Source organism: Campylobacter ureolyticus (assembly GCF_027277485.1).
Taxonomy (GTDB): Bacteria; Campylobacterota; Campylobacteria; order Campylobacterales; family Campylobacteraceae; genus Campylobacter_B; species Campylobacter_B ureolyticus_B.
In genome coordinates, this window is record NZ_JAPXGQ010000013.1 from 1 (window position 1) to 48,488 (window position 48,488).

A 48,488-nucleotide genomic window follows, 5' to 3' on the forward strand; every position below is an offset into this window, starting at 1 on the left:
TTCTAACAAAGCATTCTAACAAAGCATTCTAACAAAGCATTCTAACAAAGCATTCTAACAAAGCATTCTAACAAAGCATTCTAACAAAGCATTCTAACAAAGCATTCTAACAAAGCATTCTAACAAAAAACAAATATTTATTCTCACTTTAGTATTTTAAAATTTAATAAGATCCTATTAGTTTTTCAAATTCATCTTTTGCATCGAAATTACTTTTGATGTTATAAGTTTTTCCATTAAAGTTAAATTCTAAGCTTTGTGAATGAAGTAAAAGTCTTTTGGCTCCAGTAGTTTTCAATCTGCTTTCAGCGCTTACTTTTTCATCTAAAAAATCACTAGCAAACTTATCACTAACTCCGTAAAGCGTATCTCCAACTATTGGATGTTTCACGTGAAACAATTGTACTCGTATCTGGTGTTGGCGACCTGTTTTTGGGACACATTTTAAAAGTGTAAAGCCTATTTTTTCATAAATTTTAACTATTTCAAACTCGGTCTTTGCAAATTTTCCACTAGTTTGGATATGCATTTTATTTTTTAAACTCGTGGCTGTTTTATCAGTATTCAAAAAATTTTCTACTGTAAATTTTTTTTCAATAATGCCTTTAACCATAGCAAAATATGTTTTTTTTATTTCTAAATTTTGAAATTTTAGTTTCAATTCTTTTTCAACAATTTTATTTTTAGCCACTAGTAAAACTCCACTTGTTTCTTTATCGAGCCTATGTGCCACACTTGCATCTCGCCCAAATTTTGACCAAATTTCATCATTCATAGAGTAGTTTGAATTTCTTCCATTTGGATGAGTTAAAACTCCACTTGGTTTATCAAATGCTGCCAAAATTTCATCTTCAAAAATGGGCTCTAAACCCTGTGGTTCGCAATGATAATCAATTAAAAAAACATCTCCATTTAAAATTTGATTTTTAGATGTAACAATTTCATCAAAGTTAAAAAGTCGTTTTTTATCTATAATTTTTTGAGCTTGACTCATCTTATAACCTAAATTTAGTAAAATTTGATAAGCTTTTTCACCATTTACAAAAGCTATTTTTTTCATAATATAAGGCAATTTTTACCCTCTTTTTGCTAAAATGATAGATTATAACTTTATAAAAAATTTGTTTAAAAGAAGGTAAAAGATGGTAGAAAGATATGCTAGAAAACAGATGAGCGACAAATGGACGATAAAAGCAAAATACGATGCTTGGTTAAAAGTTGAGTTAGCAGCTGTAAAGGCCTGGAATAAACTCGGGTTTATAGATGATGAGTCATGCAAAAAAATTTGTGAAAATGCAAAATTCGACATAGATAGAATAAATGAAATAGAAAAAGTAACAAAGCATGATGTAATAGCATTTTTAACAAGCGTTAGCGAAAATTTAGGAAAAGAAAGTAGATTTTTGCACTACGGCATGACTTCAAGTGACTGCATAGATACAGCTGTTGCACTTCAGATAAAAGAAAGTTTAGAACTAATCATAGAAGATGTTAAAAGCTTAAAAGAAGCTATAAAAACCCGTGCATTTGAGCATAAAAATACACTAATGGTTGGCAGAAGTCATGGAATTCATGGCGAGCCAATAACTTTTGGACTTGTTTTGGCGATTTGGTATGATGAGATAAATAGAAGCTTAGAGCTTTTAAATCATGCTAAAAAAGTAATTAGTGTTGGAAAAATAAGTGGAGCTATGGGAAATTTTGCTCACGCTCCACTTGAGCTTGAGGAGTTGGTTTGTGAGCATTTAGGCTTAAGTCCAGCGCCAGCTAGCAACCAAGTAATACAAAGAGATCGCTACGCACAAGTTATTTCAGCTATTGCTATTCTGGCTTCAAGTTGTGAAAAAATAGCCGTTGCTGTTCGCCACTACCAAAGAACAGAGGTTTATGAGTGCGAGGAATATTTTAGTCCTGGGCAAAAAGGAAGTTCTGCAATGCCTCATAAAAGAAACCCTGTTTTGAGTGAAAATGTAACAGGGCTTTGCAGAGTTTTACGAAGCTATACAATTCCTGCAATGGAAAATGTCGCTTTGTGGCACGAAAGAGATATAAGCCATAGTTCAGTTGAGAGATTTATACTTCCAGATGCCTTTATAACAGCTGATTTTATGCTAAACCGCCTTACAAATTTAATTAAAAATTTAGTTGTTTATCCTGAAAATATGATGAAAAACCTAAATTTAACAGGCGGACTTGTCTTTTCACAAAGAATTTTACTTGAACTTCCAAAAAAAGGAATTTCAAGAGAAGATGCTTATAAGATAGTTCAAAGAAATGCAATGAAAGTTTGGGCTGACTTGCAAAATGGCAAAAAAGCAATCGATGAAAACAATCATAGTCTATTTTTACAAAACTTATTAAAAGATGATGACTTAAAAGCAAATTTAAGCGATGAAGAGATAAAACAGTGTTTTGACTACTCATATTACACAAAAAATGTAGATAGAATTTTTAAAAGAGTCTTTGGTGAGTAAATAATATTTTTAAAATATATTTAAAATTAAATTGTTAAATTACAGTAAAAATATGAAAGGTAAAATAGAGTAAATGAAAGTAATAAAAAGAAGTGGAAGAACTGAAGAACTTGATATAAGCAAAATCAAAAAATACACAAAAGAGTCTGTTGAAGGGCTTGAAAATGTAAATTTAAGCGAGCTTGAAGTTGATGCAAAAATTCAATTTAGAGATATGATAACAACGGAAGAAATTCAACAAACCCTTATAAAAACAGCTGTTGATAAGATAGATATCGACCGCCCAAACTGGACTTTTGTAGCAGCGAGACTATTTTTATACGATCTTTATCACAAAGTTACAGGATATACTGGATATCCACATTTACGTGAATATTTTGAAAGAGGCGAAGAGGTTGGACGAATTTTACTTGGCTTAAAAGAAAAATATGATTTGGATGATTTAAATGACTATATTGATTCGAAACGTGATTTACAATTTACTTATCTTGGTATAAAAACACTTTATGATAGATACTTATTAAAAGATAAAAACGCAAATCCAATTGAGCTTCCACAACATATGTTCATGGCAATAGCTATGTTTTTAGCTCAAAATGAATTTGACTGCCAAAGTTGGGCTAAAAAATTTTATGATTTAATATCCAAATTTGAGGTTATGCCAGCAACCCCTACCCTATCTAATGCAAGAACAACACGCCACCAACTTTCATCTTGCTATATTGGCTCTACACCTGATAATATTGAGGGAATTTTTGATAGCTATAAAGAGATGGCCCTACTTTCTAAATTTGGTGGCGGGATTGGCTGGGACTGGAGCAAAGTAAGAGCTATGGGTGGCAGTATAGATGGACACAAAAACGCAGCTGGCGGAATAATACCATTTTTAAAAATAACGAATGATATTGCTGTTGCGGTTGATCAGCTAGGGACTAGAAAAGGAGCGATTGCTGTTTATATTGAGCCTTGGCATATGGATGTAAGTGACTTTTTAGATCTTCGCAAAAACTCAGGCGAAGAAAGACGTAGAGCTCATGAAATTTTCCCAGCACTATGGATAAATGATCTGTTTATGAAAAGAGTTGAAAATAATGAAAAATGGACACTTTTTGATCCGGCCGACACACAAAATTTAACAAATTTATATGGTGAAGAATTTGAAAAAGAGTATGAAAAATATGAAAATGATCCAAACATTCCAAAAACAATTATGCTTGCAAAAGAACTTTGGAAAAAAATTTTAACTTCATATTTTGAGTCTGGAATGCCATTTTTAGCCTTTAAAGATAATGCGAACAAAAGAAACCCAAATTCTCACTCAGGCATAATAAGAAGCTCGAATTTGTGTACTGAAATTTTTCAAAATACAGAGCCTGATTACTATAAAATAAAAGTTATTTTTGAAGATGAAAGCGTTATGTTTTTTGATGAAGATGATATTGTAACAGTTGATAGTGGTGTAACAAAACGAGCAAAAAAAATAACTTCGCTTGATTCTATAAATAATAAAAATATCTTTATTGTTGAAAAGGAAAATATTCAAGGAAAAACTGCAGTTTGCAACCTTGCAAGTATAAACTTAAGTAAAATAAACACCAAAGAAGATATTCAAAGAGTTGTTCCAATAGCCATTAGAATGCTTGATAATGTGATTGATTTAAATTTCTATCCACATGAAAAAGTAAAGCATACAAATATTCACTCAAGAGCAATTGGACTTGGTGTTATGGGTGAAGCACAGATGCTTGCAACAAAAAAAATACCTTGGGGAAGCTACGAGCATTTTGAAAAAATAGATGAAATTATGGAAAACATAAGCTACAATGCCATATTAAGTTCATCAAATTTAGCCGTTGAAAAAGGTAGATATGCTGATTTTGAAGGCTCAAATTGGAGCAAAGGTATAATGCCAATTGATAATGCAAATGGGGAAGCTAAAAAACTTGTAAAAAGAGGTGGACTTTTTGATGAAAATTCTTGCGATTGGGAAAGTTTAAGACAAAAAGTTCAACAAGATGGTATGAGAAATGGGTATTTAATGGCGATAGCACCAACTTCGAGCATAAGTATTTTAGTTGGAACAACACAAACAATTGAACCAGTTTATAAGAAAAAATGGTTTGAGCATAACCTTAGTGGAATGATTCCAGTTGTAGTTCCAAATCTAACGCTTGATACATGGAATTTTTATACCTCAGCGTATGATCTAGACCAAACTCTACTTGTAAAAGCAGCAGCCGTTAGACAAAAATGGATAGATCAAGGGCAAAGTTTAAATATATTTATAAGTCTTGATAAGGCTTCGGGCGGGTTACTAAACAGCATTTACACACTTGCTTGGAAACTTGGTGTAAAATCAACTTATTATCTAAGAAGCCAAAGCCCTGATACTGTAGCTGCTGAAAAAGCCGCAATGGATAGAAGCATAGAGTGCGAGGGTTGTCAGTAAAATATCTTTAAAAAACTAGGAAGTTTTAATGAAATTAAAGCTTCCTATAAAAATATTAAAAAATCCAATTCAAAATACATAAATTAATGAATAAAAAATCAATTACTACATTATTCTAAATTTTCTTTAAAATTTTTGCTTTTGCGCTCATAGAAATTATTTCAAATTTATAGATATTTGTTCTTTCTAAGCTTGCACTTATAGCCAAGTCAAATGCTTTCATATATTTTGGGGTATATTTTTCACATAGTAATCTTAATGCTCTAATCTTTTCATCGCTGTCTAAAACCTCATAAGCTAATGTTTTTAAAACTGCACTTTTATACTCTGTTGTAAAAACATTACTTCCTAAGCTTTTTGGATTTTGCATAAATTTATTAAGTTCTTCATCGCCTAAATTTGGCACTTTTACATAACTTACACAAACTATTGTAACCTCTTTGCCGTCCCCAAAAAGCCTTTTTTTACTTCCATCAAGTGCTCCGTGAATATAGATAAAATTTCCACTTCTAACAACAGATAAAGGGATACTAAAAACTTCATTTTCATCTATTGTAGAAAATATCGCATACTCACAGTTATCTACTATTTTATAAGCACTTTCATCGCTTAGTTTTCTATCAATTCTACGCATATTTCTTCCTAAAAAATTGTTTAACTTATTATATAAAGATTAGCTGAAAATAGCCTTTAAATGGAACTTAGAGTTATTTTTAAACAACAAATTTATAAACTTAATTTATGATATTTGATATCAAAAATAACAGCAAAATTTATGCTATTTTTAAGAGTGCTTAGTTATAATATTTTATCAAATTTCAAAAAATTCAGGATAAAAATTGGCACAAAAAGAGATTCTAAAAAGAGATGGAAGTAAAGAGGAATTTTTTCCATATAAAATTGAAGATGCTATAAAAAAAGCATTTAAAAGTGAAAATAAGCCTTATGATAAAAGTATTTTTGATGCAGTTATGGATGAAATAACTTTTAAAAAAGTAGTTGCTGTTGAAGATATTCAAGATATTATTGAAAAAGCGCTTTTTAAGGCAGGTTATTTTGATGAACTAAAAAGTTTTATGCTTTATCGCCACACCCACAAAATGCAAAGAGAGCAAATTCTAGGGTTAAATGATGATACGACATACATTAACTCAACACAAACAATAAATGAGTATATCAATGGAACTGATTGGCGAATAAGTGCAAACTCAAATACAAGCTATTCAAACGCTGGTCTTATAAACAACACAGCAGGAAAAGTTATCGCAAACTATTGGCTAGATGCTGTTTATAGCAAAGAAGAGGGTTTAGCACATAGAAATGGTGATTACCACATTCACGATTTAGATTGTTTAACTGGATATTGTGCTGGATGGAGCTTAAGAGCACTTTTAAATGAAGGATTTAACGGAGTTAGAGGCAGAGTTGAAAGCCGCCCTCCAAAGCACTTTCGTGAAGCTCTTTATCAAATGGCAAATTTCTTAGGTATACTTCAAAGCGAATGGGCTGGAGCACAGGCTTTTTCAAGTTTTGATACATATTTAGCACCTTATGTTTTTAGAGATAAACTAAGCTATTCTGAGATGAAAAAAGCCATTACAAATTTTATATTTAATCTAAATGTGCCTGCTCGTTGGGGTCAAAGCCCTTTTACAAATATAACCATCGATTTAACTCCTCCAAGTGACTTAAAAGACCAAATTCCAACTCATGATGACAAACATCTTTTTAGAGACTTGGAAGATGATAAAGAGCTTTTAGAACTGGCAAACAAACGAGGCAAAAAGCATTTAATCGACATGACTTATGGCGATTTTCAGCCTGAAATGGATGCCATAAATAAAGCATTTTATGAGGTAATGACAAAAGGTGATCGCCTAGGACAGCCTTTTACTTTTCCAATTCCTACTGTGAATATAACTGAAGATTTTAACTGGGATAGTGAAGTAGCTGATGCATTGTTTGAAAATACAGCAAAAATAGGCTCAAGCTATTTTCAAAATTTCATAGGAAGCCAATATATAAAAGATGAAAATGGAAATCTAGTTGAAAATCCAAAGGCCTACAAACCAGGCCATGTAAGAAGCATGTGTTGTAGATTACAACTTGATTTAAGAGAACTTTTAAAAAGAGGTGGTGGACTTTTTGGAAGTGCTGAAATGACTGGAAGTATCGGTGTTGTGACTATAAATTTGGCTCGTCTTGGATATTTATATAAAAATGACAAAAAAGCACTTTTTCAAAGGCTTGACTATCTTTGCGAACTAGCAAAAAACACACTTGAAAAAAAGAGAAAATTTATCCAAGAAATGTATAATCGCGGACTTTATCCATACACCGCAAGATATCTACCTGGGTTTAAAAATCACTTCTCAACTATCGGCATAAACGGTGCAAATGAGATGATAAGAAATTTCACAAACAATAAAGAAAACATTACAACTAAATTTGGAAGGGAATTTGGACTAGAAATAATAGAGCATTTAAGAGAAAAAATTAAAACCTTTCAACAAACTACTGGGAATTTATATAATCTTGAAGCAACACCAGCTGAGGGCACGACATACCGTTTCGCAAAAGAAGATATAAAAAGATACCCGGATATAATCCAAGCAGGAACTAAAGAAAATAACTACTACACAAACTCAACACAACTTCCTGCAAATTTTGGAGATGATCCATTTGAAGCACTGGATTTACAAGATGAACTGCAAAGCAACTATACAGGCGGAACAGTGTTTCACCTGTATATGAAAGAACGAATTAGCTCAAAAGAGGCGTGCAAAAACCTAGTTAAAAATATAGTTACAAATTACAAACTTCCATATATTACAATCACGCCTGTTTTTAGTGTATGTAAAATTCACGGATATATAGCAGGTGAGCATGAGTTTTGTCCATATTGTGATGAAGAAATTTTAAAACAAACAAATTAAAAGGAGAATAAAATGAGTAGAGATGAAATTTTAAATGCAAACAAAGACAAAAGAACAAAATGTGTTGTTTATACAAGGGTTATGGGTTATCACAGACCGGTGGAAAGTTTTAATATTGGCAAAATTGGCGAACACAATGAAAGAGTTAAATTTTGCGAAAACCCCAAAAAAGTAAAATCTGCCTAAAATGGGACTAATTTATTCTATAACGCCATTTACAATGCTTGATTATCCAGGCAAACTAGCATGTATTGTTTGGTTTTCAGGGTGTAATATGCGTTGTATTTACTGCTATAACACTGAAATTGTAAAAAGCAGTGGCGCTATAGAAAATAGTGAGTTTTTACGCTTTTTAGATGAACGTATAAATAAGCTCGAAGCTGTTGTTTTTAGCGGTGGGGAATGCACATTAAATAAAGATTTTTTATATCTGGCAAAAGAGGTTAAAAAAAGAAATTTCAGCCTTAAAATAGACACAAATGGTTCGAATTTAGAAAATTTAAAAAAAGCTATAAAGCTAAATTTAATTGATTATATTGCACTTGATTTTAAGGCATTAAAGGAAAACTATTTTCTAGTAACAAATTCTAATTTATATGAAAAATTTATAAAAACTTTAAAATATCTAATAAGTTTAAACTTTCCTTTTGAAGTAAGAACTACAATTCACGCCGATATTTTTACAGAAAATGATATTTCAAAAATGGCAGAAATGCTAGAAAAATTTGGCTATAAGGGAATTTATTATTTACAAAATTTTCTAGAAACTGGTGAGAATTTCGGAGTTTTACAAAACCCAACAAATAGTTTTGATCCAAAAAAAATTAAATCAAATTTAAAAATAGAGTTAAGAAATTTTTAATTGCTTACTATTTTCATTTTCTTTAAAGCCTTATTTAGATAAAATCATTTAAATATTACAAATTCAAGGGACAAAATAAAATGATAATTGATAAGAAAAAAATATATAATCCAGAGTCAAATGAAACACTTGGTGGTAGAAAAGTTTTTGGTGGAAATCCACACGGAATTTTAAATTTCACAAAAGCTAAATATCAATGGGCTTTAAAACTTTGGGATTTAATGGAAGCAAATACTTGGTTTCCTAAAGAAGTTGATACAACCGATGATGTAAGAGACTACAATTTTAACCTAACTGGGGCCGAAAAAAGAATGTATGATTTAGTTTGGAGCCAACTTATCTCGATGGATAGCTTTCAAACAAACAACTTAGCTGATAATATCAATCCTTATATCACTGCTCCTGAAATAAATGCAATTTTAGTTCGTCAAGCCTATGAAGAAGCGAATCATTCTAAAAGCTATGCTGTAATGGTTGAGGCAATCTGTGAAAATACAGATTTAATATATGAAATGGAAAAACATGACGCAGTTTTGAAAAAAAAGAATGATTATATTTCAAGCGTTTATGAAGACCTTGCTGGTGATGTAACAGAAGAAAAGTTAGTTTTAGCAATGGTTGCAAATCAAATTTTAGAAGGAATTTATTTCTATAGCGGATTTACTGCAATTTACGCATTAGCAAGAGCTGGAAAAATGTTAGGCTCTGCTCAGATGATAAGATTCATCCAAAGAGATGAAATAACTCACCTTTTACTTTTTCAAAACATGATAAATACAGTAAAGAAAGAAAGACCTGATCTGTTTAATGAAAAAATTATAAATAAAATCTATGAAATGTTTGAAAAAGCTGGAGAGCTTGAAATAGAATGGGGAAAATACATAACTCAAAACCAAATTATGGGATTTACAGATGATATTATAACTGATTATATTCATTATTTAGTCGACCAGCGATTAACTGCTATTGGCTTAAAGAAAAAATATGATGTAAAACACCCAATAAAATGGGTTGATGACTTTGCTAAATTTAACGATCAAAAATCAAATTTCTTTGAAAGTAAGGTTACAAATTACAGCAAAGGCAGTCTAAGTTTTGATGATTTTTAAAGTAAGATTATGGAAAATTTTGAAATTTTAAAATGCCAAAAACTAGCTGATGAGATAGCAAATTCACTAAATCTAACACCGGCTTTATATGAGGCGTTTTGCAAGGTGCCAAGAAGTATTTTTGTGCCAATAAGTGCTTACGCTTATGAGCTAAACCCACAACCTATTTTAGGCGGTCAGTGGATAAGCTCGCCTTTGACAGTTGCTAAGATGAGTTTAGCCTTAGAGCTTGATGGGGTTGACAAAGTCTTAGAAATTGGTTGTGGAAGCGGATATCAAGCAGCGATTTTAAGTAAAATTATAAGGCGAGTTTTTACAATTGAAAGAATTGAAAAACTTGTAAATGAAGCTAAAAAAAACTTTGAAAGCCTAAATATTACAAATGTTCATTTAAGATATGATGATGGCAATGCTGGTTGGAAAAAATATGCTCCTTATGAGAGAATTTTACTCTCAGCCGCAGCAAAAGAGATAGATAAAAGACTTTTAGATCAGCTTGAAGTTGGAGGAATTTTAGTTGCACCACTTTATAAAGATGGCTGCCAAAAAATAGTAAAAATAAGAAAAATTAGTCAATTAGATTTTAACCAAGAAGTAATTGATGAGTGTGAGTTTGTCCCACTTTTAAAAGGAGTTGAGCAATGCAAATAGAAGTCGCAATGGATCTTTTTTTAGAAAAAAGTAGTCCTATAAATTTAAAAAAAGAGGTTGTAAAAGTAGTTGATTTACTTCAAAATCTTAAAACCAATGTTATAGGTTTTAGTCAAAATGAAAATGACTTTTTACAAAATTCATACATTGAGTTTTGTGGGAGTGATGAAATTGGAATATTAAATTTAAGTTCTAGGTACCCAAAAGCAGGATATTTTTTCATAAATAGATTTTTTGAAAATAATATGGAAAATTTTTATAGAAATTTTGCATTGAAAGATAAAATTTCATCTTGCAAAGAGATCTTTGAAAATAATCAAAACTCAGCAGTTGAAGATGTCATCAAAGGAGAAAGTGCAAATTGGGTTTCTTTATATATTTTTATTGAAAATATCGCTAGAAAATATGAAAAATATACCGAAGATAGAGAACTTAAAATAGAATTTAAGAGAAAAATTATAAATTTCTATGATCAACTCTATAGAATTTTTGAAATTTTAAGTCCAAATTTAGCCCAAAAATATTTTGATATAGTTTTTCACAACCATCCAATGATGTTAATAGAACTTATTAAAAACTCTCTTTCATCGAACTCTATTCAAAGTGTTGTAACTACTTTTAGCGAAGAAAATAAAATAAATGCTGGTTTTAAAGACAAAAACGAGTTTCACGTACTTGATCAAAACAGTTTAACTGAGTTTATATCTATTATTTTTATAGAAAATAAAAATTTACACTCTTTTATCTACAATCAAAATAATCTTAAAATTCTATCAAGCACATTTGCTAAAAAAATTGAAAATTTAGATGACTTTACAAAACTTTGCAATGAATTTGCTTCTAAATTTAAGCCATACCCTGTAGATGTGGTAGAATTTAACAAACAATGTATTTATTATGAGTTGTTTTTTAAATTTATTCTTAGCTATGGAAATAGCTCGGTATCGAAAAATACACTATTTATTGGCTCTTTTGGTGTTGAAAAAAATAAAACTGCAAGAGAAATTTTAAACATAAAAAATATACCTATAAATAGATATTGTGTTATCTCAATGCACGAAAACTACACATATGAAGATTTCATGGACGGTTTTGTAAATGGCGAATTTGTAAATGGTGAGTTTAAAGAAATTTGTAAAAAAGCAATCAATGATAAAGAAAACGACTACTATATGATTATAAATGATATAAATAGTTGTGATATAGCCTCTATATTCGGTGAAAGTGCAGAACTTCTTGAAAATAGATATTCAGACAAAAATCCTGCATTTATAAGAACTAAAAACTCTAGAATAATCGATAAATTTGATAATATTAGTGATTTTAGCGTAGTTGAAGAAGAAGGAAAATCATATTTTGCAATACCTGAAAATTTATTTATCATAGCTACACTTGATACAAATTTAGGCTATAAAAACACTCCTCCAAGTTTCTTAAAAAGATTTAAGAAAAATTATATAAAATGTAACTATCAGGCTATAGTTTCAGCCCTTGAAGGCATAGAAAATGTAAATAACTACATAAAAACTTGTGAAAGAATAAATGAAATTTTAGCAGATAAAACGCTTGATGATGAGATAGAAATCGGACATTTTGTGTTTATCGATATAAAAAATTATATAAAAGATGGTGAAATTTCTCAAAACTCATTAAAAGATTTTTATGAGAATGAATTAAAATCTATCCTAAAAAGTATATTTGCAAAAACACTTTCTCCAAGAGAAACGGGTGATGCACTAAGCACTATAAAAAATGCTTTAAAACAAGGTTATTAATTAAGTTTAGCCAAAATTAATTTTTGGCTAAACAAAGTTCTTTTATAACAAACTCAGGTGTTATAGTATTTTTGAAAGAATTTTTTATAACCGAGGCTATCAAATCCACTCTATCTCCCTCTTTTGGCATAAAATCATAATTAAAATAAAGTGCTTCTTTGTAGATATTATTTTTTTCAATTGTGATTTTTATATGATTTTTCTCTTTTCCAATTGTTCTAACATTACTTACTATCGCATTTTTTATTTCAAAAATTGGTTTTGGGTTTTTTTGCCCATAAGGCTCAAAAAATTCCAAAATGTCTAAAAGCTCTAAATCAAGTTCTTTTATATCAATTTCACCTAAAATTTCATCAGCATAAGGCGAAATTCCATCTAAATCTTGCAAAAAACAACTTGAGTTGATTGCTTCTTTAAATTTAGGTAAATTTTTACTTTCTATGACAATTCCAGCTGCGCCTTTATGCCCTCCAAAGCTTATTAAAAGTTCTTTTTGAGATGCAATCAGCCTTAAAATATCAAATTTATTAACACTTCTTGCACTTCCTTTTGCACGGTGTTCATCTACACTAAAAACAATCGCTGGTTTTTTATAGTGTTTGCAAAGCCTTGATGCAACTATACCAATAACACCTTCATGCCAATTTTTTCCCCAAGCTACAATTATTTCATCATCTTTACTAACAAGAGCTTTTGAACTTTCATAAAGCGTTTTTTCTTCATCTTTTCGTGATTCGTTTAAATCAACGATTTTATCTAAAAAATATTTTGCATTTTTATAATTCTTTGCTCTTAAAAACTTATATGAAAGACTTGCATCATCCATTCTACCAGTTGAGTTTATAAGCGGAGCTATTAAAAAACTAATATCATCAAATTCAAATTTATCTTTTGAGTATAAATTTTTTATCGCAAAAAATGCTGGTCTTTTTGATGAGTTAAGTTTTTTTATTCCAAGTTTTACAAGCACTCTATTCATATCTCTTAACTCCATCATATCAGCAATTATAGCAATTACTAATAAGTCAAGATCATTTGACATATTGTATTCAACGCCACAAACATCTTTTAAAGCACCGACTAAATACCACGCAACCTCAGCTCCACAAATTTCGACATTTGGAAATGAACAATCACTTTGTTTTGGGTTAATTATCGCGTATGCTCTTGGTAAAACTGGCGGTGGCATATGGTGATCTGTTATAATTAAATCAATTCCCTTTTTTTTACAAATTTCAGCCGCTTCAACTGCACTAATTCCATTATCGACTGTAATTATAAGTTTTACACCGCTAATTTCTTCTAAAATTTTAGGATTTAATCCATATCCATCACTAAATCTATTTGGAATTTTTACAAAAAAATCAACACCCAAAAGATCAAAAAAATCAGCTAAAATCACACTACTTACAATACCATCAACATCGTAATCTCCCACAATTGCAATTTTTTCATTATTTTCAATTGCAGTTTTAATGCGACTTGCTGCTTTGTAGCTATCTTTTAGACTTGATGGAAGTGGAATTTCTGAAACTTTGGTGTGAATATCTTTTTGAAATCTAGTTTCTAAAATTTCCTTTATCTTTTTTTTATCTAACATTTTTTGCCTAACATATTTTACCAAGCATTTTATTTGCTATTTTTCAATGCGGCACTTAAAAACCCAGTTATAACAGGATTTGGCTTTGTAAGGCGTGATGTAAATTCGGGATGAAACTGAACTCCTATAAAAAATGGATGATCTTTTAATTCAACTGCTTCAATTAATCCATCGCTTTCACCACTTACTATAAGTCCTGACTTTTCAAATTTTTCTTTATATTTTGGATTTGCCTCAAAACGGTGACGATGTCTTTCTTTGGCTGTTTTTACTCCATTATAAATTTTACTTAAAAGAGAATTTGATTTGATATTATACTCATATCCGCCAAGTCTCATAGTGCCACCAAGTGGGCTTTTATGAGTTCTAAGCTGCTTTTTACCGTGGCTATCTATAAACTCATCAATTAGATAGATAATTGGCTCTTTTGTATCTTCATCAAACTCAACTGAATTTGCCTCTTTTATACCCAAAACATCTCTTGCAAACTCAATTAAAGCAAGCTGCATACCAAGGCAAATTCCAAGATAAGGAATTTTATGAATCCTAGCGTATTTTATAGCTTCCATTTTACCCTTAATGCCTCTTTTGCCAAAACCACCAGCAACTAAAACACCATCGACATCTTTTAATATTTCATCTACATTTTCAAAGTCAATTCTTTCGCTATCGCACCATTTTATATCAACTTTTGTATCTAAATTTGCACCTGAATGAATTAAAGCCTCGGTTAAACTTTTATAACTTTCTTTAAGTTCTAAATATTTTCCAACAAAAGCAATTCTTACTTTATTTGTAGGCTCATTTACTCTTCTAACTAGCTCATTCCACTCGTTCATATCTACTTTTAGCTCGCCTAAATCCAAACATTCGCTAATTGGAGTTAAAATATCTTGTTGTAAAAAAACAATTGGAATTTGATATATACTTTTACAATCAGGGCTTTCAATAACACAGTTTTTTTCAACTCCACAACTTATTGCGATTTTATCTTTCAACTCTCTGTTTAGTGGCTTTTCGCTCCTGCAGATTATCATATCAGGAGTTATTCCTATTCTTCTAAGCTCGCCAACGCTATGTTGTGTTGGTTTAGTTTTAAGTTCACCAGCAACGCTTATAAAAGGAACTAAAGTTAAGTGAATATTCATAGATCTTTTTTTGCCAAGCTCTATACGCATCGCTCTAATTGCCTCTAAAAATGGCTGACCTTCGATATCTCCAACAGTTCCACCAATTTCAATTATTAAAACATCTTTGCCCTCACCTGCTTTTTTAAATCTATCTGTTATCTCATTTACAATATGAGGAATTACTTGAATAGTTTTTCCTAAATAATCCCCCCGTCTTTCTTTTTCAATAACCGCACTGTAAACTCTACCCGTTGTAAAGTTATTATTTTGACTTAAATTCTCATCTAAAAAGCGCTCATAATGACCAAGATCAAGATCAGTCTCAGCTCCATCATCAGTTACAAAAACTTCTCCGTGTTCTAAAGGACTCATGGTTCCAGGATCAACATTTATATATGGATCTGCTTTTAAAATGCTTACTTTAAGACCTGCTTTTTTTAAAAGTGTAGCTATACTTGCTGAAGCTATTCCTTTGCCAAGTGAACTTAAAACTCCACCTGTAACAAAGATATATTTAGTATCTTTTTTTGCTGACATATTTTTCCTTAAATTTATAATTTTACAATTATACCTTTTTAACTTTTATACTTGGTAAAATTTATAAAATTTAAAGTGTTTTTAATAAAACGACAAAATATTTTTTAAAATTTGATAATAAAATTCTCTTAATAAATTTAAGTTACTATAAAGTTGTTTTAACTATTTTTGTGTTAAAATAAAACTTATGAAAACTTTAAAAAATATATTTAATTTTTATATAGATGGTTTTAAAAATATGAAACTTGGAAAGACGCTTTGGCTTGTAGTTTTTGTAAAACTTTTTATAATGATTTTTATATTAAAAATGTTTATTTTTGACAAAAATATTCATACTGAGTTTCAAACCGATGAAGAAAAAATCAATTTTATATATCAAAATTTAAAAAAGGATTAAAATGGAGGATTTAATAAGTACGGTAGATTGGTCAAGAGCACAATTTGCCTTAACTGCACTTTACCATTTTTTATTTGTTCCACTTACTTTGGGGCTATCATTTATGCTTGCATTTATGGAGACTTTATATGTAAAAACTGGTAATCCAGAATGGAAAAGAATAACTAAATTTTGGCTTAGACTTTTTGCTGTAAATTTTGCAATTGGTGTTGCAACTGGCATAATAATGGAATTTGAGTTTGGAACAAATTGGGCAAATTACTCATGGTTTGTTGGAGATATTTTTGGAGCTCCTTTGGCAATTGAAGGGCTTTTTGCATTTTTCCTAGAAGCTACATTTTTCGCTGTTATGTTTTTTGGCTGGGATAGAGTTAGCAAAAAATTTCATCTTTTCTCAACATGGATGGTAGCACTTGGCTCAAATTTAAGCGCTTTTTGGATTTTAGTTGCAAATGGTTGGATGCAACATCCTGTTGGTACAGCCTTCAATCACGAAACCCTAAGAAATGAGATGATAAATTTTGCACAAGTTGCACTTTCGCCAGTTGGAATAAGCAAATTCTTACACACAGTTGGTGGCGGATATATAACATCAGCCTTATTTGTTTTAGGAATTTCAGCATATTTTATGCTTAAAAACAAACATTTTCAAATGGCTAAAAAAAGCTTTATAGTTGCTGCAAGTTTTGGCTTTTTAAGTTCAATTTTTGTTCTATTTAGCGGTGATGAAAGTGCATACCAAGTAGCACAAAAGCAACCCATGAAACTTGCTGCAATGGAAGGGCTTTACAAGGGTGAAGTAAATGCTGGAATCGTTGCAATGGGAATTTTGACACCAGATAAAAAACCAGGGGACGAAAAAGAGCCTTTTATTGTAGAAATTCAAGCACCTTATTTGTTAGGACTTATGGCAACAAGAGGAATAAATAATTTTACCCCTGGAATTGATGATTTAGTTTATGGAAATGAAAAATTTAACATCCCATCTACTCAAAGCAAAATTGATAGTGGAAAAATTGCTTTAAATGCACTGGAAAATATTAAATTAGCAAGTGAAAAAAATGATGAAAAAAGCATTTTAGAAAATAGAAAAATTTTAGATGAAAATATGCATAATTTTGGATATGGATATTTAGATAAACCAGAAGATATTGTTCCGCCTGTTGCACTTACATTCTATAGTTTTCACGTAATGGTCGCACTTGGAAGTTATTTTATAGTACTATTTTTGGCAACTCTTTATTTAAGCATGGCAAATAGAATTGAAAAATATAAAAAACTTCTTTGGGCATGTTTATTTAGTATACCGCTTGGATATGTAGCGTGTGAGGCTGGATGGATAGTAGCAGAAGTTGGGCGACAACCTTGGGCAATACAAGATTTAATGCCTGTTGGAATTGCTGCTACAAATTTAGCAAGTGTAAATGTTAAATTATCATTTTTACTATTTGTTGTTTTATTTACAGCTTTATTTATAGCTGAGATAAAAATCATGCTTAAGCAAATTAAGATAGGATTTTAAGATGTATGAATATTTACAAATTTATTGGTGGATTGTAGTTTCGCTAATTGGCGGACTTTTTGTTTTTATGATGTTTGTTCAAGGTGGACAAACTTTGGTTAAAAAAATAGCCAAAGATGAGGCACAAAAAGATCTTTTTTTAAACTCAGTTGGAAAAAAATGGGAGCTTACTTTTACAACTTTAGTTATGTTTGGAGGGGCTTGTTTTGCGGCTTTTCCACTATTTTATGCAACTAGCTTTGGTGGAGCTTACTGGGTTTGGCTTGGAATACTTTTTTGTTTTATTATCCAAGCAGTTGCATATGAGTATAGAAAAAAACCTAATAACTTTTTAGGGCAAAAAACTTATGAAAATTTCCTTTATATAAATGGCTCTTTAGGGGTTATTTTAATAGGCATTGCAGTATCAACTTTTTTTAGTGGAAGTAGTTTTGCTTTAGATAGCAATAATTTTGTTGATTGGCAAAGCAAAATTAGAGGACTTGAGGCCTTAAAAAACCCATTTAACTATATTCTTGGAATTGCTCTTTTTTTCCAAGCAAGAGTTGGCGGGGCAATGTATCTTATAAATAATATAAACGATGATAAAATAAGAGAAAATTTAAAGAAAAATCTAAAATTTGATGCTTTAATATTTGTTGCTTTTCTAGTAGCATTTTTACTATTTTTAGTTTTAAAAAGCGGATATGGTGTTAATGAAAACGGTGTTGTAGAAATGGTTAGATTTAAATATGGCTTAAATTACTTAGAGATGCCAATAGTTTTAATCATGCTCTTAATTGGACTAATTTTAGCTCTTTTTGGACTTTATAAAGCTATCTTTACATCTAGCATAAAAGGAATTTTCCCATACGGTCTTGGTGTTGTTTTAGTTGTAATGAGCGTATTTTTGGTAGCTGGACTAAACTCTACAGCATTTTATCCATCACACTTTGACTTACAAAGTTCACTTACTATAAAAAACGCTAGTTCTAGTTTTTATACTTTAAAAGTCATGGCAATAGTTTCACTTTGGGCACCTGTTTTATTAGGTTATATTGCTTATGTTTGGAGACTTATGGATGCTAAAAAACTCACAAAAGATGAGATAGAATAAGGAAAATAAAATGATAAAGTCAATTATATTTATAATTATTTGGTTTATTTTAATCTTTGCAAGTTATAAATTTATAAAACTAAATATAAATCAAGTTGAGGAAAACAAAGATAGGTATTTTTAAAATAATAAATTTAATCTTTTAAGATACAATACCAACAAATTTAAGGGACAAGTTTTGTCCAAAAACATTTTAAAAGGATATATTATGAATAGAAGAAATTTCTTAAAAACTGGCGTAATTGCTACAAGTTTGGCTGCCGCCCCAAGTATTGTTTTAGCAAAAAATGAAAAAACATCTGCTAAAAATATGCAAAAACATCATTTTTATGATGTCACTTTAACTCACACATTAAAAGAAAAAGGTAAAATTTCAAAACTTTGGGTTCCACTTCCATTAAATGCCAAATTTCAAAGCTTAGTAAGTTCAATAAAAAACAGTGGAAATTATGATGAAATTTATATGAGTGATTTTGAAATTCCAACCTTATACGCCAAATTTAGTAATGAAAACCCAACAATAACTACTAATTTTCAAGTTGCAACCATTGAGAGAAATACCAATTTTTCAAAGGTGAATTTTAATGAAAATGAAAAATTATCTTCTGAGGTTCAAAAATTTCTCCAAGCAACTCAAACTATGCAAATAGATGGCGTTGTTAAAGAAAAAGCAATAGAAATTACAAAAGGCATAAGTGGAGACTTAGAAAGAGCAAGGGCAATTTATGATTGGGTTGCTGATACTATGCAGCGTGATGAAAGTGTTGTAGGTTGTGGCGTTGGTGATGCTAAAAAAATACTTGAAAGTGGAAAACTAAGTGGAAAATGCACAGATATAAACTCAGTTTTTGTAGCGCTTTGCAGAAGTGTTGGAATTCCTGCAAGAGAGTTTTTTGGCATTAGAGTTGGACAAAGTAGATTTTCTAGTGCAATGGGAAGTGGAAAAGATGGAATTGCTAATATCACAGGAGCACAGCACTGTAGAGCTGAGTTTTATCTAAAAGGATATGGTTGGATACCTGTTGATCCAGCCGATGTTACAAAAGTAAGACTTGCAGAAAACTTAACAAACAATGATAAAAAAATAAAAGATATTAAAGAATTTCTTTTTGGAAATTGGGAAATGTGCTGGATAGCTTATAATATGGGAAGGGACTTTGTTTTGAGACCTGAGCCATTTATAAAGCCTCTAAATAACTTTGGATACCCATATGCAGAAGTTGACGGGCATGTTCAAAACTACTATGATGCTAAAAATTTCAGCTATGAGTACAAATCAACAACAAAAGCCTAAAAACAACAAAAACATAAAAGGTGATAAAAAAAGTATTTCACTGGCAATATCAGCATTTATAAGTGCAGTTTTAGCAACTAGTTGTTGCCTTCCTGCACTTTGCTTTTTGCTTTTTGGCTCATCATTTGGAGCATTAAGCTTTTTTGAGCCATTATCAAAATATAGATGGATTTTAAGTTTAATTGCTGGAATTTTTTTTCTAGCTTTTATCTACTATAAATTTATTAAAAGATGCACTCAAAATTGTTGTGTTAAAAAAACAAGCTTAAAGGCTAAATTAGGTATTTTTTTAACTTTTTTAATATTTATGTTTATACTTTTTTATCCAGAAATTTTGGGATTTATAATGGAGAAATTTTATGCGTAAATTTATAATTATTCTACTATTTTGCTCATCTGTTTTTGCCAATAAAACTTATGAGATTAAAGTAGATGGGATGCATTGTCCCCTTTGTACTGCAATGGTTAGAGGAGCTGTTTTAAAGGTTAAAGGCATTATAAAAGCAAGAGCTACACTAGATGATAAAATGCTTAGAGTTGAAGCAGAGGATAGTGTAGAAAAACAAAGCATTCTTGATGCAATTGCCACAACTGGCTACAAGGGTGAATTTATAGAATAAATTTAAATCAATCAGTTCCTAAAAATATTGAAATTTTACAAAGGAAAATTTAAGTATTAATAAAATGTAAATATGATAAAATGAAACAAAATTTGTTGGAGTTTCATGAGCCTTTTTAGTGTTGAGTTTATCTTTTGTTTTTTAATTTTTTGGCTGATTTATTATATTTTTAAATTTAGCATTTTTATACAAAAACTCCTTATTTTGGGTTTTTCATATCTATTTTTATTTGCTATAAATCCTATTTTTTTATTAATTAATTTTGTTTTTACTCTTATAATTTATATTTTTTCACGCCTTATTTTAAAATTTAATTTTGCATTTGTTTTAAGTATAATTTTTATAATTTTAAACTTGGCTTTTTTTAAATACAAAGGCTATTTTGGTTTTGAGTTTAAGAATGAGTTTTTAAATACAAATATTTTTCCACTTGGTCTTTCATTTTATTCATTTATGGCAATAACTTACCTTTATAGCGTAAAAATAGGCGAATTAAAACCAAAATTTATAGATAGTTTTGTTTTTTTAAGCTTTTTTATCACAATAGTTTCAGGCCCTATTCTAAGAGCAAAAGAGTTTTTTAAAACACTAAATGAAAGAAAGGTATTTGAATACTCAAATTTAATTTTTACTCTTATTTTAATGGCATTTTTTAAAAAACTTATTCTTGCAAACTACCTTTTTAACTATCTTACGCCCATTTTTAATAACATAAATAATTATAATTTTTTAGAGCTTTTTTCATCACTTTATCTATATTCTTTGCTGCTTTATTTTGATTTTAGCTCTTATGTTGATTTTGTTTTAGCACTTGGATTAATGTGTGGTTTTAAACTTCCAAAGAACTTCGATAGGCCTTTTTTAGCCACTGATTTAAAAGAGTTTTGGAGAAGATGGCATATTAGTTTGATGAGTTTTTTTAAAGATTATATTTATATCAAACTTGGCGGAAGTAGATGTGGAAATTTAAAAACTCAAAGAAATATTTTAATAGTTTTTATGCTTTCTGGTATTTGGCACGGTGGAGGTCTTTCATTTTTTATATGGGGATTTTTACACGGAGTTTGCGTAGTGCTTTTAAATTTAAAAAAGAACTTTGATATTTTAAAATTTGATATTTTAAAAAGATTTATAACTTTTAGTTTTTTAAGTTTTATTTGGGTATTTTTTATCTTTAAATTTGATGATTCTATTGGTTTTATAGCAAATTTATCCGAGTTTAAAGAATTTGAAATTTTATATTTTTTAGTTTTTATTTTTATGATATTTGTCTTTTTATATCTGTATGAAAAAATAAATTTTTATGAAATTTTGATGTTTATTTTTGATAGTTTAAATATATTTTTTATAATTATTTTTCTTTTTATATCATTTTTATCAATATATTTTTTAATGCCTAGCGGAATGCCTGAGTTTATTTATCAAGGATTTTGATGAGAGCTTTTGTTGTTTTATCATCTGTTTTTTTACTACTTTTTTCCTTGCTTTTATACCCATTTTGCAACTATTTTGAAGCAAAATATCAAAAATTTTTCTTTTTAGATGGCACAAAAATTTATAATCTAAGTAAAGAAATTTTTGCAAAACAAGAATTCATATATAATAAAAGCAAAAATAAAAATTTCAACAAAGAGATTGAAGCTGTATTAAAAAAATATGATGATGAGTTAAAATTTTTGAAAATAAAAGAAAAAAATCAAAAAATTTTAAAAGAAAACATTGCAAAAGTTTTAGAGAAAAAATATAGACAAGATAAGATAAAAAAAGAGGAAAATCTTAAGAATTTAGCAAAATATATAAACTCAAAAAAAGTTGTTTTTGATGAAAATCTAAGTGTTATTTTAATAGGAGATTCTATCATGCACGGCATTGGGTGGGGGTTTTCTAATAAAAAAGTAAAAGTTGAAAATATAGCTAAATCAAGCACTGGACTAGTCAACAAAAAATTTTTTAACTGGCAAGATAAGCTTAGCCAAGCGCTTCAAAATGCACCTAAAAATAGCATTATAATAGCTCATTTTGGTACAAATGATGGATACTCTATAAATCACAACGGTCAAAGGCTTAAATTTGGAAGTAGCCAGTGGAATGAGTTTTACAAATCAAGGGTTAATGAAATTTATAACATATCTAAAAAATATGACAAAAATATTTTTTGGCTTGAAATTCCTTGTATGAAAAAATCGAATTTTGATAAAAATATGAAAATTATAAATAAAATTTTAAAAGCCTCAGCTAAAGAAAATCACGCTAAATTTATAGAAATAAATGAAGCTATTTGTAAAAATGATGAGTACCTACAAAGCAAGATAATAGGCAATAAAAAGAGAATTCTAAGGTCTGATGATGGAATTCATCTAAGCACATTTGGAGCAAAAGTTGTGGTTGAATTTATCATAGAAGAGATTGAAAAAAATCCTTTTAACTAAGTCTTAAAAATTTAATAAGCTTTTCAAAGCTTTGTATTTGATCTGTAAATTCTTGCGTATCTAAAGAGGTAATTTTTTTAAATAAATTTGGCTCTAAAGAATCAATTTTATTATCTAGAATGATTAAAATCTCATCTTTATAAAGTAAAATATCAGCCTTTTTATCACCAACTAAGCTTTCAAGCCTTTCTATAAAAACAGGATTTAAAATATAAAAAGCTTTTGTCAAATCAGAGCTAAAAACTTTGAAATTTTGGCTAAATTTAACACTATCAAGCTTTATTTCTTCCAAATTTTTAGCTGAAATTATCCCTAAATTTGTTATTAAAACTTTAGAATCAAACTCTTTTTTAAGTCTTGCGTTAAAAATTTTACCTTTAAATTTTACTGTCCCAAACCAAAGCTCTCCATCGCAAATTTTAAACTCAACACTGCTTAAAATCCCGCTAAACTCATCATTTGTTATTAAAAAACCACTATTTGGTTTTGAAAAGCTTAAAACGACTTTTTTTAATTTTTGCGAATTTCTTGAAAATTTTATATATTTTATGCCAATAGCTTTAAAAATAGTTTCGTTAAGCTCTTTTATAAAAGAATTTTTAATGCCAAATTTAAGACTAAAAATAACAAAAATATATATAAAAAATAAAAATAAAAGCGGCGTTACTCTTGAGCTTATCGTAGGATTTTCAACAAGCTTAAAAACGCCAAATAAAAAAACTAAGCTAAAACTCCCACCAGTTATAAAAAGCTTATTTAATAACTTTTTTCTTCTGTTTTCAAGCTCATTTATCATATTTTATAAAATCCGTTTCTAAAACTTAAATTTTTCTTTGTTATCATATTTTGATTTTTAAAATTATAGCTATTTAGAGTAATTGTTTATCTTTTCTTTTACCTTTTTAAGCTCTTTTAATCCTTTAAACTCACTATTGCAAAGCACTCTAAAAACTAAAATTTCATCATTTATATGTGAACTTGTCATAATAAAATCATCACTTATAATATCATCAAATTTAGGCGTTTTAAAGCCATAAATTAACATAAAAAAGTTAAATTTAAACTCTTTATAAAGTCCAAAACTTTTAACTTTATCATCTAAAATTGTCTTATCGCTAAAAATTAGCTTATCATCAACAAAAAAGTTATTTGCTAAAAAAAGTTTATTAAATTTAAAATCATCGCCGCTTTTACTATATCCACTACTTACGCCATCAATGTAAATAAGCTTTGAGTTTTTTTTCAAATAAAAATCCATAATTTGCTTAAATTTAGCATTTTCATAGGCAATTAGACTTAAATTATCATAGTCTAAAAAGGCATTTTCACCTAAAATTATTTTAGAGCTAAAAACAGAGTATTTATCATCTTGGGCTTTAAAGACTTTTTGATTTGATTGGGGCAAGATATTTATTTTTACATCATTTTCAAGGATAATTTTTTGGTTGTATGTTTCACCACTTATGAGTCCACCACCCAAAGTTACAAGATATATAAACTCATCATCTAAAATTCGGCTTGCTTTCATACAACCTTTGTTTTTATACTCTTTTAAAACAGTTTTATCGCCTTTTTTAGCAAAAACTAAACTTAAATCATTCATCTTAAATCTTCAAACAAACACTCTTTTTTAATCCAGTTAATAACATTACTTAAGCCTTCATCTTTTTTTAAATTTGTAAAGAAAAATGGCTTATTTCCTCTAAAATTTAAAGTATCACTTCTCATAACATCTAAATTTGCCCCAACAAATGGCGCAAGATCGGTTTTGTTTATAACAAATAAATCTGATTTTATCATACCAGCACCGGCTTTTCTAGGGATTTTTTCACCTTGCGCAACGTCTATTATATAAATACTAAAATCAACTAAATCAGGACTAAAAGTTGCAGCTAAATTATCACCACCACTTTCTAGAAAAATAAGATCTAAATTAGGAAATCTTTGATTTAACTCCTCGATTGCTGAGTAATTCATCGATGCGTCTTCTCTAATTGCAGTATGAGGGCATCCACCTGTTTCAACGCCAATTATTCTACTTTCATCTAAAACACTATTTTTAGCTAAAAACTTGGCATCTTCTTTTGTATAAATATCGTTTGTTATAACACCAATTTCATAAGTTTTACTCAAAACTCTACTAAGTCTTTCAACAAGCAGTGTTTTTCCTGCTCCAACAGGACCACCAACACCTATAATTACAGGTTTTTTCATTATTGTTCCTTTTAAAAAAACTATGACATAAATAAACGAAAATTTAAGCTTTCATGCATTAAATTTCCAACTTCTAAAGCACAAAATCCAGCACCTAAAAACTCACTACCAAAACTGCTTAAATTTAAAGCGTTTTCATAAATTTCATTAACTAAAAAATAGCTATTTTTTAAAATATTTTGTGTGTTTCTTTGCCCAAGAGGAATTGCTCTTGTGGCATTTGCAGCAAGATTTTTAATACTTGAAAAAATATAATTTTTTAAAACTTCTTTACTAAGTTCAAATTCTTTACAAAACAGCCCAAAAACTATGGCATTATGCCCGTGACATTTTTTTGATTTAATCAAATTTTGATAATCTAAAAGTAAATTAGAGTTAAAAATTTCCAATGTTTTAAGGGAATTTTGAGCCATAAATTTATTTGCATTTTTAATTTCTAGGCTTTGCGAACTTGCATTTAAAATTTCATCTAAATTTATAATATCAAAGTCATCATATGCTAAACAAAAACCTAAAGCATCATTATATAAAAAGCTTTTTTCTAAATAAATTTTCAGCCATTTTAAAAAGCTTTTTTCATCATTTATTAAATTTAGTCTTAAAAAACTCTCAAAGCCGAAGCTATGAGAGTATGCACCGTTTGGAAAAGCATTATCAAAAATTTGAGAAATTAAGAGAACTTTATCCATAATTTTACTTTTTTAATGACTGTGACTTGCATGCCTTAATGCTGTTTTTAAAACTCTTTTAGTCTTTTTATATTTTACATTTTGGTTTTTTAAAAACTCTTCTATTAGGCTATCTGGTTCTATTATCATTAAATCTTCTTCAAAAATTGCTGGAGTGTGGCGATTTCCAATATTATGGGCGATAATTCCCATTTCTTTCAAATTTTTTGGACTAATTTCTAAGACATCAGTTGGTAAAATTTTAATCGCTACAATATTATCTTCTAAAATAGCCAATATATCACCATCTTTTAGCTCATCTTCAACATTTATTCCAATTTCAACGCCGTTATTGCTTTTAACTCTTAAAACTTTTTTAACTCTATCGTCATTTGAAATATTTGCAAAATCAACTTTTTTATCTTTTAAATCAAAATTATTTAAATTTCCTAAAATTTTATTTACTACCAATTTTTTCCCTTAAAATAAAAAATATCTTTGTGTCATTGGCAATGTATCAAAAGGCTCGGTATATACAAACTCACCATCTACATAAACTTTATAAGTTTGAGGGTCAACGTTAATTTCTGGGGTTAAATTATTTAATTTTAGGTCTTTTTTTAAGACATTATTACAGTTTGATACAGGCAAAATAATTTTTGATAAATTATATTTTTTACCGATATCAAGCTCATACGCACTTTTACTTACAAAACTAAAACAAGTCTTGTGAACAGCCTCACCAATGGCACCAAACATATATCTAAACTCATTTGGTTGAGGAGTTGGAATACTTGCGTTACTATCGCCCATTTGAGCTAAAACTATCATACCGCCTTTTAATACCGTTTTTGGTTTTACACCAAAAAATTTAGGATCCCAAAGAACTAAATCAGCAAATTTACCAACCTCCACACTTCCAACATATGAGCTTATTCCTGCTGCGATTGCCGGATTTATGGTGTATTTTGCAACGTATCTTTTTATCCTTTCATTATCACAAAACTCACTATCTCCTTGCATAATTCCTCTTTGAGCTTTCATTTTATGAGCACATTGCCAGGTTCTAAGTATCGTTTCGCCAATTCGTCCCATTGCTTGAGAGTCACTACTCATAATAGATATTACTCCCATATCATGGAGTGCATCTTCTGCTCCTATTGTTTCAGCTCTAATTCTACTATCAGCAAAAGCAACATCTTCAGGAACATTTTTATCTAAATGATGACATACCATAAGCATATCAAGATGCTCTTCAATTGTATTTTTTGTAAAAGGCATAGTTGGGTTTGTACTTGCAGGAAGTACATTTTTAAGACCAGCTAATTTTATAATATCTGGCGCATGTCCTCCACCTGCTCCTTCTGTGTGAAAAGTGTGAATGGTTCTACCGTCTATTGCTTTTACAGTATCTTCCACAAAACCAAATTCGTTTAAAGTATCTGTATGAAGTCCAACGCTTACATCAAATTTTTGTGAAGCTTCTAGAGAAAAATTTAAAGCTGATTTTGTAGCACCCCAATCTTCATGAACTTTAAGCCCTGCTGCTCCAGCTAAAATTTGAGCCTCGTTTACACCTAAATTTGCACCACTTCCTTTTCCATAAATTCCAATATTAATTGGTAAATTATCGATTCCTTGAAGCATTCTTTCTATATTAAAAGCTCCTGGAGTTACTGTTGTTGCCTTACTTCCATCAGCAGGACCAGTTCCACCACCAAATAAAGTTGTTACACCATTACAAAGTGCTTCTTTTACTTGTTCTGGATTTATAAGGTGTATGTGGGTATCAATTCCACCAGCTGTTAAAATTAATCCCTCAGCACTAATTACTTCTGTGCTAACTCCAACAATAAAATCAACATCATCCATTGTGCTATCGTTTCCACCATTTCCAATATAGGCAATTTTGCCATCTTTTATGCCAATATCAGCTTTATAAATTCCTGTATAATCAATTATTAAAGCATTTGTAATAATTAAATCCACAACTTTTGGCTCCCCCCTAAGCAAAATAGCGTTTTGTCCCATACCATCTCTTAAAGTTTTTCCGCCACCAAATTTTGACTCTTCTCCATAAGGAATTAAATTTTTTTCAACCTTTGCAAAAAGATTAGTATCTGCAAGTCTTACACTATCACCCGTTGTTATACCAAACATTGAGGCGTATTTTTTTCTTGAAATTTTAAAACTCATTTTTTCCTCACTTCTTATCTAAAAAACCATCAACTAGATTGTTTAATCCATAAACTTCTCTTTTTCCACCAATGTCTATTAAACTAACTTCTTTTTCAACTCCTGGTTCAAACCTAACAGCTGTGCCTGAAGCGATATCAAGCCTTTTTCCAAAAGATTTTTCTCTATCAAATTCTAAATATTCATTTACTTCAAAAAAGTGATAGTGAGATCCAACTTGAATAGCTCTATCGCCTGTGTTTTTAACAACTAAAGTTATAGCATTTTTACCTTCATTGCAAGTAATATCACCATCTGCAAAAATATACTCACCTATTTTCAAATTTTATCCTTTTAAATAACTGGCTTATGAAGTGTTACAAGCTTTGTGCCATCATTAAAAGTAGCTTCAACCTGAACTTCTTCTATCATTTCAGCTACACCATCCATTAAATCTTCACTTTTTAAAACTTCTCTTCCACTTTGCATTAATTCTACAACACTTTTACCCTCTCTTGCACCTTCAAGGATAAAATCACTTAATATTGCCATTGCTTCTGGGTAGTTTAGTTTTAGTCCTTTGTCTTTTCGCTTTCTAGCTACACATGCTGCGTAACTTATGAGCAGTTTTTCATGCTCTCTTGGAGTAAAAATCATATTTGTCCTTTAAAAAATGTGATTAAAAAATAATATCAGCTTATTATATCACAAATAAAGTAAAAAGCTAGTTTTGTATAAGCTTTATTAAATATATCAAAATTTAAATATATTTTTATTCAAAGATAAAATTTCGACTATTTGCAGAATTGTGTTTAAGTCGTTTAGTATTTTTTTAGCTGGATTTTTTGTGATGAGATTTTCATCTAAATTTGGTTCAAAATTATCTTTATTAGTATCTATTGTAATATAAATTTTAGTTTCCAAAAAGCTTAAATTTAAAGGAACATTAAAACGATTTTTAATTTTTATTATACTTTCCATTAACGCAGAACTTAAAATATACATTGCATTTATAATATCATCAGTATAAATTTTAAAGTTTTTATTAAATTCATAATTATCAGTTAATACTTTTTTAAGTTTTATGCTTGACTTTGGTTTTCTGTTTGACATTATAAAAGTTTTTGAAGTTATTGCTTTATTAAAATCAGCCACGAAAAAAAGTCCTGTATATTTATGAAGTTTCCAATCTTCATAGCGAAAATTTTTAGAATAAAACAAATAACTTAAACTATAATAAAACATAGAAATTTTACCTTCAACTTCTGGCGGTTCTATATAATCTTGTAAAATAATATCACTAAATTTAAACTTAACTCCATTGATTTCACCACTTATTAAATCATTTCCACCCTCATCGTTAAACATCGGAAAAAGCCCACAATGTTCAATAATATCAGCTTTAATATGTCTTTTCATCTCATATTTAAAACCTTTTTTTTCGATAAAAGGCTTAAGATAAAATTCTTTAAAATTTTGTCTAAATTTAAGTGAAATAAGTCTTTTATAGCTTTTGCAATATCTCAAATATGTTAAAATCAGTATTATAAAAAATATAAAAATTATCATAAATTTTGAAAAATATGAAATTTTATACCAATCTTTAAAGGTAAAAAACATAACTGAACTTACAAAAGTAACGTAGGTTGCTCCAACTATACAAAATGTTATAAAAAACAGATAAAATCTAGTAATAAATCTTTTTTTAAGTATATTTTTTCGCTCTTTTTCTAGTTCTATTAATTTCATAAATTATCTAAATTTGCCCATAAATTTTTATCAAGTGCTAAGACCTTAACTATATCTAAAAGTGCGTTTAAATCATCTAAAATAACTTTTGCCGGGTCTTGCTTTACAATGGGCTTGTTGATATCAGCCTCAAAACTATCAAAGCCTTTGTTTATGGCGATGTAAATTTTAGTTTTTATAAAGCTGATGTTAATTTCACAATTAAAAATCTTTTGTAAATTTAAAACTCTTTCCATAAATGCTGGAGTTAAAAGATAAAACGCATTTTGAATATCATCGCTAAAGACTTTGAATTTATCGTTAAATTTTGGATTGTCAAGGGTTATTAAACTAAGCCCTTTTTTATCTCTTGGAGTGTAATGGGACATAATGAAGGTGTTTGACTTGATGTTTTTGTTAAAATCAGCAATAAATAAAATGCCTGTAAAAAGGTGAGTTTTATCTCTTTCATATCGGTAAGAAAAATAATTTATCAAAAAATTAATTGCCCAAAGGCGCATGTCATTCTCAAAAGTAATATCCTTTTTCTTTTCTAAAATCAAATCACTAAAACTAAATCTAACATCTTCTATTTCTCCCGTTATCATATCATTTCCTCTTTGGTGAGTAAATGGTTTAAAAAGCCTACTTCTAACAATATCTGTAGCGTTGATATAAGCGTTCATTTTATAATTTATATTTTTATTTTTTAGATATGGAAAAAGATATTTTTCTTTATATAAACTTCTAAAAACTTTTGCTCTTTTATCCATTAAATTTAAATATTCTCTTTTAAATCCATAAATTAAAAATATTAAAAATGGGATTAGTATAAATAATTTAGTTATAAAATTTAGTCTTGTAAGATCTAAAAACTGAGTTAAAACTATCAAAAATGCAAAAGATAAAACAAAAAATACCTTTAAAAATGCATAAATTTGAAGCATAAAAAACTTCGAAACTACTTTTTTTCGCTCTCTTTCAAGTTCATTTAGAGTTATGATTTTCACTATTTATCCTCTTGTCCAAATTTTGTTATTTAAATTTAAATCCTGGACTAAATTTAAAATTTCTAAAATATTTTTTTCATAAATTTCTAAAATTGAATTTTCACCAATTAAAGAGTTATGAAGTTTTGGCTCAAAACTATCATAATTAAACTCCAGATAAATATAAATTTTACTATCCAAAAAAGCAAAATTAAGTTCTTTTTTAAAATAATTTTTGATTTTTAAAACTCTTTCCATAAAATTTGGCGTTAAAATATATCTTGCATTTATTTGATCATTTGTAAATGTTTTAAAGCATTTTTCAAACTCCACATCATCCATATATGCCCTATTTCCAAATTTATTTAAAAAAGCAATTTTATTTGATAAAACATAGGTTTTGGAAGTAAAAAATTTATTAAAATCGGCTATAAAAAATATCCCTTTAAATATAGTTTCATAACGAATTTTTTGATTTCCTTTTCCATCATAGGTTATGATCTCTTCTTGTAAAAACAGATCGCTTAATTTTATATTTATACCTTTAAATTTACCCTTTATCAAGTCATTTCCACCATAAAAATCAGCAATTTTATAAATATTTGGATAGTAAAACTCTTTTTTATCTATAAATTTATTTGGAAAATAATCTAAATTTGGGCTTATATTAGTGATAATTTCTCTTAAAAGTTTGTTTTTAAACTCGTAATTAAAATTTTTTACAATGAAATTTCTATATGTTTGATATAGAAAAATAACACAAAAGCTAGGAATAAAAAGTGAAGTTAAAAAATCATTTGATGAAAAATAAAGATAAGTAAAAGCTAAAACAGCCAAACCACTTAAAAACAAAAGTACCATTTTAAGATTACTTAAAATGGCTAATCTCTTATTTTCAAGATTTTTTATATCATTCATTTACTGTTATTTTTTAAAAAGTTCACTAACATTTGGACTTGTTTTTTCATCTTTTTCAATTTCAAAAAATGCATCTTTTTCAAATTTAAAGAAATTTGCAATTATATTACTTGGAAACATCTCAATTGTGTTATTATAAACCATTACGCTTGAGTTGTATGCTCTTCTTGCAGCTGAAATTTGTTCTTCAATCTCAGTTAAAGTGGCTTGTAAATGCATAACATTTTCATTTGCTTTTAAATCTGGATAGGCTTCAATCGCAACTTGAATATTTCCTAAAAGTTTTGAAATTTGGGAATTTAAATCAAAAGTTTCTTTGTTGTTGTTTGAATTTATAGCCCTACTTCTAAGTTCAGTAACCTTAGTTAAGACCTCTTTTTCATGTGTTAAATACTCTTTTACGGTTGAAACTAAATTTGGTATAAGATCGTATCTTTTTTTAAGCTGAGTAAAAACACCTGCACGGATATTTTTAACTTGGTTTCTTTTAGCTATTAAGTCATTATAAACACTAATTAGCCAGAAAAGTAAAACAACTAAAATCGCTACAAATATCAAAGTTCCATTCATTATAAATCCTTTGTAAAATTTGGTCTATTTTACAAAAAATTCACTTTATTACATATAAAAATATAACAAACTTAGCCCACTGTTTTGGACTAAGTTTTAAAAAACTAAATTTAACCTAATTTTTTAGCCATTCTTTTTCTAATAGTTGGATCTAAATAGCGTTTTCTAACACGGATATTTTTAGGGGTTACTTCAACAAGTTCATCTTCTTCTATCCACTCCAATGCTCTTTCAAGTGTTAGAATTCTTGGAGGAACTAGTTTTATAGCATCATCACTTCCACTTGCTCTAACGTTAGTTAAATTCTTACCTTTTATAGGATTTACATCAAGGTCATTTGGGCGGCTGTGCTCGCCAATTATCATTCCTGTATAAACTTTGGCTTGAGGTTCAATAAATAAAACTCCTCTTTCTTGTAAATTCCATAAACTATAAGCTAGTGCAACACCATTTTCCATACTTACTAAAGCTCCATTTACCCGTCTTTCAACACTTCCACAAAGTGGGCGAAACTCTAAAAAGCTATGGTTCATTATACCCTCACCCTTAGTATCTGTTAAAAACTGACTTCTAAATCCAATCAATCCACGAGCTGGAATTTCAAATTCCAATCTTGTCTGTCCATCGCCTGTTGGACTCATAACTTTCATCTCAGCTCTTTTTTTACCAAGTTTTTCGATAATAATACCAGTAAATTCATCAGGACAATCAATAACTAAATTTTCAAAAGGCTCACATTTAACACCATTTATCTCTTTTACAATAACCTCAGGGCGACCTAGTAAAAACTCAAACCCCTCTCTTCTCATACTTTCAGCTAAAATTGTAATCTGTAACTCGCCTCTTCCACTAACTCTAAATTTACCCTCGCCAATGTTTTCATAACGCATAGCGATGTTGGTTTTCATCTCGTTTTGAAGTCTTTCTTCTATCTTGTTTGAAGTTACACTCTTACCCTCAGTTCCAGCAAGTGGCCCATCATTTACACTAAAAATAACACTAATTGTTGGCTCTTCAATATGAAGTTCTTCAAGTGGCATAGGGTTGTTTGGATCAACTATACTATCTCCAACTCCCAAAGCTTCAAATCCCGCAATTGCTACAATATCACCACAGCTTGCTTCATCAATATCTAGTCTATTAAGTCCTAAAAAGCCAATTAACTTTGAAATTCTACCTGTTAGTTTTGTGCCATCAGCTCTTACTTGCATAACACTTTGATTTTTGCTAATTTTACCATTAAATATTCTTGCAATACCAATTTTACCAACATAATTATCATAATCAAGAGTAAAAACTTGAAGTTGTAAAGGATTATCATTGCTCCCACTTGGTTTTGGAACATTTTGTAAAATTGTTTCAAAAAGTGGTGTCATATCTTTGTTTTCATCATCTAAATTTAACTTTGCGTAACCATCTCTTGCAGCTGCATAAACTGTAACAAACTCTAATTGTTCATCATTTGCATCAAGAGCTACAAAAAGGTCAAATATTTCATTTATTACTCTATCTGGATCAGCTGCTGGTTTATCAATTTTATTAATAACAACAATTGGTTTAAGACCAAAAGAAAGTGCCTTTTTAACAACAAATTTAGTCTGTGGCATAACACCTTCTTGTGCGTCAACTAAAAGTAAAACTCCATCAACCATCTTTAAAACTCGTTCAACTTCTCCACCAAAATCGGCATGCCCTGGAGTATCAATAATATTTATTTTTGTATCTTTATAAATAATGGCGGTATTTTTGCTTAAAATTGTAATACCTCTTTCTTTTTCAATATCACCACTATCCATGACTCTATCACCAACTGCTTTATGAGCATCAAATGTACCTGATTGTTTTAAAAGCTGATCTACCATTGTAGTTTTGCCGTGATCAACGTGTGCAATTACAGCTATATTTCTAATATCTTTCAATATTTTTCTCCAAATTTAAATTAAAATGTATTATATAAAAAAATTTTTATAAAAAAATTAAACTAATTTTTTGAATAAATTTCAACTTCACTAAGTAAAAACTCATAAATTCTTTGTTGTATTAAAGCATCATCTTCATTTGAAGATGAAATAATGCGTCTTAAATGTTCAAAATTTATTTTTTTTACATATCTTGGTTGAAGTTTTAAATCTCTATCAATATCCTTTAAAATAGTATCTAGCGTATAACTTTTATAGTTTTTTACCATCGAAATATACTCTTTAATTATAGCAATTAATATATTTATTCTTATTGAGTTTTTAGCATAAATTTCTTCAATAATTGTTTTTAAAAGTTCATAATCTTTATCTTCAATCTTTTTTTTAGCTAAAAGCATCGAAGCAAAAATCTTTGCTCTAAATTCAATCGAAGCAGATCTTAAAAAAAGACCCCTAAAAAATGATAAAAAATTTATTTTAAAATTCATATAAACCTTTTTTAAGAATTTTTTGCTATAATTTCAACTTGCCTCTTCTTAGACCTGTGCAATGTCATTTTTAGGCACCGTTTCAGGGTAGGAATACAGCAGAACATCTAAGCTTGGTATGTGCCGCAGCCATCTGAGAAGGGGTCTTTTAAACCAAAAAATCTCATAAAATCCTTACAAATTTCATAAAAATCAACTTCATCATTTAGTGGATTTTCTTTAAAAAATTTTAGACTTGACTCAAAACCACCTATTAATTCTTTACTTTTTACACCATAACTTATAGAAATTCCTGCTTCAAAAAATGCTGCCAATTTATCGCAATATTTTAAAGCTTTTCCATCAATTGTTCTATATTCGTCTAAATTTATTTCTTTAAAATTTTTTGGTAAAGGTTTTGGAGCTGTTTTAAAAATTCTATCTTCAAACTCATCCTTAACAAATTTTTCTCCGCTTTTTCTAATTCCCAAAATGTAACTAAACTCATCTTTTATAACTTCTGGAACAAAAGGTAAAATTTTATCATCAATTAGACGTATTTCATATTCGTTTAGTATCTCATTTAGACCCTTAATACCATATTTTACGGGGCTTATTATATCTCTTGTTAAACTTTCTGGTAAATCATGAAACAAAGCGCAAAAAAAGTTAAACTCAACTCTTTTTTTGCAAGATTTAATTTTAAGTGAGTAAAAATATCCTAAAATTGCAACAACCAACATATGCCCCAAAACTGAAGTCTCAGGAATTCTAGGAGTTTGTGCCCAACGCTTTTGAAATCTAAGACGCCCACTCAAATCAACAATTCTAGCAAGCTTTTTATTCATTATAATTTTTCTAACACCAGTTAATTCATAATAATCTTCAAGCTCGGCATCGACTGAGTTTTTAAGCTCTTCAATATCACTTAAAAATTGGCTTGTTTGATATACTATGTTAAATTCCCATTTTGTTGAAAGATAAGAGGCTGCTTTTAAAATAACTCGCTCTTTTTGATAAGAGCTATCTTTTTTAAGAAGGTAATTTTTAAATCTTTCATAAAATTTGCCATCTTCTATAGCTTTTAACTCATTTTCATAGTTATCTATTACCCACTCGTTTATTTTTTTTGATTTTGTTTTTTGAATCTGATGAAAAACATCTGGGCGAATATCTGTAACCATAACTCTAAGTAAAAAATCAAATATTCCACCTTCAATGATATAATTCATATCTACATCATCTTCAAATTTAGCTATAAAATATGCTATTATAAATTTATGAGCTTGTTTATCAAGTTCTACTAAATTTACCATTTTAGGATAATCATTCCACCTTGAAATAGATGCTGCCTTAAAAATATGTTCTATTAAACTTGCTTTTATCACTGTCTATTTACCAAATTTGAATCAATTTCAATAACTGTATGAACATTTCCTCTTGGATTAAAATCTCCAACTATTTTCATCCATTTTGGCTTTAATTTTTTTTCAAGCAGATCATAAATTTCATTTATACTATCTTCATGACTTATGTTTTTATTCATAAATGAATTAATATAAAGTTTAATTGCTTTTAATTCAACAACCCACTCATTTGGAATATATTCTAAATAAATTGTTGCAAAATCTGGATAACCACTCCTTGGACAAAGGCATGTAAATTCTGGCAAAGTTATCTTTATAACATAATTTTTTTTATGTTTGTTTTCCCAAATTTCAAGATCTTTTTCTGGATCAAACTCATTTAAAATTTTTTCACCATAACGCATTTTTTTCCTTTTATTGGCTTATAACTTTTGGTTTATCTATACAAAATCCTTGTATATAATCAATTTCTGTTTCTTTTAATTTTTCATAAAAAGAATTTTTATCTACAAATCTTATTATAGTTTTAAGATTAAACTTAGAAGCATTTTCATTTATCATATCAAAAATATTTCTCATTCTCTCTTCATTAAATTTTTTATTTACTTCTAAATCATAGATTAAATAACCAAAATTTAGATATTTAAAATACTCAAAACTTGCATTATTTCCTAAAAATTGATTCATAGCTATTTCAAAACCATACCCTCTAAATTGTTCAATAATTTCGTTAAATCTAAGCATTTCGTTATAGCTATCTTTTTCATAAATTTCAAAAATTATTTTACTTGGATCTATTATTTTATTTGTAATAAGTCTATGAATTTCATTTTTAAAGTCAGCATTTCTTAAACTAACTGGTGAAATTTCAATCATAACTTTACTATTAAATTTTTTAAAATTAAAATTATTTGCTATAAATTCAATAACTTTCAAATCATATTTTATTTCATAGTTATTTCTTGTAGCTATTTCCATAACTTTAAGTTTTGTTACATTACCTATGTCTTTTAAAACTAAATTAACGCTTAAATTTATGATATCTTTATTATTATTTTTCATAGATTTTATAGTTTGAGCTTTTAACTCAAATTTAGAATTATCTATAGCATGGCATACAAACTCATCAAGCGCATCAAGTTTTATAATTTCAATTTCTTCTTCATTTTGAGAATATAAAATTTTTGAAAACAAATAATTTATAACATTTTCCCAAGCTTTATCATAATTTGTTTCAACGGTTGCAAATTTGATTTTTACTTCTATATTATTTATACCTTGATTTGATAATTTTCTCTCAAAAGTTTTTAAAAAATAATTTAATTGTGGAGTTTTACAATTAATTACAAATAAAAAATTTCCACCACTATGTCTTCCAATAGGTATATCTTTATAACCATTTTTTTTAAAAAATTCAGCAAGTTCAAGAACAAATTCTTTAAGAAGTTTATCTCCATTTTTATAACCATATCTAAAATTAATATCTTGAATATTGTTTATATTTACTAAAGCTATATTTTTTTGACTATTTTCTTTTAATTCTTTTGAAATTAATTTTAAAATTTCTTTTCTATTAAAAACATTTGAAACTTGGTCTAAAGTAGTATTTTGAAAAGCAAAATAGATAAAATAAACTACATAATAAACATAACAAACTATTAAAATTACAAATAAAATAGTATCTTTCCAATCATAATTATTTTCTGAAAACATCAAAAATATTAAAATGATTAAAACTAAAACAAGTGGAAATGCTATCTTTAAAGATAGCACAAATCTTTTTGATCTCTCTTTTTCTTCACTAAATAATTTTGTCATTAAATATCCAAATTTTTAACATCTTTTGCGTGATTTTGAATATATTCTCTTCTTGGTTCAACTTCATCACCCATAAAAAGATTAAATGTTTCACTAGCACTTTTTGCATCTTCTATTTTAATTTGAAATAAATTTCTATTTTCAGGACTCATTGTTGTTTCCCAAAGTTGTTCTGGGTTCATTTCACCTAAACCTTTATATCTTTGTATATAAGCACCTTTTTTTGCATTTTTTTCTATTTCATCAAGTACTTCAATAAAATCTCTTCCAAAATTAAATTCTCTTTGACTAATTTGTCTATAAACATAAATAGCTTCTTCAAAAATATAATTTTCAAATAAATTATCATCTATAACTATTTCTTCTAAGCCACTTTCAGTTTGAACATAAATTTGAACACTATTTTCATTAACATAAGCATTTAAAATGTTATAACCTTTTGATTCAAGATAATTCTTTAAGATTTCATAAATTTTATTGTTTTCATAACCAGCTAAATCTTCATTTTCAATCATATATCTAATAGCAGTTATAACACTATATCTTTTTTGAAGTTCATTTAATAAACTCCTATATCTAGCAACAAGTTTTAAATAGCTAATTAAATCCTTATTTCCAATTCCTTCAAAATTTACACCCTCAATTCCTGTTTCTATTAAAAACTCATTTAAAGCTTTTTCATCTTTTAAATAAATTTCTTTTTTACCTTTTTTGTATCTAAAAAGTGGTGGTTGAGCTAAATAAATATATCCACCTTCAACTAAAGGTTTTAAAAATCTAAAGAAAAATGTTAAAAGTAAAGTTTGAATATGACTTCCATCAACATCAGCATCGGTCATAATAATAATTTTATGATACCTTAGTTTTTCTATATCAAATTCCTCACCTATTCCACAACCAAAAGCAGTTATCATATTTTTAATTTCTTCTGAACTTAGAATTCTATCAATTCTAGCTTTTTCAACATTTAAAATTTTACCACGAAGAGGTAAAATAGCCTGAAAAACTCTATCTCTACCTTGTTTTGCAGATCCACCAGCACTATCTCCCTCAACTAAGTAAATTTCACTTATTTCAGGATCTTTACTTTGACAATCTGCTAATTTTCCAGGGAGTGTTCCAACACTAAAATTATCTTTTTTTCTAGTTAAATCTCTAGCTCTTTTTGCAGCTTCTCTTCCTCTTGCAGCCATCAAAGCTTTTGCCATTATTGCTTTTGCTTCATTTGGATTTTCTTCAAAATATTTGGCTAAATTTTCAAAAACCATTTTTTGAACAAGCGGTCTCACATAACTTGATCCAAGTTTTCCTTTTGTTTGACCCTCAAACTGTGGTTCAGGAACTTTAACACTAACTATAGCTATCAAACCTTCCCTTACATCTTCACCTAAAATTTTCATATCTTTTTCTCTTGCAGATGCATTTTCAGTTATGTAGGTCGTAATAGCTCTTGTTAAACCTCCTCTAAAACCAGCTTCATGAGTTCCACCTTCTGGAGTTTTTATATTATTTACAAAAGAAAAAACTTTTTCTTCATAACTTGTATTATATAAAAGTGCAAAATCAATTTCTAAATCTTCTACACTTTCACTAAAAAATACACTTTTTGCAACAACATCTTTTTTATTTAAATCATTTACAAACTGATCAAGTCCACCCTCAAAATGAAATTTTTCCTTTGTTCCATCTCTTTGATCTTTTAAATTTATAACAATTTTTGGATTTAAATAAGCAAGTTCTTTAAATCTTGTTATTAAAATCTTTTTTTCAAAATTTGTTGTTTCAAAAATAGTTTCATCAGGCCAAAATTCTATTGTTGTTCCACTTCTATTTGTTGTTTTTACAATTTCTAAATTTGTAGTTGGAATACCTTTTGCAAACTCTTGTCTATAAACATTTCCATCTTTTTTAATTGTTAAAATAAGTTTTTTAGATAAAGCATTAACAACGCTTATTCCAACACCATGAAGACCACCACTTACTTTATAACTATCTTTATCAAATTTACCACCTGCGTGTAAAACTGTTAAAACAACAGTTGCTGCTGGAATTTTTTCAGTTGGGTGTATATCTACAGGAATTCCTCTACCGTTATCACTTATAATAACTGAACCTTCATTTGTTATTTCAACTTCTATATCATCACAAAAACCAGCCATTGCTTCATCAATTGAGTTATCAACAACTTCATAAATTAAGTGATGAAGACCACCAATATTTGTATCTCCTATATACATTCCAGGTCTTTTTCTAACTGCTTCAAGACCTTTTAAAACTTTTATATTACCTGCACCGTAATGTTCAACCATTTATTATTTTTCCTTTTTTATATAATTGTAGGCATTATAACACTTATAAACTCATTTGAGCTTAATACAAATGCCGATTCTGTTGATTTATAATCTAATTTAAACTCTGTTTCTTCAATATTGTTTAAAAAATCAAAAATAAATTTATTTGTAACTCTTAAAATAATATCTTTGTCTAAATTATTTTCAAAGTCAATTTCTGTTTTAGCTTCGGAGTTATTTTCACTAATACTTTCAAATAAAATTGAATTAGTTTTTATTGTTATTTGCATTTTATCACAAATTATACCTATTGTTTTCATACCCTCTAAAAATTTATCTCTTGGAAGCATGATACTTTGCGAAAATTCAGTCGGAATAACTTTTTCATAATTAGGAAATTTTTTATTAATTAATTTTGTAAAAAACTCAAAATTTTCATTTTTAGCTATTAAAATATTTTCATCATAATAAATTTGAACATCTTCAAAAAAAAGTTTTTGAATTTCATTAATAGCTTTTTTAGGAATTATTATTTGATTATTTTCTAAACTTTGATTTAAATTTATTCTATACAAACCGAGTCTTTTAGTATCTGTTCCTACTAAATTTATATAGTTTTCTTTTATATCTATCAAAGCTCCATTTAGTGAGTACTGAGGATTATTTACATCAATTGTAGGGAATATTTTTTTTAAACTTCTTGCAAAATTTAGTGAATTTATATTAAAACTTTTTTTATTTTCAATACTTTCAAAACTTGGAAAATTTTCAGGATTACTTAAAGGAAGTTTAAATTTTGATCTGTTTTGTCTTATAAATAAAAAATTATTCATAATTTCAAGTATTATTTCTCCATCTTTTAAACCTTTTAAAATATTTAATAAAAGATTTCCATTTACACATGAAATTCCATCAACTTGTATATTAACTTCTTTTATATTAACACAAAGTCCTATTTCAAAATCAGTTGCTTTTAAATTTAAAATATTTTCTTTTGCGATAATTAAAATATTTGAAGTAACTGCAGAAGCATCTTTTTTTTCAGTAAAAGCTACAAGATTAATTAATGCATTATTGAGTAAATTTTTTTGAATTCCTATTTTCATATTTTTTCCTTTTTTTAAATTTTAGTAGCAGCCGTAGTAGGATTACAACTTATGTGAATATCTGCTTCAAAGTTTGATTTTATCGTATTTTTGTTAAAAAATAAAATTTGATTTTTTTCACATTCATTCACTATTTTTTCCTTTTAAAATTTTATTTTCAAGTTCTTCAACGCGAATTTTTAAAAACTCATCATTTTCAATAAGTTCATTTATTTTTTTTATATTGTGACTAACTGCGCTGTGATCTTTTAATCCAAAAAATCCAGCAATTGCAGGCATTGAGTTTAATGTTAATTTTTTAGATAAAAATATTCCTATTCTCCTTGCCTCAACAATATTTTTTTTTCTACTTTTACTTTTTATATCACTTGGTTTTATGTTGAGCTCTTTTGATATTGTTTTTATAACATCTTCTAGATTTATATTTTCTTTATTTTCTCTTATTTGATCTTGTAAAACATTTTTAGTAAAATCAAGTGTTATTTCAGTTCTCATTAAAGTAGAAAAGGCATTTAGTTTATTAATTGCACTTTCAATTTCACGGATGTTATCACCCATATTTGTTGCAATATATTCTATTATTTTGTTATCTAAAATTATTTTATTATCTTGACTTTTTTTTCTAATAATTTCTATTTTGGTTTCTAATTCAGGTGGTGCAACATCAGCAATAATTCCACTTATAAATCTACTTATTAATCTTTCTTCAAAACCTTTTAAAAATTTTGGTGGTTTATCACTTATCATAACGATTTGTCCACCAGCTTGTTTAAGCTCATTAAAAGTATTAAAAAATTCTTCTTGAATTTTATCAGTATTCCCTAAAAATTGGATATCATCTACTAATAAAACATCAGGTTTTCTATATTTTTGTCTAAATTTATCCATAGAAGAGTTTCTTATATGAAAAGTAAAATCATTTTTAAATTGTTCACTTGTTATACAAATAACAACTTTACCATTTTCAATGCAATAATTTCCAATTGATTGTAAAAGGTGTGTTTTTCCAAGTCCGCTTGGTCCATAAATAAATAACGGATTATAATCAGCACCCGGATTTTGAGCTACAAATTTTGAACAAGTATAGGCAAAACGGTTTGATTCACCAACTATGAAATTATCAAATTTATATGATTCTATTAAAATTGTACTTGATAATTTTTTATCATTTTTTACACTATTTTTTATATTTTTTTCTTTTTGAATATTATCTTTTTTTGAAGTTATTAAAATTTTTGGTTTTATTCCTGTTTTTTCTAGAATAATTTCTTCTATTTTTGAGGCATATTTTGTTTGGATAAATTTAGCAATAAACTCATTTGTTGTGTTAAAAACAACAAAATCAGGTTTTGAATTTTTTTCATTAATAGTTAAATTTTTTATGTATTTATTAAACTCATTGGGTAAAATATATTTTTGGAGTTCATTAAAAACTTCATTTTGTAAAAAAAACAAATTTATCCTTTTTAAATTTTATAAGTAATATTTTACCAAATTTTAATAAAAAAAGGGTTAAATTTAATGTAAAAAATATAATTTTCACTATGTGAATAGTGTGTGAATAAGTGTTGAAAAGGATGTGATTGAAAATTTTAGGAATTGATCCAGGAACTAGAAATTGTGGATATGCAATAGTTGAAAAAGATGGTGTGAATGTAAATTTAATAGAAGCTGGATTAATTAAAATAAAACCATCAACTTTAAATTATCAAATAACTGAACTTTGTGAAGGACTTGATTTAGTTTTTAAAAATCATGAAATTAATGAAGTTGCAATGGAAGATATTTTCTTCGCTTATAATCCAAAAACTGTTTTAAAACTTGCTCAATTTCGTGGAGCAATAAGTCTTAGAATTTTACAGCTACATGGAGAATTTTACGAATATACTCCTTTACAGGTAAAAAAAAGTGTTACTGGAAAAGCAAAAGCAGCAAAAGAACAAGTTGCTTTTATGGTTAAAAAAATACTTGGGATTAAAAAAGAGATAAAGCCACTCGATATAACTGATGCTATTGCTGTTGCTTTAACTCATGCAAATAATATAAAATTTAAAAATAAATTGTTATAATTTTTCTTAAAAACGGAGAAGAAATGAGTGAATTAATTGTTGCTTTGGATATGCAAAATTTAGATGATGTTAAAAGTATTGTAAAAGATTTTGATAAAAAAGTTAATTTTTATAAAGTTGGAATGGAACTTTTTTATAGTGAAGGAAGAAGAGCAATTGAATATCTAAAAAATGAAAATAAAAAAGTCTTTTTAGATTTAAAACTTCATGATATTCCAAATACTGTCTCGAAAGGACTTATTTCTTTAGCTAATTTAAATGTAGATATTTTAAATGTTCACGCAAGTGGTGGATTTAGTATGATGAAATTTGCAAATGAGAGTTTAAAAGAGTTTTGTTATAAAAAAAATTTAATTATTCCAAAATTAATTGCAGTAACAATTTTAACGAGTATTGGTGATGAAGATTATGAAAAAATTGGATATAAGACTGATGTAAAAAATCAAGTATTAAATTTAGCAAAACTGACTAAAAAAGCTGGGCTTGATGGTGTTGTAGCTTCTGTTTTAGAGGCGAATTTAATAAAACAAAATTTAGGAGAAAATTTTTTAATAATAACTCCTGGTATTCGTCCAAATTTTGCAAATATTGACGATCAAAATCGCATAGCTTCGCCAAGTGAAGCTATTAAAAATGGATCAACACATTTAGTTGTTGGTAGAGCATTAACTTTGGCAAATGATAAATTAAAAGCTTTAGAAGAAATTTTAAAAGAAATGGAGATTTAAGATGGAAAATTTAGATAAAAATTTAATGAGTGAGTCTGAAATAAAAGATATTTTTATAAAAACAGGTGCAATTTTACATGGGCATTTTTTACTTACTTCTGGACTTCATAGTGATACTTATATAGAAAAATTTAGTGTTTTAAAACATCCTAAATTTACAGAAATTTTATGTAAAGAAATGGCAAAAAGATATATAAATGATAATGTTGAGTTAGTTATTGGTCCAATGACAGGTGGAATTTTGCTAGCTCATGAGGTTGGAAAAGCTTTAAATACTGAGGCAATTTTTTGTGAAAGAGAAAATGGTAAAATGACCTTAAAAAGGGGTTTTGAAATTCAAAAAAATCAAAGAATTTTAATAGTTGAAGATATTGTAACAACTGGTGGATCTATAAAAGAAGTTGTTGAAGTAGTTAAAAGTTTTGGTGGTAATATCATAGGTATTGTGATGCTTGTAAATAGAAGTGGTAAAGAACTTATTTTTGATGGTATAAAATCCAAAGCACTTTTAAATTTAAATGTTTCAACTTATAAAGCAGATGAATGTGAACTTTGTAAAAAAAATATTCCTTTGACAAAAAGAGGAAGAACTGGAAAATAAATTTAAATTATAAAAGAGCCATAATTTTGGCTCTTTTTATTGCTTAAAATTTAATTAAATATTGGTTAAAATTTTATCTTAAATTTAACATATGACAAGCACCATTTTCTCCTAATTTACAAGCTTTTAAATAAAGTTCAGTTGCTTTTGTGGTATTTTTATCTACTCCATTTCCATCATCATAAAGTTTTGCTAAATTTAAACAACTATATGAACTATTATTATCACAAGCTTTTTTAAAAATATTAAAGGCCTCATCATAACTTTCATAAGTTGTTAAAACAAAAGCTTTCAATTCACACCCTACCCCAAACTCAATTTTACAAGCTTTGTCAAAATAAACATAAGCTGGAATTAATTCGCCTTGTTTGTAATGTGTCATTCCTATTTCAGAACATGACCAAGAATCGCCTTTAGTACAATTCTGATCAAATTTTATATATTTTTGCTCTTGTGGTGAAAGTGAATTTTCATCTAAAATTTCATTTGCAAAAGATATAAAAAAACTTACTATTAAAAATATAAAAATTCTCATTTTCAATCCTTATAGATAGATTCTTCAAATATAAATTTATGTTCATCTGGAAGAGAATTATAAATTTCATATGCTAAATTTCTTATTTCCCACAAAGCTGATTTTGAAGTTCTAAGATGTAAGAAATTTTGAAGGCTTCTTGCATTTATACTCCAAGTAAGTTCAGTTTTATAACATTCCGGAAGTGCATATTTAGCGATGTCTAGTGTATTTATTTTATTTAAAATCTGACGGATATTTTCAAGAGCTTGAATGCTATAATTATCAACCATTTCATTTCCAGTTAAAACTATATAGCGAGACGCATTTTTAAAATCCCCTATTTTAAACTCATTTTCTTTTTTAAGTTCTTTTAGGGTGTATCTAGTGGATTTAACACTCAAACTTGCCATTCTATGACGTGCTAATTCTTGTAAAAGTGCTCTTGAAATTCCTTTTATATAAAAATTATAATGTAGATGCTCAAGTGTTGAGGCATGTTTAAATTTATTTCCAACTCTGTTGATTAGCTCTTTGTCTATCTCGCCTCCATTGTCCCCTTTATTAAAGCTTTGCCAACAAGTTCTTATAGCATTTGAGCATATCCAAAGTGGAGTGAAATTTAATAGTTTTACTTCCATTTTTTTCCTTTTTATAAAATTACAGCAAATAGTATGCCAAATAAAATCAAAGGAATATTAAAAAATATAAAAGTCGGAATACAAGTATCATAAATATGATTGTGCTGTCCGTCAAAATTTAAACCACTAGTTGGTCCAAGTGTGCTATCGCTTGCAGGACTTCCAGCATCCCCTACTGCAGCTGCAATGCCTATTAAAATAATTATAGCTGATGTGCTAAACCCAAGTTCAAGTGCGAGTGGATAGTAAATCGCCGTAATTATTGGAATAGTTCCAAAACTACTTCCAATGCCTATTGTAATAAATAGTCCAATAATTAACATTAAAGCTGCTCCGCCAAGCTTTCCACCAGCCAAAGAAGCAGCCGCATTAACAAGTTCAGGAATGCCTCCTGTTTCTCTTAAAATTGCACCATAACCTGCAGCTACAAGCATAACAAAGGCAATAAATCCCATTATATGAATACCTTTATCAAAAGTTTTATCCATATCTTTATATTTAATTCCACCAAAAACTATCATGGTAATAATTCCAAGAAGTGCACCAAGAGGAAGAGAACCAAAGAAAATTTGAATAATAAAGGCTACAACTATTCCAGCTAATGCACCCCACTCTTTTAAACCCATTTTTATCTCGTCTAGATTTTTAGGTGTATTGTTTTCAATATCTTTGTATTCTCTTGGTTTTTTAAACACAATCACAGCTAAAATAAGTCCTATAATCATTGGAATTGCTGCCATCCACATAACACTTGCGATTTGTGAAATTTCAATATTTAAGCCATTGTTTGCCATCTCTTTTTGTAAAATTGAAAAAAACAAAAGTCCAAATCCAACTGGAAGTGAAATATATGGAGTTTGAAGCCCAAAAGTTAAGGCACATGCTACGGCACGTCTATCAATATTCATTTTATTCATTACACTTAAAAGTGGTGGAATTAAAATAGGAATAAAAGCTATATGAACAGGAATTAAATTTTGTGAAAAACAAGCAATAAAAGCAATTGCAAATATAAAATAAAACTTACTTTTTGTTATAAATTTTGAAATTTTATTAATTAAAATTGTAGTTAAATTTGTAAAAGAGATAGCTGCAGCTAAAACTCCAAGTAAAATGTATGATAGTGCAGTTTGAAGATTGCCTTTCATGCCTTCTATAAATACATCTAAAGTATAATTCATACTTTTTATAAAAGTATATGTTTCTCCACTTGGAACAATATGAGCCATAAGTCCTGCAACCATCGCTGAAATAAGGATAGAAAGCATGACATTGCATCTTAATATACATAAAATAAACATTAAAATAATGCTGGAAAAAACTGGATTGCTAAGCATAATTTTCCTTTAAAATTAAATAAAAGTTGATTATATGATAAATGGATTTAAATTTTAATAAAATTGTAATGTTTAAAAAATTTTTGATGTTTTAATTTGGATTTTAGAATTTTAAGAGATTTGGATAATTTTCCAAATCTCTCATTAATTAAATTTAATAACGGATATTAAAATCTGTATGTAAAGCCGATTTGTCCGTTATAAATTTTATCATCTCTATTAAGATAGATACCGCCACCTATATTTATAAATAAATTTCTAGATATTTCTGTTTGGATACCAAAGTCAAATACAAAACTTGTTTTTTTCTTTGCTTCTTCGTTTAACATAAAGTAGTAGTTACTTGATCCAAAATATGATCTCATGCCATTATTTCTTTGATAAATATCTCTTGTTATATAAGGTCTTGCATAAAGAGTAATATTTTTATTATTATAAAGTATTTCTAAACCTAAATTTGCCTGTAAATTTTTAAATTTAGATTTATCAAATGTTTGTGTTAAATTTCCAACATCTTTATGATTTGTCGAAGCCGTAAAGCTATCTTGTGTATAGTCGAAATAATCAAGCCCTATAAATGGTTTAATGCTAAAATTATCATTTACATTAAATTTATATCCATAAGCTGTACCTAATGTTAAATAATTAGAATTAAATTTTGCTTTATAATTTAAATTTGTAGCTAATAATTTTAGATTATAATCAGCTTTATTATTTCCTAAACCATAACCTATAGATAAATCAAACTCATTATTATCAAGATATTGTCTAGCATAGGCACCTACTTCATAAAGGTCTGATTTTAAACTTACATCGTTGTTACTATCTGCTTTAGCATACGAGAAATATCCACCAACAAGAGTTGAATCAAACATTTTATTAAAGCTTACAACTCCACCTGCAAGACTGTGGCTGTGGCCAGATTCATTATTTTTTGCTCCAATAGCTGAAATATTAAATGAATTTTTATAAATTTCTCTATCTATTAAATCGATTAAGTATCTTAAATCATCAGAATTCGAGGCAAGCTTTGTTCCATCTAAATATTTCATAGCATTAGCTGTTACCATAGGACTATTTTTAGTTGGATTAAGCATCATATCTTTATTTATTGCTCTTTTTGTTTCGATATTAAATGTTTTTGTCGGTTTATTTACATTTGGCCTATTCTTTTTAACTTCTCTAACTAAATTAGTTAAAACCCTTATACTTTCATCTCTAATATTTACATCATCATTTTCCAAAGCTAAGCTTAGAGCTGTAACTATAGCTGTATTTATATTTCCCTCATTAGATAATAATAGTGAGTTTAATATATCTTTAGCATCATCTAACTCTTTAGGAAGCTTTGCTTTTTGTTTTCCTGGTTCAGTTCCTGGTTCAGTTCCTGGTTCAGTTCCTGGTTCAGTTCCTGGTTCAGTTCCTGGTTCAGTTCCTGGTTCAGTTCCTGGTTCAGTTCCTGGTTCAGTTCCTGGTTCAGTTCCTGG

42 protein-coding genes, 1 other RNA gene and 3 pseudogenes are annotated in these 48,488 nt (G+C 28.2%); 19 read left to right on the plus strand and 27 right to left on the minus strand.

Going from position 1 to position 48,488, the window contains the following annotated elements:
* Positions 1-163: 163 nt before the first annotated feature.
* Positions 164-1,060 carry an RluA family pseudouridine synthase gene (locus tag O6B72_RS07490; protein WP_269492722.1) on the minus strand — a complete coding sequence of 299 codons (897 nt, stop codon included), beginning with the start codon at positions 1,058-1,060 and terminating at the stop codon, positions 164-166.
* 82 nt (positions 1,061-1,142) lie between these two features.
* Between O6B72_RS07490 and purB the strand changes: the two genes are divergently transcribed.
* Both purB and O6B72_RS07500 read left to right on the plus strand, forming a co-directional pair.
* A complete protein-coding gene (purB, locus tag O6B72_RS07495) occupies positions 1,143-2,474 on the plus strand; it encodes an adenylosuccinate lyase (protein ID WP_269492723.1) in 1,332 nt (443 codons plus the stop codon).
* A 73-nt stretch (positions 2,475-2,547) separates the two neighbouring features.
* Positions 2,548-4,923 carry a ribonucleoside-diphosphate reductase subunit alpha gene (locus O6B72_RS07500; protein WP_269492724.1) on the plus strand — a complete coding sequence of 792 codons (2,376 nt, stop codon included), beginning with the start codon at positions 2,548-2,550 and terminating at the stop codon, positions 4,921-4,923.
* Positions 4,924-5,038: 115 nt separating this feature from the next.
* Here the strand turns inward: O6B72_RS07500 and O6B72_RS07505 are convergent, their stop codons facing one another.
* A complete protein-coding gene (locus O6B72_RS07505) occupies positions 5,039-5,557 on the minus strand; it encodes a pyridoxamine 5'-phosphate oxidase family protein (RefSeq protein ID WP_269492725.1) in 519 nt (172 codons plus the stop codon).
* Positions 5,558-5,762: 205 nt separating this feature from the next.
* Between O6B72_RS07505 and O6B72_RS07510 the strand changes: the two are divergent.
* The 5 genes and pseudogenes from O6B72_RS07510 (at position 5,763) to O6B72_RS07530 (ending at position 12,256) form a co-directional block, all read left to right on the plus strand.
* Positions 5,763-8,045, plus strand: a pseudogene (locus tag O6B72_RS07510) (ribonucleoside triphosphate reductase).
* Between the two features lies 1 nt (position 8,046).
* Positions 8,047-8,721: an anaerobic ribonucleoside-triphosphate reductase activating protein gene (locus O6B72_RS07515; RefSeq protein WP_269492726.1), complete on the plus strand. Its 675-nt coding sequence runs from the start codon at positions 8,047-8,049 to the stop codon at positions 8,719-8,721.
* An 86-nt stretch (positions 8,722-8,807) separates the two neighbouring features.
* Positions 8,808-9,830: a ribonucleotide-diphosphate reductase subunit beta gene (locus tag O6B72_RS07520; RefSeq protein ID WP_101637329.1), complete on the plus strand. Its 1,023-nt coding sequence runs from the start codon at positions 8,808-8,810 to the stop codon at positions 9,828-9,830.
* 9 nt (positions 9,831-9,839) lie between these two features.
* Entirely contained in the window at positions 9,840-10,481 is a 642-nt protein-coding gene (locus O6B72_RS07525; RefSeq protein WP_258299378.1) for a protein-L-isoaspartate(D-aspartate) O-methyltransferase, read from the plus strand.
* Positions 10,472-12,256, plus strand: coding sequence for a 5-methylcytosine-specific restriction endonuclease subunit McrB (locus O6B72_RS07530; RefSeq protein WP_269492727.1), 1,785 nt, complete (start codon positions 10,472-10,474; stop codon positions 12,254-12,256). The genes O6B72_RS07525 and O6B72_RS07530 overlap by 10 nt, the downstream gene beginning before the upstream one ends.
* Before the next feature lie 16 nt (positions 12,257-12,272).
* On the opposite strand, the gene recJ is transcribed toward O6B72_RS07530, so the two are convergent.
* Together recJ and O6B72_RS07540 are read right to left on the minus strand one after the other, a co-directional pair.
* A complete protein-coding gene (gene recJ, locus O6B72_RS07535) occupies positions 12,273-13,856 on the minus strand; it encodes a single-stranded-DNA-specific exonuclease RecJ (protein ID WP_258299380.1) in 1,584 nt (527 codons plus the stop codon).
* 29 nt (positions 13,857-13,885) lie between these two features.
* Positions 13,886-15,523, minus strand: a complete 1,638-nt coding sequence (locus O6B72_RS07540; RefSeq protein ID WP_269492728.1) for a CTP synthase — start codon at positions 15,521-15,523, stop codon at positions 13,886-13,888.
* 187 nt (positions 15,524-15,710) lie between these two features.
* On the opposite strand from O6B72_RS07540, the gene O6B72_RS07545 reads away from it, so the two are divergent.
* From O6B72_RS07545 to O6B72_RS07580, 8 genes are all read left to right on the plus strand, one after another.
* On the plus strand, positions 15,711-15,920 hold the full coding sequence (locus tag O6B72_RS07545; protein ID WP_018713472.1) for a DUF4492 domain-containing protein: 210 nt from the start codon (positions 15,711-15,713) through the stop codon (positions 15,918-15,920).
* A 1-nt stretch (position 15,921) separates the two neighbouring features.
* Positions 15,922-17,442 carry a cytochrome ubiquinol oxidase subunit I gene (locus tag O6B72_RS07550; protein ID WP_269492729.1) on the plus strand — a complete coding sequence of 507 codons (1,521 nt, stop codon included), beginning with the start codon at positions 15,922-15,924 and terminating at the stop codon, positions 17,440-17,442.
* 1 nt (position 17,443) lies between these two features.
* The gene (locus O6B72_RS07555) at positions 17,444-18,538 is read left to right on the plus strand and encodes a cytochrome d ubiquinol oxidase subunit II (RefSeq protein WP_269492730.1); all 1,095 of its coding nucleotides are present in this window, start codon (positions 17,444-17,446) and stop codon (positions 18,536-18,538) included.
* Positions 18,539-18,746: 208 nt separating this feature from the next.
* A complete protein-coding gene (locus tag O6B72_RS07560; RefSeq protein WP_269492731.1) occupies positions 18,747-19,832 on the plus strand; it encodes a transglutaminase domain-containing protein in 1,086 nt (361 codons plus the stop codon).
* Entirely contained in the window at positions 19,804-20,199 is a 396-nt protein-coding gene (locus tag O6B72_RS07565) for a voltage-gated chloride channel family protein (protein WP_258299308.1), read from the plus strand. The genes O6B72_RS07560 and O6B72_RS07565 overlap by 29 nt, the downstream gene beginning before the upstream one ends.
* Positions 20,192-20,452 (plus strand): heavy-metal-associated domain-containing protein, encoded by a 261-nt coding sequence (locus O6B72_RS07570; RefSeq protein WP_050333273.1) that lies wholly within the window; start codon positions 20,192-20,194, stop codon positions 20,450-20,452. Before O6B72_RS07565 ends, O6B72_RS07570 begins: the two co-directional genes overlap by 8 nt.
* Positions 20,453-20,806: 354 nt before the next feature.
* Positions 20,807-21,886, plus strand: a complete 1,080-nt coding sequence (locus O6B72_RS07575) for an MBOAT family O-acyltransferase (RefSeq protein WP_269492732.1) — start codon at positions 20,807-20,809, stop codon at positions 21,884-21,886.
* Positions 21,886-22,881: a DUF459 domain-containing protein gene (locus tag O6B72_RS07580; RefSeq protein WP_269492733.1), complete on the plus strand. Its 996-nt coding sequence runs from the start codon at positions 21,886-21,888 to the stop codon at positions 22,879-22,881. The genes O6B72_RS07575 and O6B72_RS07580 overlap by 1 nt, the downstream gene beginning before the upstream one ends.
* On the opposite strand, the gene O6B72_RS07585 is transcribed toward O6B72_RS07580, so the two are convergent.
* The 13 genes and pseudogenes from O6B72_RS07585 to O6B72_RS07650 all read right to left on the minus strand — a co-directional run bounded on the left by O6B72_RS07585 (position 22,874) and on the right by O6B72_RS07650 (position 34,550).
* Complete coding sequence (locus O6B72_RS07585; RefSeq protein WP_269492734.1) at positions 22,874-23,677, minus strand: DUF3137 domain-containing protein; 804 nt, start codon at positions 23,675-23,677, stop codon at positions 22,874-22,876. The two genes, O6B72_RS07580 and O6B72_RS07585, sit on opposite strands and share 8 nt — an antisense overlap.
* A 69-nt stretch (positions 23,678-23,746) precedes the next feature.
* Positions 23,747-24,484: an urease accessory protein UreD gene (locus O6B72_RS07590; protein ID WP_269492735.1), complete on the minus strand. Its 738-nt coding sequence runs from the start codon at positions 24,482-24,484 to the stop codon at positions 23,747-23,749.
* A complete protein-coding gene (ureG, locus tag O6B72_RS07595; RefSeq protein ID WP_269492736.1) occupies positions 24,481-25,095 on the minus strand; it encodes an urease accessory protein UreG in 615 nt (204 codons plus the stop codon). The genes O6B72_RS07590 and ureG overlap by 4 nt, the downstream gene beginning before the upstream one ends.
* A 20-nt stretch (positions 25,096-25,115) precedes the next feature.
* Entirely contained in the window at positions 25,116-25,784 is a 669-nt protein-coding gene (locus O6B72_RS07600; RefSeq protein WP_101637175.1) for an urease accessory protein UreF, read from the minus strand.
* A gap of 12 nt (positions 25,785-25,796) precedes the next feature.
* Entirely contained in the window at positions 25,797-26,234 is a 438-nt protein-coding gene (locus tag O6B72_RS07605; RefSeq protein WP_101637174.1) for an urease accessory protein UreE, read from the minus strand.
* Between the two features lie 9 nt (positions 26,235-26,243).
* The gene (gene ureC / locus O6B72_RS07610; RefSeq protein ID WP_101637173.1) at positions 26,244-27,959 is read right to left on the minus strand and encodes an urease subunit alpha; all 1,716 of its coding nucleotides are present in this window, start codon (positions 27,957-27,959) and stop codon (positions 26,244-26,246) included.
* Positions 27,960-27,966: 7 nt separating this feature from the next.
* Positions 27,967-28,595 (minus strand): annotated as a pseudogene (ureB, locus tag O6B72_RS09525) (urease subunit beta).
* A 96-nt stretch (positions 28,596-28,691) separates the two neighbouring features.
* The gene (locus O6B72_RS07625; RefSeq protein WP_269492737.1) at positions 28,692-29,687 is read right to left on the minus strand and encodes a DUF3137 domain-containing protein; all 996 of its coding nucleotides are present in this window, start codon (positions 29,685-29,687) and stop codon (positions 28,692-28,694) included.
* Positions 29,684-30,676, minus strand: coding sequence for a DUF3137 domain-containing protein (locus O6B72_RS07630; protein WP_269492738.1), 993 nt, complete (start codon positions 30,674-30,676; stop codon positions 29,684-29,686). Before O6B72_RS07630 ends, O6B72_RS07625 begins: the two co-directional genes overlap by 4 nt.
* Before the next feature lie 3 nt (positions 30,677-30,679).
* The gene (locus O6B72_RS07635; RefSeq protein ID WP_269492739.1) at positions 30,680-31,573 is read right to left on the minus strand and encodes a DUF3137 domain-containing protein; all 894 of its coding nucleotides are present in this window, start codon (positions 31,571-31,573) and stop codon (positions 30,680-30,682) included.
* 6 nt (positions 31,574-31,579) lie between these two features.
* Positions 31,580-32,143, minus strand: coding sequence for a LemA family protein (locus tag O6B72_RS07640; protein ID WP_156847241.1), 564 nt, complete (start codon positions 32,141-32,143; stop codon positions 31,580-31,582).
* A gap of 110 nt (positions 32,144-32,253) precedes the next feature.
* A complete protein-coding gene (gene typA / locus O6B72_RS07645; RefSeq protein ID WP_050333242.1) occupies positions 32,254-34,062 on the minus strand; it encodes a translational GTPase TypA in 1,809 nt (602 codons plus the stop codon).
* Positions 34,063-34,124: 62 nt separating this feature from the next.
* Entirely contained in the window at positions 34,125-34,550 is a 426-nt protein-coding gene (locus O6B72_RS07650; protein WP_050333240.1) for a hypothetical protein, read from the minus strand.
* Between the two features lie 45 nt (positions 34,551-34,595).
* Here O6B72_RS07650 and ffs point away from each other — a divergent pair.
* Positions 34,596-34,693: signal recognition particle sRNA small type (gene ffs / locus O6B72_RS07655), an RNA gene on the plus strand.
* Positions 34,694-34,705: 12 nt separating this feature from the next.
* On the opposite strand, the pseudogene O6B72_RS07660 reads toward ffs, so the two are convergent.
* The 6 genes and pseudogenes from O6B72_RS07660 to dnaA form a co-directional block, all read right to left on the minus strand.
* Positions 34,706-35,917 (minus strand): annotated as a pseudogene (locus O6B72_RS07660) (HD domain-containing protein); the annotation flags it as partial.
* Positions 35,914-36,300 carry a preQ(1) synthase gene (queF, locus tag O6B72_RS07665; protein WP_024962388.1) on the minus strand — a complete coding sequence of 129 codons (387 nt, stop codon included), beginning with the start codon at positions 36,298-36,300 and terminating at the stop codon, positions 35,914-35,916. The gene queF and the pseudogene O6B72_RS07660, both read right to left, overlap by 4 nt.
* Before the next feature lie 10 nt (positions 36,301-36,310).
* The gene (locus tag O6B72_RS07670) at positions 36,311-37,714 is read right to left on the minus strand and encodes an EAL domain-containing protein (protein WP_269492740.1); all 1,404 of its coding nucleotides are present in this window, start codon (positions 37,712-37,714) and stop codon (positions 36,311-36,313) included.
* Positions 37,714-40,023 (minus strand): DNA topoisomerase (ATP-hydrolyzing) subunit B, encoded by a 2,310-nt coding sequence (gene gyrB, locus O6B72_RS07675; protein WP_269492741.1) that lies wholly within the window; start codon positions 40,021-40,023, stop codon positions 37,714-37,716. The genes O6B72_RS07670 and gyrB overlap by 1 nt, the downstream gene beginning before the upstream one ends.
* Before the next feature lie 17 nt (positions 40,024-40,040).
* Positions 40,041-41,111 carry a DNA polymerase III subunit beta gene (dnaN, locus tag O6B72_RS07680; protein WP_269492742.1) on the minus strand — a complete coding sequence of 357 codons (1,071 nt, stop codon included), beginning with the start codon at positions 41,109-41,111 and terminating at the stop codon, positions 40,041-40,043.
* 123 nt (positions 41,112-41,234) lie between these two features.
* Positions 41,235-42,566, minus strand: coding sequence for a chromosomal replication initiator protein DnaA (gene dnaA / locus O6B72_RS07685; protein ID WP_024962976.1), 1,332 nt, complete (start codon positions 42,564-42,566; stop codon positions 41,235-41,237).
* 128 nt (positions 42,567-42,694) lie between these two features.
* On the opposite strand from dnaA, the gene ruvC reads away from it, so the two are divergent.
* Genes ruvC through pyrE form a run of 3 tightly spaced genes read left to right on the plus strand, consistent with a single transcriptional unit; the run spans position 42,695 to position 44,509 of the window.
* A complete protein-coding gene (gene ruvC / locus O6B72_RS07690) occupies positions 42,695-43,180 on the plus strand; it encodes a crossover junction endodeoxyribonuclease RuvC (RefSeq protein ID WP_018713446.1) in 486 nt (161 codons plus the stop codon).
* Between the two features lie 23 nt (positions 43,181-43,203).
* Positions 43,204-43,908 (plus strand): orotidine-5'-phosphate decarboxylase, encoded by a 705-nt coding sequence (pyrF, locus tag O6B72_RS07695; RefSeq protein ID WP_269492743.1) that lies wholly within the window; start codon positions 43,204-43,206, stop codon positions 43,906-43,908.
* Position 43,909: 1 nt separating this feature from the next.
* Positions 43,910-44,509: an orotate phosphoribosyltransferase gene (pyrE, locus tag O6B72_RS07700; protein WP_269492744.1), complete on the plus strand. Its 600-nt coding sequence runs from the start codon at positions 43,910-43,912 to the stop codon at positions 44,507-44,509.
* A 73-nt stretch (positions 44,510-44,582) separates the two neighbouring features.
* On the opposite strand, the gene O6B72_RS07705 is transcribed toward pyrE, so the two are convergent.
* The 4 genes from O6B72_RS07705 to O6B72_RS07720 form a co-directional block, all read right to left on the minus strand.
* Positions 44,583-45,044: a tetratricopeptide repeat protein gene (locus O6B72_RS07705; protein WP_269492745.1), complete on the minus strand. Its 462-nt coding sequence runs from the start codon at positions 45,042-45,044 to the stop codon at positions 44,583-44,585.
* A 2-nt stretch (positions 45,045-45,046) separates the two neighbouring features.
* Positions 45,047-45,664: an FAD-dependent thymidylate synthase gene (thyX, locus tag O6B72_RS07710; RefSeq protein ID WP_269492746.1), complete on the minus strand. Its 618-nt coding sequence runs from the start codon at positions 45,662-45,664 to the stop codon at positions 45,047-45,049.
* Positions 45,665-45,675: 11 nt separating this feature from the next.
* Positions 45,676-47,001 carry a Na+/H+ antiporter family protein gene (locus O6B72_RS07715; RefSeq protein WP_269492747.1) on the minus strand — a complete coding sequence of 442 codons (1,326 nt, stop codon included), beginning with the start codon at positions 46,999-47,001 and terminating at the stop codon, positions 45,676-45,678.
* 167 nt (positions 47,002-47,168) lie between these two features.
* Positions 47,169-48,488: autotransporter outer membrane beta-barrel domain-containing protein (locus O6B72_RS07720; protein ID WP_269492748.1), on the minus strand; the 1,320-nt coding region annotated here is incomplete at its 5' end.

Coding starts and splice junctions, on each gene's coding strand:
- O6B72_RS07490 (WP_269492722.1), bottom strand. CDS start 1,060: ATGAAAAAAATAGCTTTTGTAAATGGTGAAAAAGCTTATCAAATTTTA.
- purB (WP_269492723.1), top strand. CDS start 1,143: ATGGTAGAAAGATATGCTAGAAAACAGATGAGCGACAAATGGACGATA.
- O6B72_RS07500 (WP_269492724.1), top strand. CDS start 2,548: ATGAAAGTAATAAAAAGAAGTGGAAGAACTGAAGAACTTGATATAAGC.
- O6B72_RS07505 (WP_269492725.1), bottom strand. CDS start 5,557: ATGCGTAGAATTGATAGAAAACTAAGCGATGAAAGTGCTTATAAAATA.
- O6B72_RS07515 (WP_269492726.1), top strand. CDS start 8,047: ATGGGACTAATTTATTCTATAACGCCATTTACAATGCTTGATTATCCA.
- O6B72_RS07525 (WP_258299378.1), top strand. CDS start 9,840: ATGGAAAATTTTGAAATTTTAAAATGCCAAAAACTAGCTGATGAGATA.
- O6B72_RS07530 (WP_269492727.1), top strand. CDS start 10,472: ATGCAAATAGAAGTCGCAATGGATCTTTTTTTAGAAAAAAGTAGTCCT.
- recJ (WP_258299380.1), bottom strand. CDS start 13,856: ATGTTAGATAAAAAAAAGATAAAGGAAATTTTAGAAACTAGATTTCAA.
- O6B72_RS07540 (WP_269492728.1), bottom strand. CDS start 15,523: ATGTCAGCAAAAAAAGATACTAAATATATCTTTGTTACAGGTGGAGTT.
- O6B72_RS07545 (WP_018713472.1), top strand. CDS start 15,711: ATGAAAACTTTAAAAAATATATTTAATTTTTATATAGATGGTTTTAAA.
- O6B72_RS07550 (WP_269492729.1), top strand. CDS start 15,922: ATGGAGGATTTAATAAGTACGGTAGATTGGTCAAGAGCACAATTTGCC.
- O6B72_RS07555 (WP_269492730.1), top strand. CDS start 17,444: ATGTATGAATATTTACAAATTTATTGGTGGATTGTAGTTTCGCTAATT.
- O6B72_RS07560 (WP_269492731.1), top strand. CDS start 18,747: ATGAATAGAAGAAATTTCTTAAAAACTGGCGTAATTGCTACAAGTTTG.
- O6B72_RS07565 (WP_258299308.1), top strand. CDS start 19,804: ATGAGTACAAATCAACAACAAAAGCCTAAAAACAACAAAAACATAAAA.
- O6B72_RS07570 (WP_050333273.1), top strand. CDS start 20,192: ATGCGTAAATTTATAATTATTCTACTATTTTGCTCATCTGTTTTTGCC.
- O6B72_RS07580 (WP_269492733.1), top strand. CDS start 21,886: ATGAGAGCTTTTGTTGTTTTATCATCTGTTTTTTTACTACTTTTTTCC.
- O6B72_RS07585 (WP_269492734.1), bottom strand. CDS start 23,677: ATGATAAATGAGCTTGAAAACAGAAGAAAAAAGTTATTAAATAAGCTT.
- O6B72_RS07590 (WP_269492735.1), bottom strand. CDS start 24,484: ATGAATGATTTAAGTTTAGTTTTTGCTAAAAAAGGCGATAAAACTGTT.
- ureG (WP_269492736.1), bottom strand. CDS start 25,095: ATGAAAAAACCTGTAATTATAGGTGTTGGTGGTCCTGTTGGAGCAGGA.
- O6B72_RS07600 (WP_101637175.1), bottom strand. CDS start 25,784: ATGGATAAAGTTCTCTTAATTTCTCAAATTTTTGATAATGCTTTTCCA.
- ureC (WP_101637173.1), bottom strand. CDS start 27,959: ATGAGTTTTAAAATTTCAAGAAAAAAATACGCCTCAATGTTTGGTATA.
- O6B72_RS07625 (WP_269492737.1), bottom strand. CDS start 29,687: ATGAAATTAATAGAACTAGAAAAAGAGCGAAAAAATATACTTAAAAAA.
- O6B72_RS07635 (WP_269492739.1), bottom strand. CDS start 31,573: ATGAATGATATAAAAAATCTTGAAAATAAGAGATTAGCCATTTTAAGT.
- O6B72_RS07640 (WP_156847241.1), bottom strand. CDS start 32,143: ATGAATGGAACTTTGATATTTGTAGCGATTTTAGTTGTTTTACTTTTC.
- O6B72_RS07650 (WP_050333240.1), bottom strand. CDS start 34,550: ATGAATTTTAAAATAAATTTTTTATCATTTTTTAGGGGTCTTTTTTTA.
- queF (WP_024962388.1), bottom strand. CDS start 36,300: ATGCGTTATGGTGAAAAAATTTTAAATGAGTTTGATCCAGAAAAAGAT.
- O6B72_RS07670 (WP_269492740.1), bottom strand. CDS start 37,714: ATGACAAAATTATTTAGTGAAGAAAAAGAGAGATCAAAAAGATTTGTG.
- gyrB (WP_269492741.1), bottom strand. CDS start 40,023: ATGGTTGAACATTACGGTGCAGGTAATATAAAAGTTTTAAAAGGTCTT.
- dnaN (WP_269492742.1), bottom strand. CDS start 41,111: ATGAAAATAGGAATTCAAAAAAATTTACTCAATAATGCATTAATTAAT.
- pyrF (WP_269492743.1), top strand. CDS start 43,204: ATGAGTGAATTAATTGTTGCTTTGGATATGCAAAATTTAGATGATGTT.
- pyrE (WP_269492744.1), top strand. CDS start 43,910: ATGGAAAATTTAGATAAAAATTTAATGAGTGAGTCTGAAATAAAAGAT.
- O6B72_RS07705 (WP_269492745.1), bottom strand. CDS start 45,044: ATGAGAATTTTTATATTTTTAATAGTAAGTTTTTTTATATCTTTTGCA.
- thyX (WP_269492746.1), bottom strand. CDS start 45,664: ATGGAAGTAAAACTATTAAATTTCACTCCACTTTGGATATGCTCAAAT.
- O6B72_RS07715 (WP_269492747.1), bottom strand. CDS start 47,001: ATGCTTAGCAATCCAGTTTTTTCCAGCATTATTTTAATGTTTATTTTA.